The 57,671-nt window shown below is 46.1% G+C and carries 55 protein-coding genes and 3 tRNA genes (1 of these 58 running past the window's edge); 28 read left to right on the top strand and 30 right to left on the bottom strand.

The window, feature by feature from the left end:
• The 10 genes from HZB61_15290 to recN all read right to left on the bottom strand — a co-directional run.
• Nucleotides 1-2,409: the 5' portion of a hypothetical protein gene (locus tag HZB61_15290; protein ID MBI5057973.1), read on the bottom strand. 1,374 nt of this gene lie to the left of the window's left edge; only the first 2,409 of its 3,783 coding nucleotides appear in the window; its start codon is at nt 2,407-2,409; the stop codon falls past the left edge of the window.
• Between the two features lie 60 nt (nt 2,410-2,469).
• Nucleotides 2,470-3,153: a hypothetical protein gene (locus HZB61_15285; protein ID MBI5057972.1), complete on the bottom strand. Its 684-nt coding sequence runs from the start codon at nt 3,151-3,153 to the stop codon at nt 2,470-2,472.
• Nucleotides 3,154-3,501: 348 nt separating this feature from the next.
• Nucleotides 3,502-5,043, bottom strand: a complete 1,542-nt coding sequence (locus HZB61_15280) for a cobyrinate a,c-diamide synthase (GenBank protein ID MBI5057971.1) — start codon at nt 5,041-5,043, stop codon at nt 3,502-3,504.
• A gap of 106 nt (nt 5,044-5,149) precedes the next feature.
• Nucleotides 5,150-5,398 (bottom strand): hypothetical protein, encoded by a 249-nt coding sequence (locus HZB61_15275; protein ID MBI5057970.1) that lies wholly within the window; start codon nt 5,396-5,398, stop codon nt 5,150-5,152.
• Between the two features lie 64 nt (nt 5,399-5,462).
• Complete coding sequence (gene dsrB, locus HZB61_15270) at nt 5,463-6,539, bottom strand: dissimilatory-type sulfite reductase subunit beta (protein ID MBI5057969.1); 1,077 nt, start codon at nt 6,537-6,539, stop codon at nt 5,463-5,465.
• A gap of 36 nt (nt 6,540-6,575) precedes the next feature.
• Nucleotides 6,576-7,760 (bottom strand): dissimilatory-type sulfite reductase subunit alpha, encoded by a 1,185-nt coding sequence (gene dsrA / locus HZB61_15265; protein MBI5057968.1) that lies wholly within the window; start codon nt 7,758-7,760, stop codon nt 6,576-6,578.
• Nucleotides 7,761-7,991: 231 nt separating this feature from the next.
• The gene (pyrE, locus tag HZB61_15260) at nt 7,992-8,609 is read right to left on the bottom strand and encodes an orotate phosphoribosyltransferase (protein MBI5057967.1); all 618 of its coding nucleotides are present in this window, start codon (nt 8,607-8,609) and stop codon (nt 7,992-7,994) included.
• A 137-nt stretch (nt 8,610-8,746) separates the two neighbouring features.
• Nucleotides 8,747-9,097, bottom strand: a complete 351-nt coding sequence (locus tag HZB61_15255; GenBank protein MBI5057966.1) for a hypothetical protein — start codon at nt 9,095-9,097, stop codon at nt 8,747-8,749.
• Nucleotides 9,072-9,344 carry an AtpZ/AtpI family protein gene (locus HZB61_15250; GenBank protein ID MBI5057965.1) on the bottom strand — a complete coding sequence of 91 codons (273 nt, stop codon included), beginning with the start codon at nt 9,342-9,344 and terminating at the stop codon, nt 9,072-9,074. The genes HZB61_15255 and HZB61_15250 overlap by 26 nt, the downstream gene beginning before the upstream one ends.
• Before the next feature lie 223 nt (nt 9,345-9,567).
• On the bottom strand, nt 9,568-11,259 hold the full coding sequence (gene recN, locus HZB61_15245; GenBank protein ID MBI5057964.1) for a DNA repair protein RecN: 1,692 nt from the start codon (nt 11,257-11,259) through the stop codon (nt 9,568-9,570).
• Nucleotides 11,260-11,453: 194 nt separating this feature from the next.
• Between recN and HZB61_15240 the strand changes: the two genes are divergently transcribed.
• Entirely contained in the window at nt 11,454-11,657 is a 204-nt protein-coding gene (locus HZB61_15240; protein ID MBI5057963.1) for a CopG family transcriptional regulator, read from the top strand.
• Between the two features lie 283 nt (nt 11,658-11,940).
• Here the strand turns inward: HZB61_15240 and HZB61_15235 are convergent, their stop codons facing one another.
• From HZB61_15235 to HZB61_15215, 5 genes are all read right to left on the bottom strand, one after another.
• Nucleotides 11,941-13,200: a hypothetical protein gene (locus HZB61_15235; GenBank protein MBI5057962.1), complete on the bottom strand. Its 1,260-nt coding sequence runs from the start codon at nt 13,198-13,200 to the stop codon at nt 11,941-11,943.
• Between the two features lie 340 nt (nt 13,201-13,540).
• Entirely contained in the window at nt 13,541-14,596 is a 1,056-nt protein-coding gene (ccsB, locus tag HZB61_15230; GenBank protein ID MBI5057961.1) for a c-type cytochrome biogenesis protein CcsB, read from the bottom strand.
• Nucleotides 14,597-14,643: 47 nt separating this feature from the next.
• Entirely contained in the window at nt 14,644-16,095 is a 1,452-nt protein-coding gene (locus tag HZB61_15225) for a cytochrome c biogenesis protein ResB (GenBank protein MBI5057960.1), read from the bottom strand.
• Nucleotides 16,096-16,217: 122 nt separating this feature from the next.
• Entirely contained in the window at nt 16,218-18,176 is a 1,959-nt protein-coding gene (gene cadA, locus HZB61_15220) for a cadmium-translocating P-type ATPase (GenBank protein ID MBI5057959.1), read from the bottom strand.
• A 44-nt stretch (nt 18,177-18,220) separates the two neighbouring features.
• The gene (locus tag HZB61_15215) at nt 18,221-18,583 is read right to left on the bottom strand and encodes a helix-turn-helix transcriptional regulator (protein MBI5057958.1); all 363 of its coding nucleotides are present in this window, start codon (nt 18,581-18,583) and stop codon (nt 18,221-18,223) included.
• Between the two features lie 113 nt (nt 18,584-18,696).
• On the opposite strand from HZB61_15215, the gene HZB61_15210 reads away from it, so the two are divergent.
• The 5 genes from HZB61_15210 (at nt 18,697) to HZB61_15190 (ending at nt 22,171) form a co-directional block, all read left to right on the top strand.
• Nucleotides 18,697-19,869 (top strand): hypothetical protein, encoded by a 1,173-nt coding sequence (locus HZB61_15210; protein MBI5057957.1) that lies wholly within the window; start codon nt 18,697-18,699, stop codon nt 19,867-19,869.
• 19 nt (nt 19,870-19,888) lie between these two features.
• Nucleotides 19,889-20,521 carry a thioredoxin domain-containing protein gene (locus HZB61_15205; GenBank protein MBI5057956.1) on the top strand — a complete coding sequence of 211 codons (633 nt, stop codon included), beginning with the start codon at nt 19,889-19,891 and terminating at the stop codon, nt 20,519-20,521.
• A gap of 115 nt (nt 20,522-20,636) precedes the next feature.
• A complete protein-coding gene (gene tsaB / locus HZB61_15200; GenBank protein ID MBI5057955.1) occupies nt 20,637-21,323 on the top strand; it encodes a tRNA (adenosine(37)-N6)-threonylcarbamoyltransferase complex dimerization subunit type 1 TsaB in 687 nt (228 codons plus the stop codon).
• Nucleotides 21,311-21,760, top strand: a complete 450-nt coding sequence (gene rimI, locus HZB61_15195) for a ribosomal protein S18-alanine N-acetyltransferase (protein MBI5057954.1) — start codon at nt 21,311-21,313, stop codon at nt 21,758-21,760. Before tsaB ends, rimI begins: the two co-directional genes overlap by 13 nt.
• A gap of 195 nt (nt 21,761-21,955) precedes the next feature.
• Nucleotides 21,956-22,171 (top strand): cold-shock protein, encoded by a 216-nt coding sequence (locus HZB61_15190; GenBank protein MBI5057953.1) that lies wholly within the window; start codon nt 21,956-21,958, stop codon nt 22,169-22,171.
• A gap of 12 nt (nt 22,172-22,183) precedes the next feature.
• Here the strand turns inward: HZB61_15190 and HZB61_15185 are convergent, their stop codons facing one another.
• Complete coding sequence (locus HZB61_15185) at nt 22,184-23,071, bottom strand: universal stress protein (GenBank protein MBI5057952.1); 888 nt, start codon at nt 23,069-23,071, stop codon at nt 22,184-22,186.
• Between the two features lie 98 nt (nt 23,072-23,169).
• Nucleotides 23,170-23,622, bottom strand: a complete 453-nt coding sequence (locus HZB61_15180) for a M67 family metallopeptidase (GenBank protein MBI5057951.1) — start codon at nt 23,620-23,622, stop codon at nt 23,170-23,172.
• Nucleotides 23,623-23,709: 87 nt separating this feature from the next.
• Here HZB61_15180 and HZB61_15175 point away from each other — a divergent pair, with 87 nt between their 5' ends.
• The 3 genes from HZB61_15175 to HZB61_15165 all read left to right on the top strand — a co-directional run bounded on the left by HZB61_15175 (nt 23,710) and on the right by HZB61_15165 (nt 24,900).
• Nucleotides 23,710-24,078, top strand: coding sequence for a hypothetical protein (locus tag HZB61_15175; GenBank protein MBI5057950.1), 369 nt, complete (start codon nt 23,710-23,712; stop codon nt 24,076-24,078).
• A 176-nt stretch (nt 24,079-24,254) separates the two neighbouring features.
• Entirely contained in the window at nt 24,255-24,521 is a 267-nt protein-coding gene (locus HZB61_15170) for a hypothetical protein (GenBank protein MBI5057949.1), read from the top strand.
• Nucleotides 24,478-24,900, top strand: a complete 423-nt coding sequence (locus HZB61_15165) for a PIN domain nuclease (protein ID MBI5057948.1) — start codon at nt 24,478-24,480, stop codon at nt 24,898-24,900. Before HZB61_15170 ends, HZB61_15165 begins: the two co-directional genes overlap by 44 nt.
• A gap of 130 nt (nt 24,901-25,030) precedes the next feature.
• Here HZB61_15165 and HZB61_15160 read toward each other — a convergent pair whose 3' ends face one another.
• Nucleotides 25,031-25,765, bottom strand: a complete 735-nt coding sequence (locus tag HZB61_15160; protein MBI5057947.1) for a hypothetical protein — start codon at nt 25,763-25,765, stop codon at nt 25,031-25,033.
• Nucleotides 25,766-25,960: 195 nt separating this feature from the next.
• On the opposite strand from HZB61_15160, the gene HZB61_15155 reads away from it, so the two are divergent.
• A complete protein-coding gene (locus HZB61_15155) occupies nt 25,961-26,719 on the top strand; it encodes a methyltransferase domain-containing protein (GenBank protein ID MBI5057946.1) in 759 nt (252 codons plus the stop codon).
• A 145-nt stretch (nt 26,720-26,864) separates the two neighbouring features.
• On the opposite strand, the gene HZB61_15150 is transcribed toward HZB61_15155, so the two are convergent.
• The 5 genes from HZB61_15150 to rsmD form a co-directional block, all read right to left on the bottom strand.
• Nucleotides 26,865-27,728 carry a DMT family transporter gene (locus HZB61_15150; protein MBI5057945.1) on the bottom strand — a complete coding sequence of 288 codons (864 nt, stop codon included), beginning with the start codon at nt 27,726-27,728 and terminating at the stop codon, nt 26,865-26,867.
• Nucleotides 27,729-27,794: 66 nt separating this feature from the next.
• Complete coding sequence (locus HZB61_15145; GenBank protein MBI5057944.1) at nt 27,795-28,952, bottom strand: nicotinate phosphoribosyltransferase; 1,158 nt, start codon at nt 28,950-28,952, stop codon at nt 27,795-27,797.
• A 46-nt stretch (nt 28,953-28,998) separates the two neighbouring features.
• Nucleotides 28,999-29,493 (bottom strand): cysteine hydrolase, encoded by a 495-nt coding sequence (locus HZB61_15140; protein MBI5057943.1) that lies wholly within the window; start codon nt 29,491-29,493, stop codon nt 28,999-29,001.
• Between the two features lie 60 nt (nt 29,494-29,553).
• The gene (gene coaD, locus HZB61_15135; GenBank protein MBI5057942.1) at nt 29,554-30,036 is read right to left on the bottom strand and encodes a pantetheine-phosphate adenylyltransferase; all 483 of its coding nucleotides are present in this window, start codon (nt 30,034-30,036) and stop codon (nt 29,554-29,556) included.
• Between the two features lie 176 nt (nt 30,037-30,212).
• On the bottom strand, nt 30,213-30,731 hold the full coding sequence (rsmD, locus tag HZB61_15130) for a 16S rRNA (guanine(966)-N(2))-methyltransferase RsmD (GenBank protein MBI5057941.1): 519 nt from the start codon (nt 30,729-30,731) through the stop codon (nt 30,213-30,215).
• Between the two features lie 115 nt (nt 30,732-30,846).
• On the opposite strand from rsmD, the gene HZB61_15125 reads away from it, so the two are divergent.
• On the top strand, nt 30,847-31,716 hold the full coding sequence (locus tag HZB61_15125; GenBank protein MBI5057940.1) for a M28 family peptidase: 870 nt from the start codon (nt 30,847-30,849) through the stop codon (nt 31,714-31,716).
• 19 nt (nt 31,717-31,735) lie between these two features.
• Here HZB61_15125 and HZB61_15120 read toward each other — a convergent pair whose 3' ends face one another.
• Both HZB61_15120 and HZB61_15115 read right to left on the bottom strand, forming a co-directional pair.
• Complete coding sequence (locus HZB61_15120) at nt 31,736-32,149, bottom strand: cupredoxin domain-containing protein (GenBank protein ID MBI5057939.1); 414 nt, start codon at nt 32,147-32,149, stop codon at nt 31,736-31,738.
• A 164-nt stretch (nt 32,150-32,313) separates the two neighbouring features.
• Nucleotides 32,314-32,389, bottom strand: a tRNA-Ala gene (locus HZB61_15115).
• Between the two features lie 212 nt (nt 32,390-32,601).
• On the opposite strand from HZB61_15115, the gene HZB61_15110 reads away from it, so the two are divergent.
• The 16 genes from HZB61_15110 (at nt 32,602) to rpoD (ending at nt 53,063) form a co-directional block, all read left to right on the top strand.
• Nucleotides 32,602-33,285, top strand: a complete 684-nt coding sequence (locus HZB61_15110) for a response regulator transcription factor (protein MBI5057938.1) — start codon at nt 32,602-32,604, stop codon at nt 33,283-33,285.
• A gap of 320 nt (nt 33,286-33,605) precedes the next feature.
• Nucleotides 33,606-34,832, top strand: a complete 1,227-nt coding sequence (locus HZB61_15105) for a hypothetical protein (GenBank protein ID MBI5057937.1) — start codon at nt 33,606-33,608, stop codon at nt 34,830-34,832.
• 3 nt (nt 34,833-34,835) lie between these two features.
• Nucleotides 34,836-35,201, top strand: a complete 366-nt coding sequence (locus HZB61_15100; GenBank protein ID MBI5057936.1) for a response regulator — start codon at nt 34,836-34,838, stop codon at nt 35,199-35,201.
• Between the two features lie 51 nt (nt 35,202-35,252).
• Nucleotides 35,253-35,594 carry an STAS domain-containing protein gene (locus HZB61_15095; protein MBI5057935.1) on the top strand — a complete coding sequence of 114 codons (342 nt, stop codon included), beginning with the start codon at nt 35,253-35,255 and terminating at the stop codon, nt 35,592-35,594.
• A 12-nt stretch (nt 35,595-35,606) separates the two neighbouring features.
• Nucleotides 35,607-37,715 carry a chemotaxis protein CheA gene (locus tag HZB61_15090; GenBank protein ID MBI5057934.1) on the top strand — a complete coding sequence of 703 codons (2,109 nt, stop codon included), beginning with the start codon at nt 35,607-35,609 and terminating at the stop codon, nt 37,713-37,715.
• 67 nt (nt 37,716-37,782) lie between these two features.
• A complete protein-coding gene (locus HZB61_15085; GenBank protein MBI5057933.1) occupies nt 37,783-39,459 on the top strand; it encodes an MCP four helix bundle domain-containing protein in 1,677 nt (558 codons plus the stop codon).
• A gap of 91 nt (nt 39,460-39,550) precedes the next feature.
• On the top strand, nt 39,551-40,063 hold the full coding sequence (locus tag HZB61_15080) for a chemotaxis protein CheW (protein MBI5057932.1): 513 nt from the start codon (nt 39,551-39,553) through the stop codon (nt 40,061-40,063).
• 91 nt (nt 40,064-40,154) lie between these two features.
• Nucleotides 40,155-41,027 carry a protein-glutamate O-methyltransferase gene (locus HZB61_15075; protein ID MBI5057931.1) on the top strand — a complete coding sequence of 291 codons (873 nt, stop codon included), beginning with the start codon at nt 40,155-40,157 and terminating at the stop codon, nt 41,025-41,027.
• On the top strand, nt 41,024-42,277 hold the full coding sequence (locus HZB61_15070) for a hybrid sensor histidine kinase/response regulator (protein MBI5057930.1): 1,254 nt from the start codon (nt 41,024-41,026) through the stop codon (nt 42,275-42,277). The genes HZB61_15075 and HZB61_15070 overlap by 4 nt, the downstream gene beginning before the upstream one ends.
• 67 nt (nt 42,278-42,344) lie before the next feature.
• On the top strand, nt 42,345-43,421 hold the full coding sequence (locus HZB61_15065; protein ID MBI5057929.1) for a chemotaxis response regulator protein-glutamate methylesterase: 1,077 nt from the start codon (nt 42,345-42,347) through the stop codon (nt 43,419-43,421).
• 113 nt (nt 43,422-43,534) lie between these two features.
• Nucleotides 43,535-46,246, top strand: a complete 2,712-nt coding sequence (locus HZB61_15060; protein MBI5057928.1) for a PAS domain-containing protein — start codon at nt 43,535-43,537, stop codon at nt 46,244-46,246.
• Nucleotides 46,243-48,246: a PAS domain S-box protein gene (locus HZB61_15055; protein MBI5057927.1), complete on the top strand. Its 2,004-nt coding sequence runs from the start codon at nt 46,243-46,245 to the stop codon at nt 48,244-48,246. Before HZB61_15060 ends, HZB61_15055 begins: the two co-directional genes overlap by 4 nt.
• Before the next feature lie 70 nt (nt 48,247-48,316).
• Nucleotides 48,317-50,008 carry a sigma 54-interacting transcriptional regulator gene (locus tag HZB61_15050; GenBank protein ID MBI5057926.1) on the top strand — a complete coding sequence of 564 codons (1,692 nt, stop codon included), beginning with the start codon at nt 48,317-48,319 and terminating at the stop codon, nt 50,006-50,008.
• A 435-nt stretch (nt 50,009-50,443) separates the two neighbouring features.
• Nucleotides 50,444-50,647, top strand: a complete 204-nt coding sequence (locus HZB61_15045) for a hypothetical protein (GenBank protein MBI5057925.1) — start codon at nt 50,444-50,446, stop codon at nt 50,645-50,647.
• A 269-nt stretch (nt 50,648-50,916) separates the two neighbouring features.
• A complete protein-coding gene (locus HZB61_15040; GenBank protein ID MBI5057924.1) occupies nt 50,917-51,276 on the top strand; it encodes a hypothetical protein in 360 nt (119 codons plus the stop codon).
• Between the two features lie 350 nt (nt 51,277-51,626).
• A complete protein-coding gene (gene rpoD, locus HZB61_15035) occupies nt 51,627-53,063 on the top strand; it encodes an RNA polymerase sigma factor RpoD (GenBank protein ID MBI5057923.1) in 1,437 nt (478 codons plus the stop codon).
• A 376-nt stretch (nt 53,064-53,439) separates the two neighbouring features.
• Here rpoD and HZB61_15030 read toward each other — a convergent pair.
• The 5 genes from HZB61_15030 to HZB61_15010 all read right to left on the bottom strand — a co-directional run bounded on the left by HZB61_15030 (nt 53,440) and on the right by HZB61_15010 (nt 56,779).
• Nucleotides 53,440-53,516, bottom strand: a tRNA-Asp gene (locus HZB61_15030).
• A 21-nt stretch (nt 53,517-53,537) separates the two neighbouring features.
• Nucleotides 53,538-53,613, bottom strand: a tRNA-Val gene (locus HZB61_15025).
• 271 nt (nt 53,614-53,884) lie between these two features.
• Complete coding sequence (groL, locus tag HZB61_15020; protein MBI5057922.1) at nt 53,885-55,528, bottom strand: chaperonin GroEL; 1,644 nt, start codon at nt 55,526-55,528, stop codon at nt 53,885-53,887.
• A 36-nt stretch (nt 55,529-55,564) separates the two neighbouring features.
• Nucleotides 55,565-55,855 carry a co-chaperone GroES gene (locus tag HZB61_15015; protein ID MBI5057921.1) on the bottom strand — a complete coding sequence of 97 codons (291 nt, stop codon included), beginning with the start codon at nt 55,853-55,855 and terminating at the stop codon, nt 55,565-55,567.
• Nucleotides 55,856-56,104: 249 nt separating this feature from the next.
• The gene (locus tag HZB61_15010) at nt 56,105-56,779 is read right to left on the bottom strand and encodes a rhomboid family intramembrane serine protease (protein MBI5057920.1); all 675 of its coding nucleotides are present in this window, start codon (nt 56,777-56,779) and stop codon (nt 56,105-56,107) included.
• A 630-nt stretch (nt 56,780-57,409) separates the two neighbouring features.
• Between HZB61_15010 and HZB61_15005 the strand changes: the two genes are divergently transcribed.
• Nucleotides 57,410-57,671 (top strand): transposase (locus tag HZB61_15005; protein MBI5057919.1); only part of this gene is annotated, 262 nt, incomplete at its 3' end.

The following is a 57,671-nucleotide window of genomic DNA, read 5'->3' as shown; positions in this document are numbered from 1 at the left end:
CAATATCTTCAACTGATCAAGTTCATCGTATCCATACGTGATGGTGTCATCCGCCAACGGGCCGTCTACACTGATAAGTCTGTTATTGTCATCATATCCGTAATCATGCAAACCAATTCCGTCGGTCATTGTCTCTACACGGTCGTAATCATCATATGTAAATGTAACGTCAGGCGTTGTATCAGAGTAGTTAATCGAAAGAGGGTTGTGGTTTGCGTCATATGTATAGCTCTTCGCTATGTTCCTCGAATTTGTGAATTTCGTCAGCAGTCCCGCCGAGTCATAAGTATATTTTGCAACCTTTCCATCGGCATAGGTTTTCCTGGTCATGCGGTTATCATTATCATATTCAAAGGTATTAACACTGTTGTTTGTATCATTGAATTTGATCAGATTCCCGTTGGCATCATAATCATATTTCATTATTCCGCCATCAGGATTAACGACCTCGGTAAGGCGTTTAAGGGAGTCGTATTTATAGGTAGTAACTCTACCGGAGCGGTCCGTTATAGTGTCTATTAAATGCGGGCAGCAGCCTGAATAGGTATAGCTTGTGAATTTGTCGTCAGGGTATGTAATCTTCGTGACATTGTTGAGGTTGTTGTAATCATAAATGAGTGTAAGCCCGGCATCATCGGTTCGTGTCCTTACCCTGTCTGCGTTGTCATGGGTGAAAGATGAAACTGTATTCCCATTCCTTTTTATTTCCATAAGCTCATGCTTCACCGGGTCATAGGTCATTTCCATTGCTGTCTCGACCGATGTTCCCGTTGCCTGGGTAATCGCAGTCAATTGTCCATATGAGTTGTAGTTAAACTCAGTTACATTGCCAAGCCTATCCGTAATAGTTGCAATATCATGAGTGCTGCCATTATACGTGAAGGTCTTAAGAAGAATATTGTCGTCTTCAGGCGTACTGCTTAAATTATATTTAATTTCCTGAACGTCTATATTGTTTGGGTAATAGTTAAATGTTGTGATATTGTCTTTCGCATCAGTAAAGGCTGTGATGCGGCCTTTACTGTTGTAGACATAGTTGACTGCATGCCGACGGGGATCTTTTATGCTTGTCCGGTTGCCGTATGGATCGTTATAACCATATTCAACATATCCGCCTTCCGGATAGAGAATTTTGTAAATTTCTTCTCTCGGCGATGTCTCTGTATAAAAATATGTGATCTTCGGGGTATTAACTTTGAAATTATTCATTGACTGGCTTTCCCACGTTATATAATCTCTTGGACTTACATACCACCCGTAACCGCTCCCTCCGTAATAGAAATATTCTTCTTTGCCGCCCAAAGGGTTTGTGACTGTAATTCTGTAATTCTCCCACATCAAATCTCCCGGGGGCGGATAATTATCAGCATTGGCAGGAATCCCGTCTGCCGGTTCTATATAAAAATCCCATCTGCCTCTGGTGTTTTCAATGCTCGTAAGGTATACATTTACATCATAAGTGAAGCTCGACCAGTAACCGCCCATATCCGTTATTTTGGTAAGATTGCTATTGGTGTCATATTCAAAAGTTGCAGAACGCCCGAACGGGTCATCCGCACGCTCGACCAAGCCATTGCCATTATAAGTCAGCACTGTAATCTTGCCGGATGCATCTGTAATTGTCGTCAACTGAACATTGTTGTTATATCCGAAAGTCAGCTTCTGATTGTATGCGTCTTTGATCTCGACCAGAAACGGCTGGAGTGAGCTTGTGCCCTGAGGGATATTATAGACATAAACCGCGCCGTCAGAGAAGGCAAGCTCAAAGTGGTTCTCAGCTATTTTTGTAAGAGTATTGAAAACGCCATATGGCTTTGTATAGCCGCCCTGATAGTCTATCGCATACACATCACGCCTGCCGTCAGGCATAAAGATTGTGACATTCCCACCGGTATCGACTACGAGATAGCTTGCATAATTGAACTGCCACTTGTTGCCGAATGGTTCATATTGGGCAATAGAAGACTGAGAATTATAGCTCAACTGGATTTTTACGGGAGGGCCTATTTTAGGTGTATACCACATCGGCGTATCTGTCATGAACAGGTTCATATTTATCATATTTACATTCCAGACAGGAGCGCCGTTGGAACATTCGTCATTCTGCGGGCCTCCTGCATCTTCCTGTGGATCTCCCATATCGTCTTCCGATCTTGGCACCCCACAGCAGCCGCCGTAAATCTGCTCCATCTCTTTTCCAGTCAGTCGGATACCAGGAAGAATTATCTTATTCGAGAATACGAGCGCATTTCCGCTCCATTCACTTGTGAATTCTTCAACGCTCTGACCAAATCTCATGCCTGACTGCGGATCAAAGAGTCTTAAATTATCTCCGACGACTTTTTCCAATATCCAGTAATGTCCGCTGTCGCCTTCATTTTTTCTATTAACATGAATGATTGCGGGCAAAGGAAGACTGTTGAGTTCTAATGGAGAAACCCTGATGGCTGCAAGATCATATCCGTACTTTTAAGCAATATTCGATAGGTTTTTTATGCTGTGACCTTGAAGACTTTCGGGAAGCATCTCGATTACCTTGCGTGCCTCTGCCTTCCTGCCGTCTTTTTCCAGCATATAGGCAAGAGCCTGTGTCCCGCAGTTCAACATTGCAAGCTGGTTTGATGAATACCTGCTTAATCTCTGAATCCAGTGAGATGCATAGGTACGGTCACGCCAGTCCAAGCTCTCTTTTTTCAATTCACTGAATAATCGCTTTGCTTCCGTAAAATTATTTTGATAGACCTTCAAAATCCCGAGACGCGTCTTGGCCTTGTTCATCAAGATCTTTGCGCCTTCATGGTCTTTGCCTTTGTTTTGATTAAGTAACCAGTTGAAACTCTCTTCTGCCTCAGTGTATCTGCCGTTATAAGTCGCGTCACATCCTGTATGCAAAACCGCCTCAGACGCCCATGGACTGTCAGGATAATCCTGAACATGTTTTTTGAACATCTTCGCTGCTTCTTTATAATTATGTTTGTTCCATTCCTGAATTGCCTGGCCAAAGGAAAGATTGATAGTTTTATTACGAGCGAGTTTCTCTTTTACTGCAACGGCATTGCCGTTTGCAGCCATTGTGCTTTGAAGGAGACTACTCTCATCAAGCTGAATATCATCAGTCGGATAGAGTTGTCCGCCAAGCTGACCGGCAGCCATCAATTCTTCTGTTGTGGGTATGCGGGAAAAATCAAGAGGTTTTACTGAATGTTTAATTGTGGGTATCTTAGTTGCTGCAAATAAATTAGTGGAAGCAAATAATAAAATGCTCAGTATATATAATGCTAAGAAAGCCCTTTTTGATTTCCCCTTCTCGTGCATATAAATAACCGACTTTTGATAAAAAGCTTCTGCTTTACTCTCGTCAAAAGATAAAGCTTTTAAATAAAGAACATCTCTTTTGAGCCCACTTTTTTACCGAATGCAAACAATTCAAAACAGGTTGGTTGGATAATTAAAACATAATCTCTTTCGGTTGGTCAAGGAAATTTTTCAGGAATGTGAGGTTTATTTTCTATCTGCGCAAAATTTAACCGCGCATTTGATCAGCCCATCAGCCCACTCAGGCGCGCCGATGGCGTGAAGATGAGTGTACGTTGCGAATACATTTTTATAGCACAACCCGTCTTCATTATCAACAACTCCTTTGCCACGCTTCATTCTGAAAGCAAAGTGTATTTTATCTTTCTCTATTTCGATCACCCGCGAATAGTGAAATTCATGCCCTTTGAGAACTGTTCCAACCTGATAGAACGGGTTTGTTTTTTCAACCTCAACAATTGTATAACCGTGCGCATGCGGTCTTCTCTCTAAATCAAACACTACCGGCAGAGCGCCCACCATGGGGTACGTCTTGTTATCTAAAATAAGGCCCTTGCCAAGATACATTAGACCGCCGCACTCGGCATATACCGGAAGCCCGTTCTGGATTGCGCTGTAAAGCGCGTTCCTGAAGCCCACATTTTCAGCCAGGGCGATCGCGTGTGTCTCAGGGAACCCGCCGCCGATATACAGGGCATCGATATCAGGGAGTTTGGTTTCTCTCAGAGGACTCACCTCTATCAGGCTCGCGCCTCTTTTTTCAAGCTCCTCAAAATTCTCCTGATAGTAAAATTGAAACGCGGAGTCGCGGATAATGCCGATCTTAACAGAAGCGGGGTTGGGGGTTGGGGGTTGGGGGTTAGTAAAAATCCCCAGCGGTGCAACCTCGTTAGCAATCTTCAACACACTGTCAATGTCAATATACTTCTCCCCGATCTCAGCGACAAGGGCGAGTGATTCTTCAACGCCTTTGGTCTCCTGAAATGGAGTGAGCCCCATGTGTCTTTCGGGAAACGGGTCATTCTTCAGTCTTGGTATTACGCCGACAACAGGCAGGCCGCACCTCTCATTTATTGCCTTCCTGATCACCGACTCCTGTCTGGCGGTTGCTACCCTGTTCAGGACAACGCCGCCGATGGGGACTTTTTCATCCATCTTCTGACAGCCTAAAACCATAGCGGCAACTGTGTTGGTGGCTTTGGTGCAATCAACAATTAGTATCACCGGTGCGTTTAACAGCTTGGCAAGCTCTGCCGTGCTGTAAGTGCCTTCATGGTCAACCCCATCATATAGTCCCCGGTTGCCCTCGATGACAGCGATGTGCGTTGAGGATATAGTTGTATTCTTCATGCCGTCATTCCGGGCCTGACCCGGAATCCAGTCTTTTAATTCTCTGGATTCCCGCTTTCGCGGGAATGACGCCTCAGTGCTTTTATTATCATTTGTAAATTTTTTTCTCGCGCATATCTGGGACGTATGCTCTATAAACGACTGTAGCGCTTGTTCAGGAGACATCATGAACAGGTCTAAGTTGTAGCATGATACGCCAGCAGCCTTTGCCAGCCAGCCCGCGTCAATATAATCGGGGCCTTTTTTGAAGGGAGTAACTGTTAAACCTTTTTTCCTTAGTAATGCGACAAGGCATAAAGAAAGGATAGTCTTTCCGCTCCCCCCCCGAAGACCGGAAACAACTATCCTTGGTATTGAGTAACTAACTGATTCAGTCATTGAGTTATTAAGTGTAAGTATAGATTTGCTGCATCCGTTATCAACTAAGTTATTATATTTCTTTTACTGGATCGTTAATAACTTAATGACTTATTGTCTCAATGATCTACTTAATGAGGCCTTTTTCCCTCAAGTATTCTTCGCTCGGGATCTCCACTGAACTGGCTCCGCCGCCGTAAGAATACATGAGTCTGCCGATATCAATCATTCCGCGAAGGGCTTTTTTTACATTATCAGGGGCCTCTGCGGTCTCTTCCGCAAGCGCCTTGATAACATCTTTTTCTTTCAGTTTCTTTTTGCCCTTCATCTTTTCCATGAAAGCGAAGATTTTATCCTGTAATTCTGCTGTTTCCATATCCTCACCTCTTTCTATTTTTTTTTGTAGGGGCGGGTTTGAAACCCGCCCCTACATACGATTTTTACTTTGAATACTTAAATGCTGCAGTGGTCCTGAATGTGTCTCTTGCGAATGTGAAATCGTCAATGTGCTGGAAGGTGAACTGAATGCCTGTAAGGTTGAAGAACCCTTCCCATCCGATTCTCTCTATCCATTCACCGACCCTCTCATGCTTTCTGGCATGTTGTTCATATGTCTCAAGGATGCTCCTGATAGCAGCAACAACCTTGGGCCACCTTGGAGGTTCGTTGTAAAAGAACGGGATAGCAAGCTTCGAGAACTTAGGCGGGGTCCTGAGGTTCCCTATCTTTCCGCCTATCACTATTGCAACACCGTCTTCTTCCGGCTTGTGGATGTCAATCGGAGGACATACCGTGAAACAGTTTCCACAGTACATGCATTTGTCTTCATTGATTATGACCGATTTGTCTTTCGGATTCGGTCTGATCGCCGATGTCGGGCATGATGCAATGGTTGTCGGAATTTCACATACCTTATTCACCATCTCATGATTGATCGTCGGCACTTTCCTGTGCACGGCAACAACCGCTATGTCAGAGCAATGGACCGCGCCGCACATGTTAACGCAGCATGCAACTGCGAGTCTGACCTTGTTCGGCAGCTCTTTTGTGGTGAAGTATTCAAAGAGATCATCCATGATCGCTTTAACTAATCCGGATGCATCAGTACATGCGCTGTGGCAGTGTACCCATCCCTGAGTATGGACGATATTGCTGATCCTCGGCCCGATTCCGCCGATTGCATATTTTCTTGCCTTCAGGTCGGCCACGAGCGGATCCAGCTTGCTCTGGTCTGATACGAGGAACTCCACGTTGTTTCTTGTTGTAAAACGGAGATACCCGTCACAGTATTTTTCCGCGAGATCACAGATTTCACGGATGGTTTCAGTGCTTAAGATTCTCGGTGAACCGCATCTTACGGTAAAGAGCTTGTCACCGCTTTCACCTACATGGACCATTGTGCCGCCGCTTAATACTTCATGATATTTCCATTTGCCGTAATTCTTCTTTATTACGGGCGGAATGAACTGATCATATTTTGGTGGTCCAATGTCTGTTTGTCTTTTGGGTAATGCCATTGTTATTCCTCCTTTTATTTATTAATAATCACTTATCTATCTTTTGAAATCGCTTTCAGACCAGAAGAAGAACGGATCTTTCCTCGGCTCTTTCACCTGCTGAGGCTGAGGTGGTACGCCGATGTGCTCAAGGAAAGGCCTCATGCCTTTTGATTCAAGCAGCTCGCCTATTCTTTCTCTCGGCTTTGCGTTATCATCCCACCATTCGATCATGCTGCGGATGAGTGTCTTCAATTCTGTGTAGGGCGCCTCTAATTTAATAAAGGGAACGATGACCCATGAAAGCAGGGAGCCGACAACGATAGGGGCCTTGCTGCCCATCAAAAGGGTCGCGCCTTTTTCTTTGCCGGGCCTGAGGGCCTTTGTCATTTTAGCTATGCAATGCATGCACCTGTTGCATTCAACGTCATTTATTTTCAACTCGCTGCCGTTAAAGCTCATGCATTCTGTCGGGCACATTTCCACAATCTCTTTCTGGATGTTCATGCCCGAGCTTGCATATTTCTTCACTTCAGCCTGATCGATCTGGATATTGCCTTTCCATGTTCCGATGATGGACAAGTCTGCGCGGGCAATAGCCGCAACACAGTCAACGGCGCATCCGGCTGTCTTGATCTTGAATTTGTACGGGAAAGCAGGCCTGTGAAGTTCATCCTGGAATTCCTGTGTAAGTTCATATGTAATATCGAGCGTGTCGATATTGGACCACTCGCAACGGCCTGGTCCTACGCAGCAGCTCGGTGTCCTCATTGCCGAACCTGAACCGCCGAGGTCCCATCCGCGTGATGAATACTCTGCAAAGATGGCTTCAAGGTTTTCTGTGGTTGTTCCCAGAAGGACCAGGTCGCCTGTGGAGCCGTGCACATTGGTAAGTCCGCTTCCGTACTTGTCCCAGATGTCACATATCATTCTTAATGACTCTGCTGTGTAGAAGAAACCGCTGGTCTGGTTAATTCTTACAGTGTGGAAATGCGCGATGCCGGGAAATTCTTCAGGAAGGGAGGAATATCTTCCGATAACTCCGCCCCCGTAACCGAGAACGCCGACGATACCGCCGTGTTTCCAGTAGCCGCGTTTTGTCCTGTATGACTTTTCAAGCTGGCCCAATTCGTCTTCCGCCATCGGGCTTTTCTTCGCAGCCTTTTTTATTTCTGTTACGAAACTCGGCCACGGTCCTTTTTCCAGCTCGTCCAACATTGGTGTTTTGTACTTACCGCTCATGTATACCTCCTTCTTGATTTTGCCCTTGTATAGTTACAAGAGAAATTTGTACAGTGTTTTTAATCTAAGAGTCCCTTCGGTCTTAGTATTTTTTCTCAATTCAGGGGTAGAATAGAAAAAATGGTTAACCATATTAAAACAACTTTCTTTTGGCCGTCAAATAAAAAAATTTAATCAAAACATCATCGATGCTTATTTTTGAAGGGACAAAGTGGCAAAGGCACACAGGCGCTAAGTCTTTTTCACCTTTGTCCCTTTGTGACTTTGTTCCTTTGCGCCCTTCCCTGTCTTCTTATAGGCCTCAAAAATCTCTTCCTTCGTCAACAAAACCTCGATCGGCAGGCCCATTGCCTCTATCTCTTCCCTTCCGCCCTCCTGCCTGTCAATGAGCACGATAACGCCCATCACTTTAAGCCCGCATTCTCTCGCCCTCAGGATGGCCTCTTTTGAAGAACCGCCGGTCGTGATAACATCCTCGACAATCAAGACCTTATCGCCTTCCCGCACATTGCCCTCTATCCACAGCATGGTCCCGTGCTTCTTCGGCGTCTTTCTTACAACAAAGGCCTCCAAAGGCCCGCCTTTTAAATACGATGTATAGGCTATTGCGTCGGCAACCGGGTCTGCGCCAAGTGTAAGCCCGCCAACGGCTTTAACATTCCATTTCTTTTTACTTTTAATCAGTCCGTAAAAAAGGTTGCCGATGAGGAACATGCCCTCGGGGTTAAGCGTTGCCGGTTTGCAGTTGAAATAGAAATTGCTCATCTTGCCCGATGCGAGCTTGAAGGTCGGCTCTTCGGTGAACTTAAATGAGCGCTCAAGGACCAGCTCTACGAGCCTTTGTTTCATTGCCTTTGATGAACGATACCTCCGCATTTATTCCTCCATGATTTCGGATTTACTTAAGTTAGCCATTCCCTCGAAAGCGGGAATATAGAGGAAAAAACTGGATTCCGGGTCAAGCCCGGAATGACAACCAACAGACTCTATTCCCCTTTCCCAACTTTCCATCCTTCAATAAGAATTAAAGCAAACACGACTGTAAATCCTATCAGCAAACCGATGACATTTACAACCCTGTAATACACAAGAAAAAAGATCGCGGTAAAAAGCATCAATAATCTCGCCATATTTAAAACGACTATCCTTGCTGTGGCCTTGTCCGGCCCGAGCAGGCCTTCAACGTTCCTCGTCAGCGCGCGCAAATTGAATATCCCGAACAACCACCCCATCAAAATCCCCAGCGGCAGTCTCCGTGATTCAATAAAGAATGAGATTGCCGCCAGAGGCAGGATGATGAAAATGCTCTTCTTAATTACCCTTTTCAGAATCTCCATTATTGTCCTTGCTGATCCTTGACGCTATCCTGAATAAAAATTTAAACCCCGCAACAATCCCGAGAAGCGTAAATACAAGTGTAAGCCACGGGAACGTTCCGAAATATCTGTCTAACAGATAGTAGCCGAGCGCAAAACCGATGAATGTGCTAATTACAAGGTTTATCCCGACCGTGCTCGCCACGCCGAGATAGCGGAAGAGCTCGCGCTTCTTCTCCTTCTCATTAGAGGGCTTCACTGGATTCATAGCGAACTTAATTTTACAGGTCTTGCTGCAAAAAGGGGGGCCTGTTTCAGAATTTCTATACGACACCTCTTAAGAAGAAGATAGTAAAGAGCATTAAGCACAGAATTATAAAAACCGCTTAGATTGTTTGAGGATAACATTTCAAATAATCTGTCGATTATAGAAATCCTGAAAGAGGTTTCCCTTTTTACTTGAAGCAATCCTGAATATTTATACAATCTACTCATTTATACCCTTTGCCCTTCTTCAGCATTTCCTTCGCGTGTTTTAATGACACCTCTGAGATCTCCCCTCCCAGCATCCGCGCAACCTCCGCGGTCCTTTCATCTTTCTCAACAGCGGCTATTTCAACAACCGTCCTGTCCTTCTTGACCTTCTTTTCAATCTTCAGGTGCCTGTCCGCGTATGACGCGATCTGTGGAAGGTGTGTTATGCAAATAACCTGGTGGCTTGCTGAAAGGTTCTTCAATTTTCTGCCGACGTTCTCCGCTGTCTTGCCGCCTACACCCGCGTCAATTTCATCAAATATGAGGACCGGGATGTTATCACCCTTTGCCATGATGCTTTTTAACGCTAACATTATCCTTGAAAGCTCTCCGCCGGATGCGATCTTAGCTAAGGGTTTGAGGTCTTCACCGACATTTGGGGATATTAGAAACTCAATACCGTCAATTCCCTTTTGCGTGGCCTTTAACCCGTCTGTGGTATCGTCGCCTTTTTCCTGCGTGATGTGAATTGAAAACCTGGTGTCGGGCATTGACAGCTCAGAGAGATGGGACACAACCTCCGCTTCTATTTTCTTTGCCGATGTCTTTCTCTTTTTTGAAAGCGTCCCCGCCTTTTCAGTCAAACTTTTCTTCAGCTCTTCAAGCTCTTTTTTCAGCGTCTCCAGTCTTTCCTCGGAATGCTGGAGCGCTTCAAGCTCGATAACGGCTTTATCTTTGTAATCGAGAATCTCCTGAATGCTGCCGCCGTATTTTCTCTTCAAGCCCTTTATCAGCTCAAGCCTTTCCTGTATTTGCTCAAGCCGTTGAGGGTCATTGTCCAGTTTCTCTTTATAGTCCCTGAGAAAATATCCCGCCTCCTCAAGCAGGGGGAGCGCGTCTTTGACAGACTTGACCGCGTCATCCGCGCGGGGGTCGATGGCCGCAATGTCCCGGAGAGAATTCAGTATGCGGGAGAGCTCCGCGATGCAGGCGGAATCAGATGAGTAAAGGGAATCGTACGCCTCATTTGCAAGTCCTGCAAGCCTGCCCGCGCTGCCCAGGAATTTCACCTCGCCGGAAAGCTCCTCTTCCTCGCCCGGATTTAATTGTGCCGTTTCAATTTCATTTATTTGATACTTGAGAAGGTCCAGCCTTTGGGCCCTCTCTTTTTCCTGCTGAATGAGTTCCTCGATCTGCCGTCTCAAGGCGCTCACTGATTCATAAACGTTCTTTACCTCTTGCCGTTCATAAAGCAGCCCGCCGAATGCGTCAAGCAGGTCAAGCTGATTGTCTGACGAAAGCAGAGACTGGTGCTCGTACTGTCCGTGGACATCGATGATGCTCTTACTGATATCGGAAAGTGTCTGCACGTTCACCATTGAGCCGTTGACGAACGCGCGGCTTTTGCCCTGCGCGGAGACGATCCTCTTGAGGATAAGACCCTCATCAATGTTGATCCCGTAGTCTGTCAGGAACTGATGCGTGGCAGGGTTCAGCAATCGCGGAGAGATATCAAAGAACGCGGCAACAACCGCCTCCTTCTCACCGCTGCGGATGGCCTCGGCAGTCGCCCTTTCACCAAGCGCCAGACAAAGCGCGTCAATGATTATGGATTTCCCCGCGCCTGTTTCCCCCGTGAGGACATTAAACCCTTCAGCGAACTCTATGTTTGCGTCATCGATAATGGAGAAGTTTTTAATATAGAGCACCCGCAGCATCGTCTATTATAAATAAGCGCCCCCGAACCCGCAACTTCTTTATTCCCCTCTCCCCTTCGGGAGATAGCGAGGGATTAAGGGGTGTGTACCACAGAGTAAGGGGAACCAATTGACTCAGGAAATGATGTGGGTTTTTTTAGCTATAAAGAGCCACATTATTGGGAGGACCTTATAGGACAATTCAAATGACCTTAGATGATGACCTGATAACAGCCGTTGATATAATTGCTAAAAAACTAAAAACAACGCGTTCTGCTTTTACCCGTAAGGCATTGAAGGATGCTATCAAGCAGGTGAATATCAACGCGCTTGAAAAAAAACATAAAAAAGGATATGAGCGTCATCCTGCCGGCAAGACAGAATTCAGCGTTTGGGAATCAGAGCTTTAAATCTTTAATTCTTGCATCCCGTTTTTCCCTTGCCTTTCTGTCCTGTAGTAAACCTGCCAAAGAAGATCTGAAAAGATTCATGACTAATTAAAAAAGGCACAGGGCCTTGCGGCTCTGCGCCTTTGTATTTTTATCCTTTTTTACCTCTTAACTGCTGCCGTAAGAATGAAGCCTGACAGTACGAGGTTGACTCCGGGGTAGATACCCCTACAAAGGAACTTTTGAAACCGCATCACTTTGTCAAGCAAGTATCAAAACAGGCCGGGGGAAAGAGGGCTGGCGTTTACTTTTCAAGAATAACATTTCCAATCTCTACGTTTCCGCTGCTTACAACTATATCGCCAATTAAGCGTGTCATGCTGCTGCCGGCTGAATAATCACAACTGTACCCTCCGTCTATAAAAACTGAAACATCCCGGTTAATGTTAAGATTCTCGGTAAGCACCACCGCACGACTCTGTATGGTGCTCCCATCCATCGCTGAGTCATAAGCAGCCTGAAGAGAAGAGCTGTAGGCAGACGCAACCCGCACCGGCTCATAATGGGGCATGAGGGGGACGAAATCACACAAGTCCTGGTTGTCTCTAATATCCAGGCACTGTTCGTATTGCTTAAAGAGGTTGATAATTTCTCCAACTGTTTTAAACTCAAGCTTCCCCTGAAGGATGAGAGGTTGCAATTCATTCTGGATTTTGTAGGCTACAGAATTAATTATCTCAGATGCAGTCCTGTTGCCTGCGCCAGGTGTTTGTGTACCATCAAGCCTCTTCCGCCATATTCTTGGAACACTTGTATCATCAGGCTCAGCAAGAAAATACCTCGTTGCATACAGTTCATATGAAGGCGTGATATAATTTCCGACAGGCTTTATCTGAAACATTTTAGTGACATCGGATGGCACCCCGGGAGTGGCTATTATGGAGGAGGATGCAACATGCCTGTAAAGATCATAGTAGTCGTATATGTCTTTGGGCTCTGCTATCCTGTATACCATCGGCGGAGGGGCCTTATCATTTATATGATTAGAAGTTTGCAGGGGAGCCCCCCAGAAAGCAAATCCCGGATTCGCATCAAACCACACCTGACTTGCTTTATATTTATCATGTGTCATCCCGCCGAGAATCTTTAGCGGTTGAGCATAGTTCATCTCCAGCATGGTATAAACTTCATCATAAGGGACGTATGTCTCATGCGCATGAGGCACGATCTCAACGTTTCCGAGTTGAAGGAGATCTGTGAAAAAGCCGGGACGGTATTTTTGAACACCTTCGATAAAGGTCCAGTCAGGCTGAAAGCTCAATGTCGCTCCGTAGCTGTTGAGCATTAGTGCGTAATCCATCATAGCATCAGCGAAATGGTTAAATACCGCTGGATTGCCATTGTAATCGGGAATAAGGGGATTGCTGTTTGGGACCCCGTTAACGTCATCTTCTTCATTGTGAATGATAAAACAGAAATATATTTTAGAGGTGATGTCATTCACTGAAGAACATATATCAGCACCTATGCCTTTTGTTACACCGCAGGTCAAGACTAAAATCATGCAAAATATTACTGTGAAGGTCTTTCGAAATAATTTACCGTGTATCATGGGTATAAAATTACAGAGGCTAATCCGTGATTAAATGAAAAGTAATATATGATTATTCTATACTTGTACGGCGCTAATAACAAGATATAATTGAACATCATCAATGTAGATTTAAAAATCTGCTGACCTTCTATGCGAATTATAAAGGGGGGGAATAGTGCTACAGCGTCTCGTGATTCTCCCTCTCATAATTCGCATCACATAGGAACGTAAAAAAATAACCTGCACGAGATAAAAAAAGGCACAGAGCTTTGCAACTCTGTGCCTTTGTAACTTTATCCTATTTTACCTCTTAACCACTGCCGTAAGAATGCAACCCTGACAGTACGAGGTTGACTCCGAGGTATGTGAAGATGACCGCTACGAAGCCGACTACCGCGAGGATCGCAACCCGCTTCCCTCTCCATCCGGCGACAAAACGCGCGTGGATATAGAGCGCGTAAACAAACCATGTTATCAGCGACCAGGTCTCTTTCGGGTCCCAGCTCCAGTACTTGCCCCATGCGCTGTTGGCCCATATCGCGCCCATTATCAGACCGCCGATCGTGAATAACGGAAAACCTATTGCGATACTCTTATATTCGATGTCCTCAAGCATCTGCGGAGTGACCGCTAACGAACCGAGGACTTTTTTCAGCCCAAGTCCAAACTGCCAGATAAGATAAATAAACGCGATACCGATAACATAACTTGCTGCCGCTACGCCGCCTGAATCGCTCCTGAATGTGGTCTTGAGGAAATGACTCTGGATCAGTTCCTTGCGTTCCTCAGCGGAAAGGCCCAGGAAATCCATCCCCATAGCGATCAGGACGACCAGGAAGATGCCGATTATTATGCTCCAGAAAATATATGTTTTCTCTTTCCTGTTTTCCGTGATCATGATTATGTACGCCGCGGCAGCGCCGAAGGACACGCCGAAAGCCGCGTATCCCAGGAAGGCCAGCAGCACGTGAAAGAGCAGCCAGTTCGACTGGAGCGCCGGCATGAGGGGCTGGATCTCTTTTGTCGTGCCGGATATGTCAATAAACAGCAGCGCGAGGGCCGCAACCGGCGTGACAAATGCGCCTAAGGAGCGGTTTTTATATTTGAACTCGATCAAAAGATGGATCAATATCAGCGACCATACAAAGAATATCAGCGACTCGTAAAGGTTTCTCAGTGGAGCGGCCCGTAAAAGAGATTCCACTAAACTCGATGTGGGATTTGACGCCACCCAGAAATCATAGGAGTGGCTCCACCTGGTTAGAAAAGCGATTGTCTGACAGACAAACCCGAATATTGTAACGGAAGTAGCGGCAAGGCCGACTGTCTTGCTCCTCGTTACAAGGTAGATTACATATACGATCATCGCGGCTATATATGCGCCTGCGGATATATCGAAAAAAAGTGAACTGCTCATTTTTTACTCCTTCCTTCTATAGCTTCAGAAGCCTTTGATAAGATATGTTCTATTTCCTTTTCAAATGCAAGCCGGTTCCTGCTTGTATTTCCCCCGACAGTTACCCTGACCGGGCCTTTGCCGCCCTGGGATTCGTGCGCAAGATTTATCCATATCTTTTTATGGCTAATAAAAAAGGCAACGTACAAACCGATCGCCATTAAAATAGAGCCGATATAAATAAAGATCACGCCGGGGTCTTTTGATACCTGAAGACCCGTGTATTCCACGCCCTGGTAGTCTGCGAATTTGACCGAATGGCCTCCGGGCAGCGCGCCTGTTTCAGGATATCTTTTCAGGACCCAGCCGGTAAAAGGCTGCATACCGGGGATGCTGAACTGTATTGCTACTCCGGGATTAACCATGTTATCTGAATATGTGGTCAACGCGCCGGTGTTTCTGTCCTGTGTAAGCGCTGGTGAAAAATTAACAACAGTGCCTCTGATCCCGGTGCCCGGGACTTCAAAAGAGCCACCTGGTCTGAGCTGCACTTTGGTTGACTGGCCGCCGTTCGGGGTAATGTCCAGGACAAAAGTGCCCACCGCGTTTGGGACCATGCCGTAGCTTGACTGGAAAAAGGTGATCCCCTTGTACTTGAGCGGGGAGTTGACCTCAATGATCTTTTTCATGACTTCGCTGCCGTTGTCAATCACTGTCAGTTCGCTCTGGAATTTCATGGGCGTATCAGTGCCTTCATAATATTTCGTATCATACCAGTTGCACCTGACTGAAAATTCCAGGGGGATTGTCTTGCCGTCCTGTGAAAACGCCATGTCAGAAACCTGCCCTTCGGGAAGATTCAGAAATCCGGTGAACCCGAAACGCGCCCCGATTATGGCGCCAACTAAAATCAGGATGATGCTCACATGCACGATGTAAAACCCAAAGCGGGCATACTTGCCTTTCTGGGAATAAAGCTGTACGGAATTTTCTTCCTTTGATTCAAGGAATTTGTATCTTGATGAATTCAGGATGTTTACGAACTCGTCCTTTGCTATATTGAGGTGGGTCTTAAATTTTACTTCCTTTTTTACGGGAAGGGTTTTAAGTACGTTTTCCGGCAGCGGCCTCAAAGGGTTTTTCACGAGGCGCCATGTCTTTGGAAATTTATCGATTGTGCAGACGATGAGGTTAATGCTGAAAATTATCAGGAAGCTTACAAACCACCACGAGCGGTACATATCCATGAAACCGAGTTTCGCGAAAACGTTGTAAACCGACGGCGCGGCGGAATCGCCGAAAAACTTCGCGAGCAGTGCAATATTTTTTGCGGGCTCAGCCTGCTGTTCAACAATGGTGCCGATTATTGAAGAAAGGGCTATAATGATGAAAACGCCGATAGCGAGTTTTACGGACGCTAAAAAACTCCAGACCGACTCGAATATATCTTTCTTTTCTTTCTCTTCCAAAAAAACCTCCGACATTTAATATAGCTTTTCATAAATTATGAAGTCAACGTGAGCAGGGCAAATTGACATTTTATAGGATACAGGGTTGTTATGAAGAATTTGTGAATGCGCACTCCCGGTCTTTACGCCTTTACCCTCGTCAGTCTCATAGCGTTTAAGATAACAGCGAGGCTCAGGCCCATGTCACCCACCCCGACTGCGATCCAGAGGTTGATAAACCCCAGAGAGGCGAGGACAGTAAAACTTCCCTTGATGAGAATTGAGACGGTGAGGTTCTGTTTAACAACCTGCATGGTCTTTCTGCTTAACGATATGAGGTAATCAATCCTGGACAGATCATCATGCATCAATGCGATGTCCGCTGTCTCTATGGCAACGTCGGAGCCGATAGTGCCCATGGCTATCCCGACATTTGCCTTTGCAAGCGCAGGCGCGTCGTTAACGCCGTCGCCGACCATTGCAACAGAGCCGTATTTGCCGGCGAGTTCCTCGACAACCCTGACCTTGTCTTCAGGCAACAACTCAGCATGATATCCGTCAATTCCGATCGTGTCCGCCAACGCCTCCGCGACCTTCCTGTTGTCACCGGTCAGCATCTCCGTTCTTATGTTTGCATTCTTAAGGTGCGTAATTATCTCATGCGCGTTTTGCCTGACCATATCTCCCAGCGCTATTACTCCCACTGCCTGCTCCCTGGTTGAAATAAAAATAGAGGTCTTTCCTTCCTTCTCCAGCCCCGGCAGTTCGTCAGGCAGGTTGATGGACAAATTATCGAAGAGGTTCCTTGCGCCCGCATAATATGTATTGCCGTTTATCAGGGCCTGCACTCCCTTACCTTTAACCGACATAAAATTATCTATCTCCTTCAGCCGGATGCCTTCCTTATGCGCTCTGGCAAGTATGGCCTTTGCGATGGGATGTTGCGAGCGAGCTTCCAGGGAAGCGGCGATGGAGAGGACCTCCTGCCCGGAATGACCGTTAAAACCGATAACATCCGCCACTTCAAGCCTGCCCCTTGTCAGCGTGCCGGTTTTATCAAACGCGCAAGCCTTTACCCTGCTCAACTCTTCGATAAACGTTGCCCCCTTAATTAAAACCCCGTGCCTCGCCGCGCTTGATATTGCTGAGACCATGGCAACCGGCGTTGAGATCGCCATTGCGCAGGGGCAGGACACGACCAGAAGGACCAGTGCCCTGTAAAACCAGTCATGCCACGGATAACCGAGAATGAACGCGGGGATGAAAAACGTTGCGAATGCCAGGGAGATCACTACGGGGGTATAATAACGGGCAAACCTGTCTATGAATTTTTCAGTCTTTGATTTCTGTCTTTCAGCCTCTTCAACTATCCTTACAATTTTGGAAAGGACAGTGTCCTCCGCTTTCCTGTCAACCTCGACCTCAAGATAGCCGTCCTCGTTCATAGTGCCCGCGAAAACCTCATCCCCCTCGAACTTGTCTGCCGGCAACGACTCTCCTGTTATTGTCGCCTCGTTGACGGATGACCGCCCGGCAATGACTTTGCCGTCCATAGGGATTTTTTCACCGGGGCGTATGACAACGATGTCTCCTATTTCAACTTCATGAGTGTGGAGCTCGGTCTCTTTTCCGTCCCTTTTTACCCTCGCGGTCTCAGGGGCCAGTTTCAGCAACTGGCTGATCGATTTCTTTGCATTATCGCCCGCGTATGCTTCCAGGGACTCCGCGACGAAAAAGAGATAAATTACCGCAGCGCCCTCTTCGCCGTGCCCGATGAAAAAGGCCCCGAACGACGCTAAGCTCATGAGAAAATTCATGTCCAGCCGCAATTTAAAAAGCGAAAGGACCGCCTTTTTCAAAATATCTTTTCCCGCCACTGCTACAACTGATATAAATATCAACTGAGCGGCAAAATGGTATGAGGTCAGGAAGTTAATTAACAAACCGGACAATAAGAGCAGCCCCGTCGAGATACTGATTATCAATGTCCGGCGTTTCCAGAAAGGGGGCTTTTCTTCAAGGAAGTCAACCGCACAGCACGAGCAGGTCCTCTCGTTGCTGCCGCAGGAATTTGTTTCGGTCTGTAGTTTGATCCGGCTCATGACTTTTAACTTCCCAGTCGAGGCAGCGCCTCGCCTCTACATTTCTATTCTCTTACGTGTCTTAACCCCTGGTTGAACAATGTCTTAATGTGCGCGTCAACCAGCGAGTAGTAAACTATCCTGGCCTCTTTCCTGAATTTTACCAGACGCATGTTCCTCAGGGTCCTCAGTTGGTGCGAAACCGCTGAGATGCTGATGCCGAGTATGCTTGCAATATCGCATACGCAAAGCTCTTCCTCTGAAAGGGCATGTATTATTTTTGTGCGGGTGGGGTCTGCCAGAACATTAAACGTCTCCGACAGCTTACCCGCTTCATTGTCGGTAAGCATCACCTTCTTAACGGCCCTGACCTTCTTTTTGTCTATGGTTTTTACCTGGCAGACATCCTGCTTCTTTTTAGGCGGCATTGCAGACTCCTTTCTTTACTTGCTCACTTGTTCAAGTATATCATTTAACCTGATTACTGTCAAAATTACCCGGCAAGCTTTGAGAAAATATTTTTTACTGTTAAAATATACCGATGCTGAAAAATATTTTATTGCTCAACCTGGTCATGCTGATTGTCCTAACTCCGCTGGCTTCTCACGGGCACCAGAAAGTATTGACTATCCTTTATACCGGAGGCCTTCAGGGCGAGCTTGAACCGTGCGGCTGTTCTCCCAAGACCGACTTCGGCGGCGTGGCAAGGCTTGCCGGTTATATCTCTGAAAACGGTAAAAACCTGTCCCCTTACGTCTTGATCGACTCCGGCAATTTCAGCGGCGATGATACGCCGCAGGGCAGGTTAAAGACCGGGGCCATGCTCAAGGCATTTAATATGATGAAATATGACGCGGTCGCATTAATGAAAAAAGCGAAGCTGTCCCCCGATGATTTTATCTCCCCCCTGCTGCAAAAATATAAAATACCCGCCGTTTCCAAAACACGATCAATTCCAGTAATCAGGGGCACGGCCGGCATTAACATAGGTTCTGGTCCTGCGGATTATCAAAAGGGCAAGCTGAATATCCTTCTTACGGACACCCCTGTTTCCGGATTAAAAGACGTGAAAGGATGGGACGTGATTATCACTTCATCCGGCGAGATACTCGATGAACCCGTTAAAGTAGATGGCGCGATTGTCACGGCCGGTTACCCGAAGGGAAAGAACCTCGGTGTCCTGGCCCTGAAGATCATGGACCATACGGGGAAGGTAAGCAGTTTCAAGCACAGATGGCAGCCCCTCGGTAATGATATAAAAGAAGATACGGCGGTGCGCGGTATTTTAAACGACTATGACGCCCTGGTCGCAAAGCTTTTTAAGGAATCCGCAAGACCTCCGCAGGCACAAACAACTTATCTCGGAGTGGCAAAATGCGCTGAATGCCATCAGCCTTTTGTTGAGGGCTGGAAGGACACGCGTCATGCGGGCGCTTTTGCAAGCCTTGAAAGGGTGGGAAAGTCAGAAGACCCTGAGTGTATAAAATGTCACGTTGTCGGGTTTGGAGAGGAAGGCGGATTTTACAGCTTTCAAACCACTCCTGACCTCGCCAATGTCCAGTGCGAGGTCTGCCATGGACCGGGCAAAGAACATCTCAAAGACTTTGACAAATCCTTAACGCCTGTTACAGAATCAGCCTGTCTGAGATGTCACACAAAGGACAACAGCCCTGATTTCAATTACAATGTTTACAGGGAAAAGATCAAACATTAATAGACTCAGGAGGAAAGAAATGATTTTCAAAAAGTTATTGGTAACATTACTATTTTTAGTCATGCTGCCATTCTCTGCATACGCGGTTGACAGTTCATCAATTAAGGGCGCATACACCCAATTGCCGGAAAGTAAATTTACATTCGACGGGGAAAAGGTTGAGGTGGTTGAATTTCTCAGCTTCTATTGCGCGCACTGCTATGAATTTGAAAAATCTGTCCCGGTCATAAAAGGGAATTTTCCTAAAAAGATCAAATGGAAGATCGTCCCGGTCTTCTGGGGCAAGGGTTCTCCGAAACCCGGAGAGGCTTACCTGCTTGCCGAGGAGTCCGGCAAGGGCGAACAGATGAAGAAGGCGCTCTTCGACTCCTTTTTTCTTGAGAAGAAAGAAATCGGCGACGTTGAGGTCCTGGAAAACATAGGCACGCAGCTTGGGCTCGGTTTTGATTTCAGCCGCAGGCTGAGGGCGGGAGAAAAGGCCAAAGATATCGGCGAGGCGTTAATAATGATGAAGACTTACAATATCGAGGAAACACCCACATTGATAATTGCCGGCAACCTTAAGGTAAGCCCGAGCATGGCCGGACCCAATGTGGACGCCTTCAGAGAAAATGTGATTACAATAATAAAGAGTATTTTGAAAGGTCATTAGCCATACCGAGGATGATGAATATCGCAGATTAATGAAATCTTATTATTATCTGTGAAATCTGTGTAATCTGCGGACTGAATTTTTATCTCTGTGTCCTCTGTGGCTTAAAGTTAAAATGAAAATTCTTGCCATTGAAACCGCAACAGTCGCAGGCAGCATTGCGATACTCGACGATAACACCGGCCTTATCGCAGAGATAAGGGTGGACGTTAAAGTCGTTCATGCCGAGAGACTGATGCCCTCTATCCAGTGGCTGATGAACGCCGCCGGCATCTCAATAAATGAAATTGACGCCTTTGCCGTATCCATCGGACCGGGTTCCTTCACCGGGCTCAGGATCGGCCTCAGCACGGCAAAGGGCTTTGCGTATGCGACAGGCAAACCGCTTGTGCCGGTGCCGACCCTTGACGCATTCGCGAGAACACTCCCTTTCTGTTCATACACAATATGCCCGATGCTTGATGCAAGAAGAAATGAGGTTTATGCGGGACTCTATCGCTGGGACGGAGGCGCCTGCGGAAAGGTGCTGCCTGAAACCGCTATAAGCCCTGCTGAATTGCTGCAAAAAATTAATGGGCCCACAGTGTTCATGGGTGAAGGAGTGAAGATTTATAAAGGGCTTATCCTGGATACCGTGAAGGAGTTTGCCGTATTTGCCCCTCCATCGAGAATGTCGCCGTCAGCCTCGACTGTCGCGGAAATAGCGGTGGAGAAATTAAAAGAGGGCATAACAGCAGACACTGTGAGTCTCGCCCCATTTTATATACGCAAGTCTGAGGCAGAGCTCCGTTGGAAGGGATAACGATCAGGGCTATGTCCCTTGCCGACCTGCCGCAGGTCCATGCCATTGAAACCCGTTGCTATACAACCCCGTGGTCTTTAAATTCATTCAAATATGAGATCGGAAATCCGGACGCGGTCCTGAAAGCTGCTGTTTCTGAAAACCGGGTGATCGGCTATGCATGCGCGCGAACAATACTCGATATGACGCATCTGCTGAACATTACGGTATTGCCTGAACACAGACGCAAAGGTGTGGCGGACATGCTCCTGCGCGCGGTCATCGAAGAACTGAAACGCTCAAAGCCCGGCATAAAGCTCACACTCGAAGTCCGGCAATCAAACACTGCGGCCATAAAGCTGTATGAAAAATTCGGCTTTACCATAACCGGCTCACGAAAAGGATACTACCAAAAGCCTGCCGATGACGCATTGTTGATGGAGCTTGAGATCCATTAAATAACTGCTCCCGCCGCATTAAATAAACAAATCTTAAGGTTCCATAACAATAATATATTTGACAATGGTATGCCTGTTGTTAAAAAGTCTAATACTGAGTATTCAGTGGTGAAGGGAAAGATTGTTCCGGTTTACGATTAGTGATTGCCCCGGGAAGGGTATCTCTATTTGTTTCCGCCAAGAAAGGCCATCTGCGTGAAACTTCTCGAAACAGGCATTGTTAAATGGTTTGATGACAATAAAGGATTCGGCGTTATTGCCCGCGATAAAGGCGGAGAGATCTACGTCCATTACAGCGCTGTCCTTTGCGAAGGCAACGACTGCTCATTAAAAGAAGGCCACAGGGTAAAATTTACAATCTTTAAAAGTCCAAAAGGCAGCCAGGCGCAAAACGTAGTTGTCGTGGATTGAAAATAACTCCCCTCAGGTCTTCCCTATTAAAACAGAGCACATCGAATGATTCAGGACATACCGTGACACGCTGCCGAGCATCCCCCTGATGCCCCTCATCCCGCTGCTTCCAACGGCAATGATGTCTGCGTTTATGTCATTCGCTGTCTTCAGTATCTCTATCGAGGGGTCCCCGGATTTTGACAGCTCCTCGATTTTTGAAAACCGTCCGCCTAAATATTCACGGACCTTTTTAGTTATCTTTTCAGATTCTTTAAATTCAGCCTCTCTTGTGTTCGCAACCATTTCCTTGATTTTTTCATTTATTCCAAACGCGAACCTCTCCGGAATATCCGAGAGCGCGGAAGACACCACATTCAGTACCGTCACCTCTGTATCTGCGGGAAACGGGATTGAGGCCAGGGTCTTGCCCATCGCATCTGAATATATGGAGCCGTCCGAGGCAAAGAGGACCTTCAGCTTCCCGGTCTCTTTCCACTGCGGAGGTCTAACTGCGAGGACTGGCACAGGCGATTTGATGGCAACCAGTTTTGTAACGCTCCCGACAATGAGTGATTCGAGACCCCTGCGGCCTTTTGCCCCCATGACTATAAGGTCTGCTCCCGAATCGCCGGCTGTATTTACAATAGCCTTGTCAGGGAAATCTTCAACGGATGACGTGCTGACCTTTGCTTTTACCGGTTTGAGAATATCAGCGGTTGATTTGAGGATCCCCGGTACGATTTCCTCCATCAACCCCTTGACATTAACGTAAAAGGCCTCCATTTCACTCATGAGAGGCGTCCAGCTTACAGCGTGAAAGACCAGGACCTCATCATCAGAGGAAAGATTAAACCTTGTTAAAAACTTTGCCGCTCCCTCGGAATTCTCCGAGCCGTCCGTGGCAAGCAATATCTTCATCTCAACACCCTCCCGCCGGTTAAGTGTTTATAATAAAAGCGAGCTTCTATGTAAATTGTATCACGTTTTTTGATTGCCGGATTTATTAATTGACTGATTTAAATACAACCCTCAACTGTCAGGAAGCCCTGTTTGCTCCTGTCCCATTTGAAACATTTCAAGTCGTGGATCTTTCCGCTTCTCACCGAGATCACTATGTGCAGGGCATCGGGGAATTCCGGCTCTCCGAATACGGTTTGAGCGGTAAAGTCTTCTTCTGAAAAGTAAGCATCATTCTCAGGGTGGGAGTGATAAAAAGCGATAACCCCTTCGCCATGCCCCTTTGCCCTTGAAATGATCCCCTCTAATTCTTTCCGGTCAATGACATAAGCCGTGCGGGCGTCCCTGGGGTGGCCCCGGGGGTCCTGCGAATGCAGCCTGTTTTGAATATTCTCGCACATATGCGCGGTTTGATTATGCCCGTCACCCGTTATAATTCCGCAGCATTCCTCAGGGTATGTTTTCAGGGCATGTTGAAACATGGCCTCGATGATGTCTTTGTTCAGTTTCATAATACTAAACCTCTTCCGAACGGTATTATAAATTATCTGTAAAGTTTTTCAATAAACTGCCGATGAGAGTTACAAGGAGAACTATGCATGAGAAAATTCAATTCGCTTCTTAAGACTATTTGTAATGTGATGAGGACACGCCGCGCTGTTTGTTTATTACCCATAGTAATTGCCCTCCTGTTTTTTGCAGGATGTACGTTATCGAAGACTACCTCTGACGCAGATGTTGTTAAGCTTGTGAAAAATTATTACCTTTTCAACCACGCGGGCGAGCAGATCAGGGCCAAGGTGATTGAACGCGGAGAATATAATAAAGACTGCAACTGCTATCCGGTAAGACTGGAGATCTGTGTTCCCAATAAAAAAGCCTGCAACAAGACTTTCTATCTCTTCAAAAACAATTCCGGGGAAGTTGAAGTGACCGAGTTCATGCCTAAAGGCAACGCCAGCGCTTAAAGCCACACCCCGCGCTGACATCTTTCATTTACTTGAACTTTTGCACTATTGCACTTCTGCACTATTGCACTTCTGCACTATTGCACTTCTGCACTGTTTTGCTTTTGGTAGAGTTTTGTGGTCACAATTATTGACACAATCAAAATATACTTGCTAAACTTATTGCAGGAGGCAATATGAAGGTGGCAACAGTCAGAGAATTCAGGGACAAAGCTACAAGTTATTTTAAGGACGACGAGCCTGTTCTTGTTACAAGGCATGGCAAAGTAGCAGGACTTTATCTGCCAATCGAACATCCGGAGAGCTTTCCTTTGGAACTCAGAAAAGAGCTGCTGGTCCGTCTTGGTGAATTCGTAGGCCGTTCACTTGAGAAAAAGGGAATAACAGAGGGGAAACTACTTGCAGATTTCAACGCCTTTAAAAAAACTCGCCGCAGACGCTAACGTCATCCTCTCCGCAGTTGCCGGCAAGGCAGCGCTCCGCGTATTTCTGAAAGAAGATATTGATTTCGTAACAACACAGTTTAATATTGACGAAGTCAGAGAATACCTTGGCGTTATCGCGGAGCAGTATGGAATCAGCGAAGAAATTCTTGAGTCCCAGCTCAAACTCCTTCCCATTAAAATTTACCCTCAGCATTCTTACGAAGATTTTATTCAAAAGGCGTCCAGGAAATTGTCAGGCAGGGATGAAGACGATATAGAATTGCTTGCGCTTGCAATGAAGCTGAAAGTTCCTGTCTGGAGCAATGACAGGGATTTTAAACATTCAGGAATTGAGGTTTTTACAACTGCAAAACTGTTGAAGATTTTGAAAGCGTAATAAATACCTTTACCTTACAACCACGTATCTTCCCTGTCCTTTAAACTTCAGAACCCCTTTTTTGTGCTTCCGACTATTGCACTTCTGTACTTTTGCACTATCGTTGCCGACAGATTTGGGGGCGGATGCGTTAGAAATTGAGACTGCTTTCTAAACTTGTAATCTCGTACGTTCTTGTGTGCAATTCAGACAACTGGACATAACTCATAAATCGGGTCCTCTTTAGAATCGGCGTGAAAGCATTTAAAGACAATTTAGTCTCGAATTCTTTTTCTCTTGCTTTATCCGCCACAATGTAAAATTGCACATAAAAATCTTGAAGCTCTAAAAATTTCAGTAGAGAGTTTTGAATATCTGTTGAATGTTCAATCTCAAAAAACATATGCGGCATTTTCCTGAAATTAAACCAGCTAACATCAACTGTTCGTGCTTTCTGAAGGATGCTGTCATATGTGAATTTATAAAGTTCGCTGACTGTTGTTATCTGGCCAATCCTTTGGCCCAAATAGATTTTATTCTTGTCCTGATTTGGGACATGGGTTTTAAACTTTTTTAAATTCCCGACTTCCACAAGCAATCCCTGATAGTATGTATGATTAAATTCTTCCTGTTTTGTTTTGGGCATCCCCTTTGTCGGCAGTATATTGTCGGGTAGTTTATTCCTGAAAGATTTTAAAGCCCACAACCCCGGTCTGATTCTGAAGAAAAACCTGTCGTCCTGCACAATTCTTCTGATGCTCGCAAAAGGGGTTTTAGTTCTCCACTCGCAATCCTTTACTCTTAGAACTTCCTGATTCAAAAAGCCAAGAGTTGCGTATCCCCCATTATCTTGCATCACCTTTATAACTGCTTCATGTTGTTTCATGCTTGGTATTTTAGCAAAAGCGTTCAAGTTTTTTATTGTTACTTATAGTCTGTTGACATTTGCACCCGATTCGATCAATGATCGATCAAAATAGGGCTCTCAGACGGTCTTCGTGTATTGCAAATAATGTCTTACATTACTTCATACGATCGAGGATCGTCCTGAGAGCCTGATTAGAATGTTAAGCAGGCGGCGGTGGGTGTAAAGAAGCTTCAACCTGAAAGCTTTGACCTTGAATGCACCACAGTTTGGTCTTTTCCGAAAAGAGGCAACTGGGCAACCCACAGATCCGACTACAGGGGTAACTGGTCTCCGCAGGTCGTCCGCAACTTGGTCCTTCGCTATTTAAATGAAGGCAATGCGGTCCTTGCCCCTATGGTCGGCGGAGGAACGACATTGATTGAATGCAAGCTGACAGGAAGAAGAGGTATTGGCATTGACATAAACCCTAACTCAATAAAGATTACTCAGGAGAGATTGAATTTTGATTATCTCTACTCGCAACCTCAAGATTGTTTTATTGGAGATGCAAGGAATCTTGAAGTCATCGAAGAGGGATCAATTGATTTGGTATTGACTCATCCGCCGTATGCGGACATTATCAAATATTCGGAAGGTAAGATTAACGAAGACCTGTCGAACATTCATTCCATTGATTCCTTCTGTGATGAAATAGAAAAAGTAGCTCGTGAATGTTTCAGGGTTTTAAAACCCGGTAAGTTCTGCGCCATCCTTATAGGCGATACGAGAAGAAACAAGTTCTACATTCCCCTCGCATTCAAAGCCATGGAGCGGTTTTTAAAGGCGGGATTTGTTTTGCGGGAGGACATCATCAAAGTCCAGCACAACTGCAGGGCAACGGGCTTCTGGGTGAAGAAGTCGAAGCTGTACAACTTTCTGCTCATAATGCACGAGCACATTTTTGTGTTCCAGAAACAGTGCAATAGTATATAAAGCACAGGAGAAAAAACGGACTTTGAAACCTAACGGCAAGAACATTGAAATCGCCCTCGAACTGCTTGAGCTTTCCTTAATACTGAAAAAGTCTGTGAAAAAAGCAATAAAGAAAAAAATAGTGCCACAGCACAAAAGTGCCCTACTACTTCCCCCTGTCCCTGAAGATCAGGTACCCCGAAAGCAGGATCAGTGATCCGCCAAAGAGCGCGGTCAGCCCCGGCAGTTCATTGAGAAAGATAAACGCTAATATGGTCGCGCCTATGGGTTCAAAGTAGCCGAGTATCGCGGCGTCATTTGCCTTTACGCTCTGAAAGCCCTGGACATAAATCAGCGGGGCAATGGTGGAATGAAGCACGCCCATGGCAATCAGGTAGGGCAATGACTGCATTGAGACGGGGATTGTGAAAACAAACGGCAGGAGTAAAACGGCGACTATGCTGTTTTGCAGGAAGATGATAACAAGGGACAGATATTGCGATGCAACAACCCTCAGTATCAGTATGAGGAAGGCATATGCGATGCCTGAGCAGGCCCCGGCAATAATTCCGTAACGCTCGCTGACGCTCATGGACGCTGCCCCGCCTGATGAGGGCATCCAGAGCATAAGCCACAACCCGATGGATGACAGGACGATGGCAAGCCACGTTGTCTTATGACTCTTCTCTTTTAAAAATATGGGCGCTAAGATCGCGACGAATATCGGGGCCGTGTAGTGCGCCAGCACGGCATTGGCTATTGTCGTGTGCTTGAACGCGAAATAAAAAAGCAGGGTATTTGCAATAGTGCATACCGGTATGGCAATGAGAAGCAGAATTTTGTGGACGCGGTTTGCGATGTCAAGGTCCTTCCTGAACTGCCCTTTCAGCAACAGCAATATCCACTGGATTACCCCGGCGATGGCGCAGGAGTAGAAAACAATAGCGACATTGGGCAGCCCGATGTTCCTGATAAAGATCCCGAGCGAGCTCCAGATAAGGATTGCGATGATGATCTTTAAATAACCCATTTAAACAATAAAGGATAAAAAATGAAGAATGATAAATTAAGGAATATTGATCTCAAAAAATATTTATTACAACTCCAGCCTTTTCACTTGCTCAAGAACAAAAGCCCTTATCTCTTTTGCAGGCAGGGGCTTTTGTGAAACCTTACCTTTGGCGATAAAGGGAGTGAGTACGTCATTGAATCTCCCGCCGCATTTGCATCTGTGCTTCCTGTTATCGTTTGGGGCTATGAGCGGCGTATTGCATTTCCCGCAGCGAAGCACGCGCTTGCTGCCTGACCATTTCCCCCTCTTCGCAAGAGACTTGCCGTCAACCTCCATGATGTCCATCGCGAAATCCACAACAGGCACGTTGCTTATTGACGTGCCGATCCCATAAGCATCAACAAAGGGGTTCAATTCCGGCACATCTTTTTCCCTGATCCCGCCGCTCACATAAAGCTTTATTTTTTTATGCCCTCTCAGATTCAGCTCCCAGCGCACCTCCTGAAGGATGCGGTAGAAGCTGCCCCTCCGTGAAGAAGGCGTATCAAGCCTCATCGCAAAAAGTTTTTCTCCCATTGCTTCCGCCACGTTCAGTGCCTCGAATTTTTCATCAAGGAATGTGTCGATGAGCGCGACCCTTTTGAATCTTGGAGCAAGCACCTCGTCGTATGCCTTTATGGCCTCGACTGTTGAGCCCATGCAAATTATCAGCGCGTGCGGCATTGTGCCCATAGGGTCTTCGCCGATAATCTCTCCCGACTTCCCGACAGCCACGCCGTCACATCCGCCGACGTACGCGTTCCTCTCTATCATAGGGGCCAAAACAGGGTGCATCCTCCGTGCGCCAAAGCTGATTACCGGGCGTCCTTCGGCAAGCTTTTTAAAACGCGCCGCCTTTGTGGCGATGCCAGAAGCCTGGCACATGAGCCCAAGCAGCGCAGTTTCAAACACGCAGAAATCCTGATACCGGCCCTCAACCTCCATCACCGGTTCATAGGGGTAAAAGACCGTGCCTTCTTTAAACGCCCTCGCTTTGACAGGGACGTGTTTGAGGAGATACGCGACCTCCTCCATGCCGGAAAGTACAGCCCACTGCCAGGCATCGGGAAGGGTCTTTGCGATAAACTCCGCCTTGACAACCGGGTTTATCTTTTTGGCCTTCAGTATTTTAATGGTGCGCTCAAAATATACGTCCGTTATTTTGCCGTCTAAAATGTCTTTCGGGTCAGCAGTATGGAACATCCCTCCTCCAGAACAATCTTGTTGGGCGTTTCGCGAAACGCCCCTACTATAAAATCTTTGCCCCAAGCACGTTCTTCATTATCCTTAATGCCGCATCGTGGTCTTCTTTTGCAAGCCCGGCAACACCGCTTTCAACGACTGTAACTTTGTAATCCAGCAGCACAGCTTCAAATGCAATGAACATTACACATATGTGGGTAACGCATCCTGTAAGCCTGACGCTGTCTATTTTGAGTCCCTTCAAGGTCTCTTCGAGTTTTGTATTGTAAAAGCCGGAATAACTTTTTTTCTTGATGACGATATCATCTCCCTGCGGCTTGAGTTCATCAATCACCTGCGCCCCTTTGGTCCCGTCAACCGTGTGCGCAGGCCAGCCGAATTTGGCAAACTCCCTATCTTCTTTGTCGTGAGCGTCGCAGAGATAAATTACGGGGTCGCCTTTAGAGCGCGCGTTCTCTATTTCTTTTTTAATGGCAGATATGACCTTCCGCGTATCCGGCACCTCAAGAGGCGAACCTTCAAGGACAAAATCATTCAGCATATCTATCACAATCAGGGCTTCCTTATTACTGACACTGACACCATTCACCTATACTCTCCATTATTGTTTGAATTTATCAACCAGCGCCTTCTCGACCATCTCAGGCACCAAACCTTTGACAGAGCCGCCGAATGACGCAACTTCCTTGACCAGTGTTGACGAAAGAAAGGTGTATTCTTCGCTTGGCATCATAAAGACTGTTTCAATGTTTGCGTCAAGCCGCCTGTTCATGAGGGCCATCTGGAGCTCGTATTCAAAATCAGACACCGCGCGAAGGCCCCGGATGATGGCGATGCTCTTTTTATCTTTAGTGTAATCGACCAGAAGGTTACTAAAGTGCTCCGCCCTGGCCCCCTTGAATCCCCTGATCGATTCCTCTATGAAATTTAACCGCTCCTCAATTGTGAACAAGGGCTGCTTCTTATAGCTTGGCGCAACGGCGATGACCACCTCATCGAAGATCTTCAGCGTCCTTTGTATAAGGTCTATGTGGCCGTTGGTCAGAGGATCAAATGTACCCGGGTAAATCGCAATTTTACTCATCATCCGCTCCTGTCGTAAATTATAGCTGATTAATAAAGAAATACCATTATTCTTTTTTATCCTGAATAAGACAGTTGCCACGAATGAACACGAATAATCACGAATAAAACATGTGTGTCTTTGAAATTAGTATGGTAACTGTCTGTTGCATCTTTTTTATTCGAGTCAATTCGTGGCTAATAAACCTTTTTAGCTTCATAAAGACTGAGCACCGTGTCGCCGTAAGTGTAGTCCCTGATCTTATGCAGCCTGTCAAATGCATCCGGCAGGTGTTTTTTCGTGAAATGCTCTGCGGCGACGATCCCGTCATCCTTCAGGATATTTGATTTTCCAAGCGCGGACAGGGCCTCCATTATCTCCTCTGTGTGGTAAGGAGGGTCGAGAAAAATTATGTCAAAGCCCTCCCCGTTCATCTCAGCCCAGTCAATAAAAGCCAGGACTTTTTTTGTTACCACCCTCGCCTTTTCAGCGAAACGATTTTTGTGGATGGCTTCATCGATGCCCTTGACGTTGCTCCTGCCTGCCTCGACGAATACCGCCTCCGATGCTCCGTGTTTGAGCGCTTCGATGCCGACAGCGCCTGTGCCCGCGTATAGATCGAGGAACCGGGCATTGTCAGTCCTGCCGCGCAGGATGTTGAATAAAGCCTCCCGGACCTTCGAGGATGTCGGCCTTAAAGATTTCGATATTTTCATTGGTAAACCCGCCGCATAAGTATAAAACAGATTGCCTTCCAATTTGTGCAAATAATCAAAAACGCCTCACGGCCAGTGCTATACTTTTACAGAATATAAGGACCAAATTCAATCCATGCTCGATATCAGGGACCATCTCAGGGAGACTGTAAGCTTCCTCGCAAAAGAAATAGGCCCGCGCCCCTATACACAAACCGGCGCGCTGAATAAGGCCGCTGATTATATTAAATCAAAATTCAGCGAATACGGTTATCATGTCTTTGAGCAGCCGTATAAAGTTGAAGAAAATACATACGCAAATATCTACGTGGAGGTCAGAGGCAAAAAGATGCCGGAGAAGCTCCTTGTGGCAGGCGCTCATTATGACACGGTGATCGGAACTCCCGGTGCGGATGACAACGCAAGCGGGATTGCGGGACTGCTTGAGCTTGCTCGGCTGTTAAAAGACACGCGGCTTGACAGGACCGTTCAGTTTGCCGCGTTTACCCTTGAGGAGCCTCCTTTTTTCAGGAGCAGGCATCAGGGCAGTTATGTATACGCTCATGACCTCAGACAAAAGGGCGCTCAGGTTGAAGGCATGATATGCCTTGAGATGATAGGGTATTTCACCGACAGGCCGGACAGCCAGTTTTTCCCGTTGCCCTTCCTCAGATGGTTCTATCCCTCTGAAGGAAATTTTATAACCCTTGTCGGTAATATTCGATCGAGAGCGTTTCTGAACAGGATGATGAAAGGCTTTAAAAAAGGAACGGACTTGCGCGCCGAGTCATTTACAGGCCTTCCGATCGTCCCTGGAACAGACTTCTCAGACCACAGGTCTTTCTGGAAATGCGGCTATAATGCAATTATGGTGACGGACACCGCCTTTTACAGAAACCCGCAATATCACGGGACCGGCGATGTCCCTGAGGTCCTCGATTATGAACGGATGGCAAAGGTCGTCCTCGGTATTAGATCAGCGATAGAGGAGATAGCGGGAAGATAAATTGATCTGTGCCGGCCCGCTAATCGGTAACTTCGATAACGCCTTCCATGCCTTTTTCCCTGTGGTTTTTAAAAAACAGGAACTTTTTATCGCAGTAGAAAGGATATGTGCCCGTCTTAGACGGAGTGAATTTCAGTGTCCTCTTCTCCGTGTCCAGCGAATCCCTGATTTCCATCCCTGCATCCGGTGAAGCTATCACGATATTATGGGGCACTATGCCGGGGTTTTTCCTGATTATCAGTTCCACCGGTACATCCTTCTTTACAACTATATAGTTCGGATCGAAAAAATAATCACCGCCGACGATCTCGATCCTCTGAACACCGTCAGCAGCAACAGTCGCCTTGTAAACCTTTACCGCCTCTCCCTTGTCCCCGGCAAATACAACTCCTGTTAGCATCAGAAATATAATCAATAACCCAACCGCTCTCATTCTCATTCTCCTTTCACTTATGGAAAGTTTATGTTGCGTCCCTTTAAGAAAAAGCATACTACTTTTTTTGTAATTTGCAACAAAAATATCAGGCTGGGCCCGGCATAATATCGAACATCCGTACATGGTTGGTTTTAAGTGACATGCAACTGTTTGAAAATAAATGGTGGAGCTGAACGGGATCGAACCGTCGACCTCTTGAATGCCATTCAAGCGCTCTCCCAACTGAGCTACAGCCCCGATGCTGTTGATTATTTGAACGATCTTAGATATACAGTAAAATAACCATATAGAGTTTAATGGAGAATACAACTTTTTTTCAATACGCCTAAGCTATTTTATTCCATCTTGTGCTTTGCATGACTTTACTCAGTCATTTGGCATGCCTTCAGGAAAGGCGATTTTTGTGTTAATATTAAAAATAAAATTTACATTATTTGAGTTGAGACATCATGAGCAATAATAACAAGGAACACGCGACCCATAAATACAAAATCTTTATAGTTGATGATCATCCAATAGTCCGGCAGGGACTCGCCCTTCTTATTAACCAGGAAAACGACCTTACTGTTTGCGGAGAAGCAAGTGATATTTCTCAAGCTTTGCCTGCTATTGAGGACTGTCATCCGGACCTCATAATAATTGATATTTCTCTCGGTCAAAGCAATGGCATCAGACTCATCGAAAGCCTCTTAAATAAAAACCCCGAAACCTTAACTCTTGTTCTCTCCATGCACGATGAAGCATTATACGCTGAACGCTGTCTCAGGATAGGCGCAAAAGGATATATCATGAAACAAGAACCGCCCGAGAAGGTGATCTTGGCAATAAGAAGGGTCTTGAATGGCGAGATATTTGTAAGCGACACCCTGGCCGCAAAATTATTACATAAGTTCATCGCTAAACAACCTGTGCTTAACAGTTCCCCTATCGAAAGTCTCAGCAACCGTGAACTGGAGGTGTTCGAGCTTATCGGCAAAGGGCTGAAAACCCGCCAAATAGCAGAACATTTAAATCTCAGCGTGAAAACAATCGAGACATATATGGACCACATCAAGAAGAAGATGAACCTCAACGACTCACGCAATTTGTTTTTGCACGCTGTGCAATGGCTGATGAATGAAAAGTCAAAGTAGCCGCTACCGTTTAATAATTCCCTCGTCCCCCTACTATAAAATAGAACTATTAGCCTGATAATAAGGCCCAATCCATCCCCTTAATCAGCATAGGGGTTCCCCTTATACATTTTTTAATAGATTTCCCCTAATAAAAAACAGGATTGCCCCTCTATAGAGAACCTGTCGAATATCCGACATATTTAACATGACTTGCAAGAAAGCAGGAGAGAGTTCCTTTCTATCTCCCCCGATGAAAAATTCTCTCCTGCTTTTCTAAATGAACTTAGGGACAAGAACTATGGAAACAGTGATATTTCATTTAAGGACAAGGTGGGGATATGAAAAACCCAACGAGAGATCCAGTTAGCAAACGCTGGACGGTCTATACACAATTAATCGTAATTCTCATTCTGCTGACAGTCCCCTCCTTAATAAACAACACCTACCTCAGAATGACCGTCAGTTCCGTTGTTGCTTTAGCGGTCTTAGCGGCAAGCTATGTTCTTGTCAAAAAACACATAAGAAACTTAAACAATAAGCATATATTTCAGATGAAGCAACAATTATCTGAAATCGAGGAGATGATAAAGCCTATCGAAAGGCCCCTTCATGACAAAGCGCAGCTCATTCCCGTACTTGTCAACCAGCTCAGGGAGGTGACTGATCAGACCGAGTCCGCAGCCCTCGATATAGGCGCCAAATTCATGGATATGGTTGAGCGTGCAAGAAAGAATACTGCTGACTCCTCGGCTGTTTTGGGGAAATTTACAGGGGATGGAAATAATCAGAGTACCAGCGCTATCGATTTAAGCAAAAATGCCCTTTCAGAGGTAACACAAAGTTTGCAGGAGGCTATCGCCTTTGCCAGCCAGACCATGAACGAATTAAAAATAATGAGTGAAGACACGGCCAATATCAATAAAGTTGTCGATGAGATCGAATTTATTGCAGGGCAGACAAACCTTCTGGCCCTTAATGCGGCCATTGAAGCTGCACGCGCCGGCGAACACGGAAGGGGCTTTGCAATTGTGGCCGACGAGGTAAGAAAACTTTCTGACAGGTCAAATGCCGCGGCTGAGGAAATCCGTAAACTCATCACAAAGATTGAGACTGACACAAGAGAGATTTATAAAAACTCGGAAGAAAGCCTCTCGAGGAGTTTTACTGTTTCAGCAAAATCATCATCAGTGGTTGAAGAGACAATGAGCAAAATCGACGAAACAATTGACACAGTAAAAACCCACCTTGATTATCTCACTCGCGAGACCGAGGCGCTTGCATCAGATATCAGCAGCGTGGTCATATCAATGCAATTCCAGGATATCACGAGACAGCGTATCGAGCATGTAATTGAGCCTCTCGAAAAATTCAAAATGGAAATTGAAGAGATGCTGCAAAACGCAAATATTATGGACGGCAGGATCCACGAACTCGATAACGTCAGCAACAATACGGAATGGCTCGAAAAGATGTACACGATGGAATCCGAGCGAAGCGTTTTGAAGAAAACATTATCAGGGAAAGGCGGTGCCGCAACCAGGCCTGCCGGTACAAACAAGGGGTGAGACATGGCAAAGACAATCCTTATAGTTGACGACTCCGCTTCAATGAGGCAGCTTGTCACCTTTGCGCTGAAAGACGCGGGGTACGATGTGATCGCGGCTGTTGACGGCAAGGACGCACTGGGAAAACTTAACGGCGCCAAAGTTGATATGGTGGTGACCGACCTGAACATGCCGAACATGGACGGGATCACGCTGATAAAACAGCTCCGCAGCAGCCCGTCAAACAAGTTCACTCCTGTTGTAATGCTCACAACAGAATCACAGGAAACAAAGAAACTGGAGGGCAAACAGGCCGGCGCCAGTGGATGGCTTGTGAAGCCCTTTACCCCTGATAAATTAATAGAGGTAATAAAGAAATTTGTGAAATGACCTGTAGGGGCGGGGCTGAAACGTACCCTGCAAAATGGGAGGGTGAAAAACATGGCAGACATAAAGATCGAACAACGGGGGAAGAACACGGCGCTCATCATCAGCGGCGAGATGACTATAGAATGCGCTGCAGCGCTTAAGGATGCGCTGGCAAGATCTTTTGAGGGCGCCGAGAGCGTGTTCGTTGATCTGAAAAATGTTGAAAGCGCGGACCTCGCCTGCCTTCAGCTCCTCTGCTCTGCTCACAGGACCTCGTTGATTTCAAAAAAATCTTTTGCGCTGACACCCGGCTATCCGGAGATATTTAAAAAGGTAGTGAAGGAAACAGGATACTCCCGGAATTTTGGTTGTTCAATTGAGTCGGAAAAGAGCTGTCTCTGGAAGGGGATATAGCGGATGTCAACCATGGATAAACATAAGGAAGCATATCTGGAAGAGGCAAGTGAACTGCTTGCAGAACTCGAATCATCTCTGCTCGAACTGGAAGAAAGGCCTGATGACAAGGAACTGGTAAGCCGGGCCTTCCGTGCCCTCCACACCATCAAGGGTTCAGGGGCAATGTTCGGTTTTGATAAAATCGCCGCGTTCACTCATGATGTAGAGACCGTTTTTGACCTTGTAAGAAACGGCGGGGTGACCGTTACCAAACATCTGATAGATCTGACCCTGTCAGCCCGTGATTATATCAGGACCCTGCTTGACGCTCCTGATAATACCGATGAATCTCATGGTAAAGAGATTCTAACCGGATTAAAAAAACTTGTCCCGGGCAGCACAGAAAAAAAAGGGGACCCCGCCGCATCAAAAGGCAGCAGTGCGACGCAAAAAACAGATGGGAACATCATAACCTGCCGGATACAGTTCCGTCCGGACCGGGACATATTTCTAAAAGGGACAAACCCGGTACTATTAATTAATGAACTTCGCTCACTGGGAAACTGTAAGTGTCTTGCATATACAGACGCAATCCCGCCGCTGAACGCTATTGACCCCGAGTCATGTTATACATACTGGGACATTATCCTTACGACGGACAAGGGACTTAATGCCGTAAAGGACGTTTTTATTTTCATCGAAGATGACTGTAGACTGACCATCGACATTATTGACGATACCGGCAGGTTCGAGGAAGAAGTGGGCAACAAGAAAATAGGCGAGATCCTCATTGAACGTGGGTTCATTACAAATGAAGACCTGCAGAAGGTGCTCGGACAGCAGAAACGCGTAGGCGAGATGCTTGTTGCGTCAAAAGTACTTGACTCCCGCAAGGTTGAAGCTGCCCTCCTTGAACAGCAGCATATGAGAGAGGTCAAAGAAGTAAAAGAACCGAAGCAAAGCAGTCAGCAGACAGAAGCGGCCTCAAGCATACGGGTATCTTCCGACAAGCTTGACCGGCTTGTTGATTTAGTCGGTGAGCTGGTGACAGTCCAGGCGAGACTTACACAGACTGCCGCATTCAAAAGCGATCCTGAACTCATTTTAATAGCAGAAGAAGTTGAACGGCTTACCGGCGAGCTGCGGGACAACACCATGAGCGTACGTCTTGTGCCTATCGGTACGCTGTTCAGCAAGTTCAAACGCCTTGTCCGCGACCTCTCAATGGAAACCGGAAAAGAAGTAGAGATGCTCGTTGAAGGGGCTGAAACCGAGATCGACAAGACCGTGATCGAGAGACTCAACGACCCGCTCGTGCATCTGATAAGAAACAGCATTGACCACGGCATTGAAAAACCGGAGATGCGGAGCGCTGCGGGAAAGCCGGTCCAGGGGATGCTGCAGCTTTCAGCCAGACATTCGGGCGCGTATGTATTAATTGAAATAATAGATGACGGCGCAGGGCTTGACCCTGAAGTAATCCGTGCAAAGGCGGTTGAAAGAGGGATGATAGCGCCTGATGCTGAACTGACTGAGAAGGAGATCTTTTCTCTGGTCCTCGCGCCTGGTTTTTCAACGGCAAAGGCCATAACCAATGTATCAGGGCGGGGTGTGGGGATGGACGTAGTAAAGAGGGCCATTGAAAACCTGAGAGGCTCAATAGACATAAGCAGCCGGAAGGGGACCGGGACAACAATAACTCTGAAAATCCCGCTGACACTGGCGATCATAGAAGGGTTGCTGGTGAATATCGACGAAGAGCATTTTGTGCTGCCGCTCTCTTCTGTGGAAGAGTGCATTGAACTGACCCGGCAGGATGTGGCAAGGGCGCACGGCAGACAGATAGCCAATGTCAGGGGAGAAATAATCCCGTACATAAGTCTCAGGGAACAGTTCGCCGTAAACGGCAGCGCGCCCGAGATCGAACAGATAGTCATCACTTCGATAGACGGCCACAGGGTAGGTTTTGTGGTCGATCATGTAATAGGTGAACATCAGACAGTTATCAAGACCCTTGGAAGATTCTATAAAAATGTGGAAGGGATATCAGGGGCCACGATACTTGGCGACGGGACAGTCGCTCTCATTCTTGATATCCCAAAGCTTTATCAAAATGTTGAACAGGAGGTGATGTTATAGGCAGGGACCAATTTTCAGTTTTGAGTGTATCAAATAATATTTATAAGATCAAAAGGAGGAAAACTAAATGTTAAAAGATATGAAGATCGGAACAAGATTGATGCTGGGATTCGGCATCGTCCTGGCGCTGCTGTTAATAATAGGAGGGTCAGGTTACTGGGGAGTAAATTCTCTTGAGGACAAAACAATAACCATGCTGCAGGGTGAAGCACAGATTGCTGAAAACGCAGCACATGCGAATGCAGATATTCTGAACCTGCGCAGATCTGAAAAAGATATATTCCTCAATATGGGGTCGCCCGAAAAACAGGCTGAGTATCTGAACAAATGGAAAGGAAGATATGAGGAGTTACTGGAAGCAATCAACAATCTGGAAAAAGTTGCAGTACATCAGGACGATAAAGATGCCGTCAAACAGATGAAGGAAAATTTAGCGGGATATGCATCAGGATTCAGCAAAGTTTACGGCATGGTCCAGACCGGAAAGATAACGACGCCCCAGGAAGGCAATAAGGCAATTACTGAAGTAAAAGCCGAGATCCATAAACTTGAAGCTACAGCGGAGGAACTTGCTGACACTGCGAGCAAAACCATGGAAGGGGAAGAAGCTGTTATTAAAGGCTTCACAAGCCGCGTCATAACGATCATGACGGTGCTTGCTTTATTAGCTGTCGTCGCGGGTGTAGGCATCAGCCTCTTCATAACGCGCAGTATTACACAGCCTATAAGTGAAGGCGTGCACGTAGCAAACAAGTTGTCTGAAGGCGATCTGTCCGTCAATATTGACGCAACCAGCAAGGATGAGACAGGGCAATTGCTTGCTGCCATGAAGACCATGGTTGATAAACTAACGATGGTTGTTGTTGACGTTAAGGCCGCCGCGGACAATGTTGCGGCAGGGAGCCAGGAGTTAAGCGCAAGCTCGGAGCAGATGTCACAGGGCGCGACTGAACAGGCGTCATCTATTGAAGAGACCTCATCATCGATGGAACAGATGGCATCCAATATCAGGCAGAACGCGGACAACTCACAGCAGACCGCAAAGATATCCGAGAAGGCAGCCCTTGACGCGCAGGAAAGCGGCAGGGCGGTATCAGAGGCAGTTACAGCGATGAAAGAGATCGCCGGGAAGATATCGATCATTGAAGAAATAGCGAGGCAGACGAACCTTCTTGCGCTGAACGCGGCGATAGAAGCGGCACGCGCGGGAGAGCACGGCAAAGGTTTTGCGGTGGTAGCGGCGGAAGTGAGGAAGCTTGCTGAGAGGAGCCAGACCGCGGCAGCAGAGATCAGCCAGTTATCGAGCACAAGCACGCATGTTGCGGAGAAGGCAGGAGAGATGCTGACAAAGCTGGTGCCCGATATCCAGAAGACAGCGGAACTCGTGCAGGAGATAAGCGCGGCAAGCAACGAGCAGAACGCCGGAGTTGAGCAGATCAACAGGGCGATACAGCAGCTTGACACAGTGATCCAGCAAAATGCCGGAGCGTCAGAGGAGATGTCATCCACGTCGGAAGAGCTTGCGTCGCAGGCAGAGCAGCTTCAGGATTCTATTGCCTTCTTTAAGACAACCGATACTGAAAGCGGAACGCATCGCACAGCGTCAAGGGTGAAAAAACCCGCTGCAAAAGTGAAACCGCTTCCAGTGAAGGCAGCATCCGTTAAAACAGCCCCGGCCGCCAAGCCCGCAGGAGTTGTGCTTGCACTTGACAGCCACTCGGATGATGAGTTTGAGAAATATTAAAAAGCTATAAGCATTAAGCGATAAGCTGTGAGCTGAAGAAATGTTTCCCGGCTTACAGCCTGCAGCTAAAAGCTAATTACAGGAGGATGAAATGAGCATAGCTGAAATAACAGAGGCCACACAGCACCTGACCTTCAAGCTGGATGATGAGATATTCGCCCTTGATATAGCGAAGGTGCGTGAGGTGCTTGAATATACAAAAGTTACAAAGGTCCCGCAGACGCCGGACTTCATGAGAGGAGTGATAAACCTCAGAGGCAGCGTGGTGCCGGTGGTTGATCTAAGATTGAAATTCGGCATGACAGAAACGCAGAAGTCGATAAATACGTGCGTTATCATTGTTGAGGTGTCGGTTGACGGAGAGAAGACCATACTTGGCGCCCTTGCGGACTCAGTGCAGGAGGTGCTTGAGCTTGAGCCGGAGCAGATAGAGCCTGCGCCGAAGATCGGCATGAGGCTGAACACGGAATTCATCAAGGGAATGGGTAAAAGGGACGGGGAGTTCATTATCATCCTTGATATTGACAAGGTGTTCTCAATTGATGAACTGACCATGGTGCAGAACGCGGGCGGACAGACAAAAGCCGTCGAGAGTAAAAACTAAAAAAAGGGCAGGCCTGCGTGCCTGCCCTTTTTTATGAATGTGGACCGGGTCACGAAAAGATTTATCAGGATAAAACTGTATGACAACTGTAATGAATGAAAGCACGCATCTGAACTTATTCAAAGCGAAACTTTCCGATAATGACTTCAGCCGTTTGAGTAATTTTATATATAATGAATGCGGCATCAAGATGCCTCCCGTTAAGAAAGTCATGCTTGAATCACGCCTGCACAAAAGACTGCGCGCCCTGGGATTAAGAACATATGGAGAATATTGCGATTTTCTTTTCAGCCCCGAAGGGATGCAGGATGAACTGGTCCATATGATAAATGTGGTCACGACCAACAAGACGGACTTCTTCCGTGAGCCGAAGCATTTTCAGTATTTGGCCAGTGTTGTATTGCCTGAACTGATCAACAAAAAAGGCGCGGGCTCAAGCAGGAAACTCATGGTCTGGAGCGCGGGATGTTCCACGGGCGAAGAGCCGTACACGCTCGCAATGGTCCTCAGCGAGTTTGCGGACCATTGCTACAGAGGCGAATTTGATTTCTTGATACTCGCAACCGACATATCAACGAAGGTGCTGGAGAAGGCGAAGAACGCCGTTTACAATCATGAGACCGTTGCACCTGTCCCGATTGAATTAAGGAAGAAATATCTGCTTCGCGGCAGGGACCGCAGTCAAAACCTTGTACGGATAGTACCGGAGTTGAGAGAGAAGGTGAAGTTCCGGAGGCTGAACTTCCTGGACGGTGATTTCGGTATGCGGGAACCGATGGATATTATTTTCTGCCGGAACGTCCTGATCTACTTTGACAGGCCTACGCAGGAAAAGATACTGAACAAATTCTGCCGTCATCTCAGACCGGGAGGATATGTTTTATTGGGACATTCTGAGACACTGCACAGTATGAATGTCCCGCTGGTATCGGTTTCAACGACTATTTACAGGAAGCCGGCATGATCAAACCCCGCGTACTGATCGTGGATGACAGTCTATCAATTACACGTTATGTTACAGAATTGCTTGAGCAGGCCGGCTATATGGTTGATACGGCTTCAGACGGGGAAAAGGGGCTGAAGTATATTGAATCACATGATCTCGATGTAGTTCTGCTCGACATCGAGATGCCCGTGATGAACGGGCTCGAAGTCCTAAGCAGGGTGAATTCTCAAAGACGATTGTATTCCGTTATCCTGTTCACTTGTTTATCCGGCACTATGAACCGCGCCTTTGGATTAAATATGGGCGCGGACGATTACATCTCAAAACCTTTTGAACCGGGCGAGCTGATTGCCAGGGTCAATGCCGCGGTAAGAACTACAAACCTGAAAAAGGACCTTTTAAACGCTAACGATGCGGTCATGGATGCCTATCAAAAACTGAATGATGCGCAGGGCCGTCTGATCGAAAAGCAGAAAATCCTCACCCTTGCAAAGATGACCGCCGGTGTGGCGCATGAGCTGAATAACCCGCTTGGATATATTCGCAGTAATCTCAATACACTCTCAGGTTATGCAAACGTCCTGTCGGAAAGCGCGGAGAGGACGCTCCGCATTGCTTCAATAATTAATAACAAAGATACTTCCGGCCTGCACAGCGCCGTGGAGGAGTTTCAGAAGTGGACCGGGAAATCCAAACTTGAATATATTCAGCAGGATATTTCTCCGATGATATCCGAAATCCTTGAGGGGATCGACAGGATGTCTTCATTTATACGCAGCTTGTTAATAATGGACCAGGCCGGATGTTCAATGCAGACTGCCCCCGAGGATTTAAACGCTTTATTGAAAAAGCTGCTGGAACATTTACGCATAAGTCTGCCGCCGGCCGTGTCTCTTGTATCGGAATTCCCGGATGGCCCCTTGGTTGTTTATTGTAATATCGGACAATTCAACATTGCTGTTGAAAATATATTGAACAACGCGGCTGACGCTGTAGACTCAAGCGGGGAAATACGCGTAAGGGTATTCCGCAATGATAGATGGGCCTGCATTGAAGTTAAAGACACAGGAGGCGGGATCCCGCCTGAAAAGATCAGCAATATCTTTGAACCTTTCTATACTACGAAGGATTCGATAAAAAGGATTGGTCTCGGGCTGACTGTTTCACAGACTATTATTCACGCGCATGGCGGCAGGATAGAGGTCCAATCCCCTGCCGGGAGCGGTACTTCCGTAACTATTTATTTACCTCTGGAGGAAATGGCATAAAATATATTTAAGATAACGAGGGTCACCATCTCTCCAATGGAACAGATAATTAAACTTAAGGGGTAATATGAAAGATAAAATAAAGGTTCTCATAGTTGACGACTCAGCCATTGTCAGGCAGGCACTGGAGGAAATCCTCTCCTCCGACCCGCAGATTGAGGTGATAGCAACTGCCGCCGATCCGTACATTGCGGCGGAAAAGATCAAACACGAAGTCCCGGACGTTATCACTCTTGATGTAGAAATGCCGCGCATGGACGGCATAACCTTTCTTCAAAAGATCATGAGCCAGCATCCTATTCCAGTGGTCATGTGCTCCAGTCTTACTGAAAAAGGATCTGAGACCGCCATGAAGGCGCTGGAATACAGGGCCGTCGATATTATTCAAAAACCGAGAATGGGAGCGAAACAGTTTCTTGAGGAATCAAAGATGCTCATATGCGACGCTGTCAAAGCCGCCGCGTCCGCAAAATTAAATACCCTGCATTCAGCCCCTTTAAAGGCCACGCCAAAACTGACCGCTGACGCTGTCATTGCAAAACCGACATCAAGGGCAATGATACAGACCACCGAGAAGGTTGTTGTAGTGGGGGCTTCGACAGGGGGAACAGAGGCGCTGAGGATATTTCTTGAGGTGCTGCCTCCGGATGCGCCCGGTGTAGTTATAGTGCAGCACATGCCGGAAAACTTTACCGCGGCCTTTGCCCGCAGGCTGGATGGTCTATGCAGGGTGACCGTGAAGGAAGCAGAAGACAATGACACCGTAATACGCGGCAGGGCGCTGATCGCGCCGGGCAACCGCCATACCCTCCTGAAAAGAAGCGGGGCGAGGTACTATGTTGAGATCAAGGATGGCCCCCTCGTCTCCAGGCATCGTCCCTCTGTAGACGTGCTTTTCCGTTCGGCTGCACGCTACGCAGGCAAAAATGCCGTAGGCGTCATAATGACAGGAATGGGTGATGACGGGGCGCGGGGGATGCTTGAGATGAAAGAGGCCGGGGCATACAATTTCGCCCAGGATGAAAATACCTCGGTGGTCTTCGGAATGCCTCATGAGGCGATAAAGCGGGGCGGGGTAGACAAGGTATTGCCGCTTGAGAAGATCGCCCCTGATGTTATCAGGATTTGCAGCCTGCAGAAGTAATCTGAGCATCAATTTATATTTTATATTTAATCCCCGGTCGTGGTAAGATATAAAAGTCTTAAAAGAATATACTCGGGCAATCCCGGCTTACTGCCGGGAACATCAAGCAGGTCATGAAAGTAAACCGTAAGATAGTCTTATCCTCAATTATCGCAGGCATATCCTTGTGGGTAATCGACGCACTTGTAGACTCTTATTTCTTTGCATCCAATTCGTCATTTTTAGATTCACTGATATTTGAAGTGTCCCCGCATGAGCTTTATTTCCGCACATTCTTTATAGCAGGCTTTGTCCTCTTCGGAATAGTGATCTCAAGGATCGTATCAAGGCAGAAGATTCTCAAAGAACTGCTCATCCAGGCAAAAAACGACTGGGAGGAAACATTTGACAGCATCACCGATATAATTACCATCCATGATAAAGACTTCAATATCATACGCGCAAATATAGAGGCAATGAAAACACTGTCCCTTCCTTTTATAAAAAATATCAGCAATGAAAAATGCTTTGAGTTTTATCATGGGAAGTCTTCCGCTCCTGAAAAATGCCCGTCCTGCGCAAGTATTAAAACAGGCAAACCCGATATATATGAGACCTTTGAACCGCATTTAAATAAATTTATTGAGATCAGGACGATGCCGCGGCTCGACAAAAACAAGAATTTCACGGGACTGATTCACGTTGTCAGGGACATAACCAGGCGCAAGGAAATGGAACAGCAACTTGAGGCAGCTATTATGAAAGCAGAAGGGGAAAAGGCAAAGACAGAGGCAATTATCGCCGGAATGGGTGACGGCATTATTATCCAGGATGCGGATTACAGGATCGTGTATCAGAACCAGATACAGACTGAAATATACGGCAACCATGACGGCGAATACTGTTATAAAGTATACGAAGGCAGGGACAGCATATGTGAAGATTGCCCGGTTGAATTGACTTTCAGGGACGGGAAGATACACAAGACCGAGAAAGTTGTGACAACGGACAATGGGACCATGTACTTCGAGCTTACATCTTCGCCTTTAAGAGACGCTACCGGAAAGATAATAGCCGGGATAAAAGTTATCAGGAACATCACAGAACAAAAATTAATTGAGGTCGCACTTAAAAAGAGCGAGGAACGCTATCGCCTGTTCATAGATTCAGCAGTGGACATATCCTTCTTCAAGGATGAAAATCTCCGATATTTAATAGCCAACAAGGCTTGCTCTTTGTTCTTTGGCAAAAAAGAAGATGAAATTATGGGGAAGACTGATTTCGAACTTATGCCGGAAAGCGCAGCCGCGGTTTGCAGACAAACCGATATCAAGGCCATTCAATCAGAGGGCTTTTTTGCAAGCGAAGAGGTCATTTGCGACAGGGTCTTTGAGACAAGAAAATTCCGCGTAAGAATCGCAGACGACAAATTCGGGGTCGGCGCCTATATCAGGGACATCACGGAGAAAAAACTGGCTGAGGAGGAATTGAAGGAGCGGATGCAGTTGGCTGAATTGAACGCCGAGGTGGCATTGTCCCTTGCCAAAAGCATCGCCCTGCAAAACGCCCTGCAGCGCTGCGCGGAGTCTCTGGTCAAATACCTCGACGCGTCCTTTGCCCGCATCTGGACCTTTAACATTGAAGAAAATGTCCTTGAACTGCAGTGCAGCGCCGGGATATACACGCATACAAACGGCTTTCACAGCAGGATACCGTTTGGCCAATACAAGATCGGCATGATTGCAAAAAATCTCAGCCCTCACCTGACCAATAATATTTTGGACGATCCGCTTGTTCATAACCAGGAATGGGTCAGGAAGGAAGGGATGACGGCCTTTGCAGGGCATCCGCTTGTTGTGGAAAACAGGCTCGTTGGAGTCATGGCGGTATTCTCCCGCAAACCTTTATCGGCCACCGCTGTCAAAGCCCTTGCGTCAATAGCCGATGTGATAGCGATCGGCATTGAGCGCAAACGCGCGGAGGATGAGCTGGAAAGACACGGAAGTCAGCTTGTGGAGATCGTCGAGGAGCGCACATTCGAACTGAAAAGGACCAACGAGCGACTTTTAAAAGAAATCGAGGAGCGCAAGAGGGCGGAGACAGAGGCCGTGAGGGCGAGCCAGCTTGCGGCCATCGGGGAACTTGCAGCCGGTGTCGCCCATGAAATCAACAACCCTGTTAACGGCATTTTAAATTATGCCGAAATACTGGCGAATAAAAACACGCCGGGAAGCACGGAGTCCGATATAGCCAACAGGATCATCAAGGAGAGCGAAAGGATTGCCACTATCGTCAGAAACCTCCTTTCATTTGCCCGTGACAGCAAAGAAGAAAGGCATCCCGTCGGGGTAAATGAAATAATCAGCAGCACCCTCTCCCTGACTGAGGCGCAACTGAGAAAGGACGGCATTGTCCTCATGATAAACATCCCTAACGATCTGCCTCAGGTCATTGCCCAGCCGCAGCAGATCGAACAGGTGTTCCTGAATATCATCAGTAACGCCCGTTATTCACTGAACCAGAAATACGGGGGAGCGCATGATGATAAAATGCTTAAGATCATGGGAGAAGCGATAAGCGATGATGATAACCCATGTGTACGGATAATGTTTTATGACAAAGGCACAGGCATCCCGGCCGGGATACTGGACAAGGTTATGAACCCTTTTTTCACCACAAAACCCGGTAATCTTGGGACGGGCCTGGGATTAAGCATCAGCCACAGCATCATTAACAACCACGGCGGTAAAATAATAATAACCAGCAGTGAAGGCGATTTTACAAATGTAATAATCGAGCTTCCGGCATGTAAGCAAAATAATTTAGTGCAGCAATTAAGAAAATGAGAAAATCTCGGGCCTTGAAGCAGACAAAAAAAACGCCCTTTCAGTTAAACGACTGGGAAAACCTGTTCGACAGCATTATCGATATTGTCACCATTCACGACAAGGACTATAACATTGTATATGCCAACAGGGCCGCTGAAAAGGCGCTGAGGCTGCCTTTTTTAAACGGCGGAAAAATTAAATGTTACAAATATTATCACGGGAAAAACTCCCCGCCAAAAGCATGCCCAAGCTGCAGTTGTCTGAAGACGGGGAAACCTGTAACCAGCGAGATGTTTGAGCCGCATTTAAAATCATTTATTGAGATACGGGCCATTCCGCAATTTGACAGCAGCAATGAGCTGGTTGGAATTATCCATATAATCAGGGACGTCACCGAGCGCAAGCAGGTCGAAGACCGTATCAAGGCAATTATCTCAAAAGCTGAAGAGGAAAAGAAAAAAATAGAGGCGATTATCGCGGCCCTCGCCGACGGGATTATTATCCAGGACACTGATTACAGGATCATATATCAAAATGAGATCCAGAATAAACTGTACGGAGATCAGACAGGCAACTACTGTTACAAGGTATATGAAGGCCTCGACACTGTTTGTAAAGGCTGTCCCGTTGAAAAGACCTTTAAAGACGGAAGGGTGCACAGGTCGGAGCGTCATGTATCCACTGATAAAGGCATCATGTATTTTGAGTTGACATCATCGGCTTTGAGAAATTCCAGGGGAAAAATAATCGCAGGAATAAAACTTATCAGGGACGTCACTGACCGGAAGCTTGCGGAAATCGAATTGCAAAAACACCGGAATGAGCTCATGAAGCTCGTTGAAGACCGTACATCCGAACTAACAGCCTCAAATGAGCTCCTAAGGCAGGAGATAATGGACCGCAGGGGGGTTGAAAATCAACTCAGGAGTTCGGAAAAGAAATACCGCGACCTCTACAACAACGCCCCTGACATGTATCACTCTCTGAACAAAGACAAGATAATCATTGACTGCAATGACACCGAAGCGAAGATGTTAGGCTATAAAAAAGAAGAGATAATCGGAAGGCCCATTTCAGCCTTTTTTACAACATCCTCCAGGAGACTTCTTGAGGAAGACTTCCCGAGATTAAGAAAAGAGAAGGTCCTGAAAAATCTTGAGAGGACATTTGTCAGAAAAGACGGCTCCACATTCCCCGCAAGCATAAACGTGTTTGCGGAATTCGACAGTCAGGAAGACATAGCGGAAATAAGGGCGATCGCGAGAGACATCACCGAAATTAAACGCGCCGAGGCGGAAGCCATACGCGCCGGCCATCTTGCAGCGCTTGGTGAACTTGCGGCGGGAGTGGCCCATGAGATCAACAATCCCATCAACGGCATTCTCAACTACTCTGAAATTATTGCCAACAAAAGTTCTCCGGGTAGCAAAGAGCATGATATCGCAGGCAGGATCATAAAAGAAGGCGACAGGATTGCCAACATCGTCAGGAACCTGCTTTCTTTTACAAGGAACACAAACGATGAAAAATACCCGGCCCGCATCAACGATATGCTTTCCGAGATACTCGCCATGACTGAGACCCAATTGAAAAAGGACGGCATCAAGCTCAAAGTGGGTGTCCCAGGGGAGTTGCCGGCCGTCTTCGTTATTACACAGCAGATCGAGCAGGTATTTCTGAACATCATCAGCAACGCCAGATACGCCCTGAACCAGAAGTATCCAAAACCCCATAAAAATAAAATATTAGAGATTACCGGACAGAGTGTATCAGTCAATCATAAGCCTCATGTACGGATAAATTTTCATGACAGGGGGACGGGAATACCACAGGAGATCATGGAGAAGGTAATGAACCCGTTTTTTTCAACAAAACCGGCCAATGTCGGGACAGGGCTCGGGTTGAGCATCAGCCATAGCATTATCGCAAATCACAATGGTAATATAAGGTTAATCAGCGTCAAGGACAAATTCACAAAAGTTGTCCTTGAATTGCCGGTAAATCCTAAGATCACTTGAAATACAAAACCACAGTTTCTCTAAAGGTGTCCACCGCGTTGATTGTATTTCAGGGCGAAGGGTGGGAATCATGAACGAAAAAATACTCGTAATTGATGATGAAGAAAGCATCCGGTTCACATTTGAAAGCTTTCTTTCGGATGAAGGATATTCCGTAACCACTGCAAAAGACTATGCTGAGGCCATGTCCAGGATAACAGATGGGGGCTTCGACGTTATATTCACAGACATCATTCTCGGCGACAAGTCAGGGCTTGATATCCTGAAAGAAATAAGAACGAGAAAGATCAACTGTCCCGTAATTATGATTACCGGATACCCCAATGTTGAAACAGCCTCTGAAGCGGTGCGGATGGGCGCTTTTGATTATATTTCCAAACCCGTCAGGCAGGCCACCCTCCTTCGCACTGCCACAATGGCCCTGCAGCACAGCGACCTGCAGAAAAAGAACGAGCAGTACCGCTCCAATCTCGAGGCAATATTCAGGAGTGTAAAGGACGCCATTATTACGGTGGACAAAGACATGACGGTGCTTGAGGTCAATGAATCCGCTAAAAATATGTGCGGAATTGACCGCAACTGGATAGGAAAGTCTTTTTCAAATTTTTCAGCTAACTGCAAGGGCAGATGTTCAGACGTCCTCAAAAAGACCATTGATACAAAAAAACCGGCAGAGCTGTCACGCTCGGAATGCCCGCATAACAGCGGCAGAAAAGTTGTGACAATAAGCGCTTCACCGCTTCTAAACACTTCCGGTGCTTTTTACGGGGCCGTTATGGTTGTAAAAGACGAAACCCTTCTGAGCTTCCTTGAGAGGAACTTGAAAGAGCGCAGGCAATTTCACAACCTGATCGGACAGAATGAAAATATCCAGAAGATTTACGCGCTCGTAGAAGACCTTGCTGATGTCCAGACAACAGTTTTAATTACCGGGGAAAGCGGAAGCGGGAAAGAGCTTGTTGCCGACGCCATCCATTATACCGGCACGCGGAGCAGCAAACCATTTGTAAAAGTTAACTGTTCGGCATTGTCCGAGAACCTTCTTGAAAGCGAGCTCTTCGGCCACGTCAAGGGGGCCTTTACAGGGGCCGACAAGGACAGGATAGGGCGTTTTCAAAGCGCTGAAGGCGGCACTATATTCCTCGATGAAATAGGCGACATTTCAATGAATATGCAGTTGCGCCTGTTGAGGGTCATCCAGGAAAAGACAATTGACCGCGTAGGCGATTCAACCCCGATAAAAGTTGACGTCCGTATTATTGCGGCCACCAATCAGGACCTCCAGAGGAGGGTCAAGCTCGGTAAATTCAGGGAAGACCTTTATTACCGCCTGAAAGTCATGGAACTGCAATTGCCTCCCCTCAGGGAACGGAAAGACGACATCCCTCTTCTCGTGACCCATTTTTTGCAAAAGCTAAACAATAAACTGAACAGGAACATAGAGGCCGTATCGGAAGAAGTTCAGAAGATCTTCATGGATTATTACTGGCCAGGGAATATCAGGGAACTGGAAAATACCCTTGAACACGCCTTTATTGTATGCCACCAAAATACCATTGTTGTCGATTGCCTGCCCCAAAACCTCAAGGCAAATGATAACTTCCTCACAGACGACACGGAGCTGAAACCGCAAATGATAATTGAGGCCCTTGAGAAGTCAGGATGGAACAAATCCAAGGCAGCCCGCCTGCTTGGAGTAAACGTCAGGACGATCTACCGTAAGATTGAAAAATTCAACATAACATCAGAAAATATCCACTAATACCATGACATGTCATGGTTCCATGACATGCATGACTTCATGACATGTCATGGTTTCATGCTTTGTTTGTGACCTTTCCAGCCACCGCATTAAATGGTTTAAGTATTAGCCGACCCCGGGCTAATTTCTTAAAAAACAAATAGTTGAATTACAGCACTCATGAACCCGGTGCCTTTTCTCAATAATATTCCTTCCTGGCATGATTGTTGTTATATAGCGAGTGCATCTGATTCATCTTGTAATTCAATGTGGGGCACGCAGCAAAGAGGAGAAGATTTTTTTCTCCTTAAAAGCTCCCACTTGGCGAGGCTGACAAGAGTCGAAAATAATTAGTCATTAAGTAATTAAGGAGTCGATAACTTAATGGTTAAATTATCAGATCGCTCTGTCAGACCTCGCAATAGAAATCTAATCATATAAAAAAGAGAGGGCCTAATGAACAGTGTTAAATGTCCTGAATTAGTGGAATGGGTGGATGGCATCATACTTCTTTGTAAAAAGGCAGACAAACCTTATGTGCCGAATCTGGCTGAAATCCATTCATACTGCAAGACAAAAAAATATGATAAATGTCCATACTCTGCAAAGATCAAGGACCTTATTCCTCATGAAAAAAGGTCCTATGTTCGGGTGAGTTAAATTGAAGCTGGAAGTAAGCGACATAATTTTAAGAAATGCAACGAAATGCAGGAGCAATTTTTCCTGCCTCGGAGGCAGTCGTGAATGCCTTTGCGAAGTAGAAGACTGCGCAGATGAAAAAATCCATTTTATAAAGCCTGTAAATATAAATGGATTGTGCAATTACAAAATAACATTCGGATACTCATATATCTGCAATTGTCCCGTGAGAAAGGAAATTTACAACAATTACAGGATCTAATCTTAAGAAAGGAACAGGAAACGAAACGATGAATTGCGAATTCGAACAGTTTCAGCGCGTGGGAATATTTACCTTCTGCGGCGAGATCACAAGTGAATGCGAAGACGACCTGAAAATGGTACTGATGAAGGCAATACACGGTATTGACCGGGCGGTGTTAAATTTCAAAAAAGTAAGCAGGATCGATTTTAAATGTTTACACCTGATAAAACAGGCTTATTCCACCTCGGTGAGGTTGAAGAACCCTTTGATTTTGACAAATATGCCTGAAGATTATTCATCAGAACTGTCGCACCATACTGCAAAGGACAAGGGAAACAAGGTTGATTGCAAATATGTTAATGACAAGTCATCAGACAACATCACGAAAAAAGCAATTTACAATTAGTAAGTTGCCTGACATAAAGATGAAGGGGATAAAGAGTCTTGCAGAGGCCATTATTCTTCAATCTCTGGAAGACCTTCATGACCCTGCGCACAGTGAAGAAAGCAGGAAGTTTTTTCAGGAGGGCGGCTTTAGGATCAGCTCTGAGGTCGCCGGCTTAAATACCTTAAAGCAGCTTAAGCTCTTATATCTGACAGGAGGCAGGAGAAATGAAAGAAACATTAGAAGAAGTTGAAATGCAGGATGAAAAATATCACGATCACGATGTGCTGATTGAGGAAATAGACAATTCCGTACAAGATGCCAAAGCCGTTTACCCGGCGTCAAACTACTTCTCGGACGACCCGATAAAGATGTACCTCCGTGAAATGGAATCGCTTCCACTTCTTACCAAAGAGGGAGAGGTTGAGATCGCAAAGAAGATCGAGAGCGCGAGACAGGCAATTTTAGAGACTATTTTTGCCACCCCCTTCGCTGTAAAACAAACTTTATATCTGCCGCATCTTCTGAAAGAAAAGAGAGTGTCGCTTAACGGGGTCAGCCCGGTTGAAAAAGATTTAACCGACGCGCAGAAAAAGAAGATCCTGGATGATCTCCTCAACACCATAAAATCATTAAGGTCCCTTTTCCAGAAAAGAGATTCTTATTTAAAAAGACTTCCTGAACTAAAGACCGCGCAGGAGATTGAAAAGGTAAAGCTCCAGTTATCAGAAAATTCCTCAAAGATAGTAAACAATATCTCCGAACTTCATTTCCGTGAGGAAATAATTGAGGGGTTCTGTACCCAGTTTAAGAAGCTTGCGTCTCTGCACATCAATATTTGCAGGGAGATTGAAGAAATCCGGGAGGCAGTAAAAATTCCGGTTGAGAGACTTAAGAACAAAAGCACATTGATGAAAGCAGCAGCCGAATCAGGCAAAGACCCCATTGAGGTCAAAAGGCTGTATGACAATTTCAAGAGACTCAACACTGAATTAACGCTTGTAGAGCAGGAGCTTGGAATTAAAGGTCAAGATGTGGCGCGCGCTTTAACGCTTATCCAGGAGAGCGAAAAGGAAATTGCCGGGGCAAAGAAAACCCTGACCGAAGCTAATCTGAGACTGGTAATCAGCATAGCAAGAAGATACCTCGGCAAGGGGCTCACCCTGCTGGATCTGATACAGGAAGGCAATATCGGATTGATGCGCGCTGTCGACAAATTCGATTATAAAAGAGGATACAAATTCAGCACGTATGCGACATGGTGGATAAGACAGGCGATAACCCGCGCGCTTGCGGACCAGGCAAGGACCATAAGGCTCCCGGTGCATATGATCGAGACCATCAATAAGCTGACCCAGGTGGCAAAAGGTCTTGTTCAGGAGTTAGGCAGAGAGCCGAGGGCGGAGGAAATTGCAAAGAGGATGAATCTCTCCCTTGACAAGGTGCGTGAAATCCTCAAGATATGCAAAGAGCCCGTGTCCCTGGAAGCGCCTATAGGAAACGATGAGGACAGCCACCTTGAAGACTTTATCGAGGACAAGGCCTCACTCATTCCTCTGGACAGCGTCATACAGCATGAATTAAAAGAGCAGGTGAGGAAGGCCTTGACCTCTCTTACCAAAAAAGAGGCTGAGATCATAGAAAGACGTTTCGGCATCGGAGACGGAGTCTCTCAAACCCTTGAAGAGGTAGGGAAACAATTCAGGGTCACAAGGGAGCGCATAAGGCAGCTTGAAGGGAAGGCCTTGAGAAAATTGAGACATCCCTCAAGGAGTCAGAACCTCAAGCTCTTTTTAGAGAGAGCATAAATATTAATCCGGCGTATCTCTTCGGGGTCTGCTAAGAGAAGTGTTATAAGTAAATGCCCTTTACAGTTGAAGAAGGGCGTATATTCCTTGTCAGTGCCCCGGATATGGATTGTCAGCCGGTCTTTCAACAAGGAGCAGGCTTCACTAAAAAAGCTCTCTCTCTCCCTTATCATACTTTTGTCCCTTAATGAAGTTCATTAATCAAAGAAATTAGTTTCTTGCGCTGACCATCGATGTCTTTCACGTTAACACTCATCGTCTCTTCCAATGTTACCAATGACATTCCACCATCCTTTCGTTGAAATCCCGACCTGGAACCTGAGGACACGCTTTCAAGGGGGGCTCATGGATATTGAAGATAGAATGAGAGAAAAAATGGCGGGGTGGACGGGGCTCGAACCCGCGACCTCCGACGTGACAGGCCGGCGTTCTAACCAGCTGAACTACCACCCCAAGCCATAATCCTGAAGTAAATGGTAGGCGGAACAGGGCTCGAACCTGTGACCCTCGCCTTGTAAGGGCGATGCTCTCCCAACTGAGCTACCCGCCCGAGAGCTGTTCAAACTTCAGGCTAAATACTATAACAGATAAGCACAAAAAAATTAAAGTAGCGAAAGGTGAATCACATCCCGGATTCCTGGAAGCAGATCCACGGCTCATTGACTTCAATGACCGCTATGTTTGTTTTTACCATAAACGAATCTGATATTTTTCTCAGAATGAACAGAAAAAAGATCGATATTGGGAAAAAAGGCAAACAAAAAGGGTGAGGATTGACCTCACCCCTTTTAAATAAATTGTTGTGAGTTATGTCGCGGATTTTAGTACATCCCGCCCATTCCGCCCATTCCGCCCATTCCGGCCGGCATCTCAGGGCCTTTTGATTCTTCAGGAATGTCGGCTATCATTACGCTTGTGGTCAGCATCAAAGCCGCTACGGAAGCTGCGTTCTGCAAGGCATATCTTGTGACCTTTGTCGGGTCGATGATACCTGCCTTCATCATGTCAACATATTGTTCCGAATTGGCATCAAACCCAAAATTCTTATTGTCATTACTTTTTACTTTTTCAACTATCACGGAGCCCTCAAGCCCGGCATTGATTACTATCTGTCTGATCGGCTCTTCGAGCGCTCTTCTTATAATATCCAGTCCGATCTTCTGGTCTGCATCATCAACTTTTATATTGTCCAAAACCGGAATTGCCCTTAAAAGAGCAACGCCGCCGCCAGGGACTATACCTTCCTCAACGGCTGCCCTTGTTGCATGAAGTGCGTCTTCAACACGGGCTTTTTTCTCCTTCATTTCAGTTTCAGTCGCTGCGCCTACATTAATTACGGCAACTCCACCCACAAGTTTTGCGAGCCGCTCCTGAAGTTTTTCCCTGTCATAATCAGAGGTGGTTTCATCGATTTGTGTTTTTATCTGTTTTACTCTGCCCTGTATTTTGCTGTGGTCGCCCGCGCCTTCAACAATTGTTGTGTTTTCTTTGTCAATAGTGATTTTTTTGGCCTTTCCAAGGTCGGACAACTTTATATTCTCAAGTTTTATGCCGAGGTCTTCCGCTATCATTGTCCCGCCTGTGAGAATAGCAAGGTCTTCAAGCATTGCCTTTCTTCTTTCGCCAAAGCCGGGGGCCTTTACGGCGCATACCTGAAGGGTACCGCGGAGCTTGTTTACAACGAGTGTTGCAAGGGCTTCTCCCTCAACTTCTTCAGCAATAATCATGAGAGGCCTGCCCATTTTTGCGACTTGTTCGAGGATGGGAAGCAGGTCTTTCATTGAACTGATCTTTTTCTCATTAATCAGTATCAGTACATCTTCAAGAGAACACTCCATTCTCTCAGGATCGGTTACGAAGTAAGGTGATATATAACCCCTGTCAAACTGCATGCCTTCCACTACGTCAAGTGTTGTCTGCATGCTTTTTGCCTCTTCTACAGTAATAACTCCGTCTTTGCCGACCTTGTCCATTGCATCTGCAATTAAATTGCCGATTTCAGAGTCATTATTTGCAGAGATTGTTCCTACCTGTGCAATCTCCTTCTTGTCCTGGATGGTTTTGCTGTTTTTCTTTAATTCCCCAACAACAGCCTCAACGGCTTTCTCAATCCCTCTCTTGATTTCCATGGTGTTTGCGCCGGCAGCCGCATGTTTCATTCCTTCTTTATAAATGGAATATGCAAGCACGGTGGCAGTAGTTGTGCCGTCACCTGCTACATCAGATGTTTTGCTCGCGACTTCTTTTACGAGTTGTGCCCCCATGTTTTCATAAGGGTCTTTAAGGTCAATTTCCTTGGCCACTGTTACACCATCTTTAGTAATCGTGGGTGCTCCAAATTTTTTATCGAGAATAGCGTTTCTTCCTTTTGGACCTAAAGTTGACTTTACAGCATCACTCAATGTAGTTACACCTTTAAGTATCTTCTTTCTTGCATCTTCATCAAAAAGCAACTGCTTTGCCATTTTATCCTCCTTAATATAGTGACGAATTTTGAGTTCTTATTTTTCTATGATCCCAAGGACGTCGTCTTCCCTGATAATCAGGTATTCTTCATTCTCAATATTTATCTTGGAACCGGAATACTTTTCAAACAGGACGGTATCGCCTATTTTAATTTCCATCTTTTGCAGTTTGCCGTCATCGGTTATCTTGCCCGGGCCGACCGCAATTACTTCTCCTTTTTGTGGTTTTTCCTTTGCGCTGTCAGGGATGTAAAGCCCCCCTGTGCTTTTTTCAGGTTCCTCAGAGTATTTTACTAACAACCTGTCTTTCAATGGTCTAAATTTCATTGTCACCTCTCCTTTCTTTTGAATTAAGATTGATTTCAGTTTAAGTTAGAGTTAATTAAATTTGAAGTTAGCACTCAAACGAGGCGAGTGCTAATATAATAGTTAATCGACTGCGAAAACAAGGCCTTCTTTCGTCGGAAAAACAATGAAATCTGCTAAATAAACCTGAATAAGCTTGTTTAGCTTGAAATTAATCAAAAATTTTACTTATCGTGAAAAAGTTAAGACGAGATATGTTAATGGGAACCCTTAATAGTAGCGTCTTCTTTTATTTTTCAAGAAAAGCTTTATTAATAACAGTCCGGCAATAAAACCTCCAACGTGTGCAAACCAAGCTACTCCCCCGCTATTTGCAAGACCTTTGCTTAACATGCCGTTCAAGATCTGGATTACTATCCAAAAGCCGATTACAAATATTGCTGGGAGCCTGACAACCTGAATAAAAAAACCAAGAAAGATAAGGGTATGTATCCTTGCATGCGGGAACAGAAGCAGGTAGGCGCCGAGGATCCCGGATACAGCGCCGCTTGCGCCTATCATGGGTATTTGTGAGGCGGGACTTGTTAACGCGTGGGCGTATGATGCCGCAACACCGCAAAGGAGATAAAATATTATAAATCGCATATGGCCTAAGCTGTCTTCAATATTATTCCCGAATATCCAGAGATAAAGCATATTGCTTACAAGATGAAGTATTCCCCCATGCATAAACATGGAAGTGAACACGGTCAAGACGGGATGAACAGGCTGTGCTGTCTCAAACGTCAATAGAGAGTGAGGAATTGCGCCATACGCAAATACTATTTGTCTTTGGTCCCCTGGATAAAGCATCTGCGAGACAAGGACCGCAGCGTTGGCGGCTATCAAAGCTATTGTCACAAAAGGGAAAGTTTGCGAAGGGTTATCGTCTTTAAAAGGGATCATTAAGTGTGAAGTTAACTAAACATAATGGTTTTTGTCAATTAGCATCCCTTTGCAAAGACAAGTAAATTGGAATAAAATATAAACATGAAAGACCCATTCATGCAGAAAAACTATGCTATGGAAACGGGAAAGCTTCACATTCCGTGCCCATACAGTAATCAGACAGGCATTAACATTCATGTAGTGGTTAAAGACGGTTACTGCTATCGCTCGGAACAGTGCATCGTTGTCTGGTGCAAGTTTAATCGAATACAAACTGATATTGATTCTTTGCTTTCTTTAATCTGGTAGACATACTGCTTCCTCCTTTAAGCGTAACTGCATATAATGCTTGTAGGCTTATAAAGAATTAACGAGATGACACTTATTAGCGAATGGAATATGGGTCAAGATACTAATAAATTACTATTAAAACTATCTCGGATGATAAAGTTATGTAACTCGACTTTTTTGAGAATATACTTATTAACAGCGTGAGTTATTTATGAAGAAATTAAATTGCTGGGAATTCATGAAATGCGGAAGAGAATCCGGGAGAAGCACTCCCCCCAAATCAGGCGTAGGGAGTGTCGGGAGTGTCCACCGAACTGTGTAAATTGATAAACTTATCAAAACACAGGAGGTGGATAATTGAAGGAAGAGAAATCTGCAAAGACGGAAGAAGTAAAAGCTAAGATCAGAGGGCTTGTACAGCAGGCAATGCAGGAAGCTCTGGAGGGGGAGCTTGATGATTTTCTGGGTTATCCCAAGCATCAGCAAAGCACAACAGAGAATTCACGAAACGGCCATTCAAAAAAGACAGTGCAGACCGACTCCGGTCAGATGGAAATAGAAGTACCCCGCGACCGCAAATCAGATTTTGAACCCAAACTAATACGCAAACGCCAGACAG

The sequence above is a fragment of the Nitrospirota bacterium genome (assembly GCA_016214845.1).
GTDB lineage: Bacteria > Nitrospirota > Thermodesulfovibrionia > UBA6902 > UBA6902 > SURF-23.
The sequence above is the reverse complement of the archived record's forward strand: the minus strand, read 5'-3'. Positions and strand labels throughout refer to the sequence as shown.

What these genes read in the sequence shown, in the direction of transcription:
- HZB61_15285 (MBI5057972.1), bottom strand. Translation starts at nt 3,153, where the DNA reads ATGGCTGCCGGTCAGCTTGGCGGACAACTCTATCCGACTGATGATATT.
- HZB61_15280 (MBI5057971.1), bottom strand. Translation starts at nt 5,043, where the DNA reads ATGACTGAATCAGTTAGTTACTCAATACCAAGGATAGTTGTTTCCGGT.
- HZB61_15275 (MBI5057970.1), bottom strand. Translation starts at nt 5,398, where the DNA reads ATGGAAACAGCAGAATTACAGGATAAAATCTTCGCTTTCATGGAAAAG.
- dsrB (MBI5057969.1), bottom strand. Translation starts at nt 6,539, where the DNA reads ATGGCATTACCCAAAAGACAAACAGACATTGGACCACCAAAATATGAT.
- dsrA (MBI5057968.1), bottom strand. Translation starts at nt 7,760, where the DNA reads ATGAGCGGTAAGTACAAAACACCAATGTTGGACGAGCTGGAAAAAGGA.
- pyrE (MBI5057967.1), bottom strand. Translation starts at nt 8,609, where the DNA reads ATGAAACAAAGGCTCGTAGAGCTGGTCCTTGAGCGCTCATTTAAGTTC.
- HZB61_15255 (MBI5057966.1), bottom strand. Translation starts at nt 9,097, where the DNA reads ATGGAGATTCTGAAAAGGGTAATTAAGAAGAGCATTTTCATCATCCTG.
- HZB61_15250 (MBI5057965.1), bottom strand. Translation starts at nt 9,344, where the DNA reads ATGAATCCAGTGAAGCCCTCTAATGAGAAGGAGAAGAAGCGCGAGCTC.
- HZB61_15240 (MBI5057963.1), top strand. Translation starts at nt 11,454, where the DNA reads ATGACCTTAGATGATGACCTGATAACAGCCGTTGATATAATTGCTAAA.
- HZB61_15235 (MBI5057962.1), bottom strand. Translation starts at nt 13,200, where the DNA reads ATGATTTTAGTCTTGACCTGCGGTGTAACAAAAGGCATAGGTGCTGAT.
- ccsB (MBI5057961.1), bottom strand. Translation starts at nt 14,596, where the DNA reads ATGATCGTATATGTAATCTACCTTGTAACGAGGAGCAAGACAGTCGGC.
- cadA (MBI5057959.1), bottom strand. Translation starts at nt 18,176, where the DNA reads ATGAGCCGGATCAAACTACAGACCGAAACAAATTCCTGCGGCAGCAAC.
- HZB61_15215 (MBI5057958.1), bottom strand. Translation starts at nt 18,583, where the DNA reads ATGCCGCCTAAAAAGAAGCAGGATGTCTGCCAGGTAAAAACCATAGAC.
- HZB61_15210 (MBI5057957.1), top strand. Translation starts at nt 18,697, where the DNA reads ATGCTGAAAAATATTTTATTGCTCAACCTGGTCATGCTGATTGTCCTA.
- HZB61_15205 (MBI5057956.1), top strand. Translation starts at nt 19,889, where the DNA reads ATGATTTTCAAAAAGTTATTGGTAACATTACTATTTTTAGTCATGCTG.
- tsaB (MBI5057955.1), top strand. Translation starts at nt 20,637, where the DNA reads ATGAAAATTCTTGCCATTGAAACCGCAACAGTCGCAGGCAGCATTGCG.
- HZB61_15185 (MBI5057952.1), bottom strand. Translation starts at nt 23,071, where the DNA reads ATGAAGATATTGCTTGCCACGGACGGCTCGGAGAATTCCGAGGGAGCG.
- HZB61_15180 (MBI5057951.1), bottom strand. Translation starts at nt 23,622, where the DNA reads ATGAAACTGAACAAAGACATCATCGAGGCCATGTTTCAACATGCCCTG.
- HZB61_15175 (MBI5057950.1), top strand. Translation starts at nt 23,710, where the DNA reads ATGAGAAAATTCAATTCGCTTCTTAAGACTATTTGTAATGTGATGAGG.
- HZB61_15170 (MBI5057949.1), top strand. Translation starts at nt 24,255, where the DNA reads ATGAAGGTGGCAACAGTCAGAGAATTCAGGGACAAAGCTACAAGTTAT.
- HZB61_15160 (MBI5057947.1), bottom strand. Translation starts at nt 25,765, where the DNA reads ATGAAACAACATGAAGCAGTTATAAAGGTGATGCAAGATAATGGGGGA.
- HZB61_15150 (MBI5057945.1), bottom strand. Translation starts at nt 27,728, where the DNA reads ATGGGTTATTTAAAGATCATCATCGCAATCCTTATCTGGAGCTCGCTC.
- HZB61_15145 (MBI5057944.1), bottom strand. Translation starts at nt 28,952, where the DNA reads ATGTTCCATACTGCTGACCCGAAAGACATTTTAGACGGCAAAATAACG.
- HZB61_15140 (MBI5057943.1), bottom strand. Translation starts at nt 29,493, where the DNA reads ATGCTGAATGATTTTGTCCTTGAAGGTTCGCCTCTTGAGGTGCCGGAT.
- coaD (MBI5057942.1), bottom strand. Translation starts at nt 30,036, where the DNA reads ATGAGTAAAATTGCGATTTACCCGGGTACATTTGATCCTCTGACCAAC.
- rsmD (MBI5057941.1), bottom strand. Translation starts at nt 30,731, where the DNA reads ATGAAAATATCGAAATCTTTAAGGCCGACATCCTCGAAGGTCCGGGAG.
- HZB61_15125 (MBI5057940.1), top strand. Translation starts at nt 30,847, where the DNA reads ATGCTCGATATCAGGGACCATCTCAGGGAGACTGTAAGCTTCCTCGCA.
- HZB61_15120 (MBI5057939.1), bottom strand. Translation starts at nt 32,149, where the DNA reads ATGAGAGCGGTTGGGTTATTGATTATATTTCTGATGCTAACAGGAGTT.
- HZB61_15110 (MBI5057938.1), top strand. Translation starts at nt 32,602, where the DNA reads ATGAGCAATAATAACAAGGAACACGCGACCCATAAATACAAAATCTTT.
- HZB61_15105 (MBI5057937.1), top strand. Translation starts at nt 33,606, where the DNA reads ATGAAAAACCCAACGAGAGATCCAGTTAGCAAACGCTGGACGGTCTAT.
- HZB61_15100 (MBI5057936.1), top strand. Translation starts at nt 34,836, where the DNA reads ATGGCAAAGACAATCCTTATAGTTGACGACTCCGCTTCAATGAGGCAG.
- HZB61_15095 (MBI5057935.1), top strand. Translation starts at nt 35,253, where the DNA reads ATGGCAGACATAAAGATCGAACAACGGGGGAAGAACACGGCGCTCATC.
- HZB61_15090 (MBI5057934.1), top strand. Translation starts at nt 35,607, where the DNA reads ATGGATAAACATAAGGAAGCATATCTGGAAGAGGCAAGTGAACTGCTT.
- HZB61_15085 (MBI5057933.1), top strand. Translation starts at nt 37,783, where the DNA reads ATGTTAAAAGATATGAAGATCGGAACAAGATTGATGCTGGGATTCGGC.
- HZB61_15080 (MBI5057932.1), top strand. Translation starts at nt 39,551, where the DNA reads ATGAGCATAGCTGAAATAACAGAGGCCACACAGCACCTGACCTTCAAG.
- HZB61_15075 (MBI5057931.1), top strand. Translation starts at nt 40,155, where the DNA reads ATGAATGAAAGCACGCATCTGAACTTATTCAAAGCGAAACTTTCCGAT.
- HZB61_15070 (MBI5057930.1), top strand. Translation starts at nt 41,024, where the DNA reads ATGATCAAACCCCGCGTACTGATCGTGGATGACAGTCTATCAATTACA.
- HZB61_15065 (MBI5057929.1), top strand. Translation starts at nt 42,345, where the DNA reads ATGAAAGATAAAATAAAGGTTCTCATAGTTGACGACTCAGCCATTGTC.
- HZB61_15060 (MBI5057928.1), top strand. Translation starts at nt 43,535, where the DNA reads ATGAAAGTAAACCGTAAGATAGTCTTATCCTCAATTATCGCAGGCATA.
- HZB61_15055 (MBI5057927.1), top strand. Translation starts at nt 46,243, where the DNA reads ATGAGAAAATCTCGGGCCTTGAAGCAGACAAAAAAAACGCCCTTTCAG.
- HZB61_15050 (MBI5057926.1), top strand. Translation starts at nt 48,317, where the DNA reads ATGAACGAAAAAATACTCGTAATTGATGATGAAGAAAGCATCCGGTTC.
- HZB61_15045 (MBI5057925.1), top strand. Translation starts at nt 50,444, where the DNA reads ATGAACAGTGTTAAATGTCCTGAATTAGTGGAATGGGTGGATGGCATC.
- HZB61_15040 (MBI5057924.1), top strand. Translation starts at nt 50,917, where the DNA reads ATGAATTGCGAATTCGAACAGTTTCAGCGCGTGGGAATATTTACCTTC.
- rpoD (MBI5057923.1), top strand. Translation starts at nt 51,627, where the DNA reads ATGTACCTCCGTGAAATGGAATCGCTTCCACTTCTTACCAAAGAGGGA.
- groL (MBI5057922.1), bottom strand. Translation starts at nt 55,528, where the DNA reads ATGGCAAAGCAGTTGCTTTTTGATGAAGATGCAAGAAAGAAGATACTT.
- HZB61_15015 (MBI5057921.1), bottom strand. Translation starts at nt 55,855, where the DNA reads ATGAAATTTAGACCATTGAAAGACAGGTTGTTAGTAAAATACTCTGAG.
- HZB61_15010 (MBI5057920.1), bottom strand. Translation starts at nt 56,779, where the DNA reads ATGATCCCTTTTAAAGACGATAACCCTTCGCAAACTTTCCCTTTTGTG.